Raw genomic sequence first — 57,671 nt, 5'->3', positions numbered from 1 at the left:
CCTCTTACTTAGCTGGCCCAGATGACATTTATGTTTCACCTAGCCAAATTCGCCGTTTCAGCATGCGTACTGGCGATTCAATTTCAGGTCTTATTCGTCCACCTAAAGACGGTGAACGTTACTTTGCTTTACTTAAAGTAAATGAAGTTAACTTTGATAAACCTGAAAACTCTCGAACTAAAATTCTTTTTGAAAACCTTACTCCATTACATGCAAACGAACGTTTTCGCATGGAACGTGGTAACGGCAGTAAAGAAGATATTACAGCCCGTGTACTTGATTTAGCATCTCCTATTGGCCGCGGCCAACGTGGTTTGTTAGTAGCTCCGCCAAAAGCGGGTAAAACAATGCTGCTTCAAAATATTGCACAATCAATTACGCACAATCATCCTGATGTAACATTAATGGTTTTACTTATTGATGAACGTCCGGAAGAAGTAACAGAGATGCAACGCCTAGTTAAAGGTGAAGTTATTGCATCAACGTTCGATGAGCCAGCTTCTCGTCACGTACAAGTTGCCGAAATGGTTATCGAAAAAGCAAAACGCCTAGTTGAACATAAAAAAGATGTTGTTATCTTATTGGATTCAATCACTCGTTTAGCACGTGCTTATAACACCGTTATTCCTTCATCAGGTAAAGTACTTACTGGTGGTGTTGACGCTAACGCATTACATAAACCTAAGCGCTTCTTTGGTGCTGCACGTAACGTTGAGGAAGGTGGTAGCTTAACAATCATAGCTACAGCTCTCATCGATACTGGCTCTAAAATGGATGAAGTTATCTACGAAGAGTTTAAAGGTACTGGTAACATGGAACTTCACCTTAACCGTAAAATTGCGGAAAGACGTGTATTCCCAGCTATCGACTTTAACCGCTCAGGTACTCGTCGTGAAGAATTACTAACAAAACCAGATGAACTTCAAAAGCTTTGGATTTTACGTAAAATTGTTCATGACATGTCAGAAATTGATGCAATGGAATTCTTAATCGATAAACTATCGATGAGCAAAACCAATGATGAATTTTTTGATTCGATGAGACGCCAATAAAAGCGTTTTAATTGAATAAAAAAAGCGCCTAAGGCGCTTTTTTTATGTCTGGATTAAATACAGTTTAACTCTCATTATACTTTTTAAGTACACTCTGCAGTGTATCAACGAGCGCTTTAAAATCATTTGCACTGCTTTTTTGGGTTCTGTGTAGAAGTGCTCTGTCTAAATTTTTAGCCGATTGCGCAATTTCATCCAAACCAAACATTTGTGCAGCCCCTAAAATGCGATGGCTATCTTTTTGTAGCGCACCTAAATCTTCGCTTATAAAATGCTGGGTAATCGTTTCACTCTCCAAAGCAAAGCTCTGCTTGAAACTAATCACAAGATCGCTCATATCAACTTCATTTTGCTTTATAATTGGCTGATCTTCTGCATTATGTAGGTGATTAGAGAGCGCTTTATAAAATGACTCTTTGTCTATCGGTTTACCTAAGTAACCTGTAAACCCTAACTCTAAGTAACTATCTACTTCATGACTCATAGCATTTGCTGTTAAAGCAAAAATAGGCCGTTCAAAACCACACTGTTTCAATAGTTGGAAAGCAGAACGCCCGTCCATCACTGGCATTTGAATATCGAGTAATACTAAGTCAGGGTATTCTTTTAAGCACTGCTCTACCGCTTGCTCACCATTTTCAACAGCAATAACCTCGAGTCCCATTGAGCGTAAATAGCGGCTTATTAACCTACGATTATCAGGATGATCCTCCGCAAGTAAAACACGACCCGCCAATCGCTTATTTTCCTTAGAAGTACTTTGAGCTTCAATCATGCTTTGCGATTTATTTACTTCTGCGCACGGTAAAAAGAACGAGAACTGACTGCCCTTTTTGTATTCGCTTTGTACGCTAATATAACCGCCCATCATCGCGGCTAATTGTTGTGATAAGCTAAGGCCTAACCCTGTACCACCAAAGCGACGGCTAATGCTGTTATCTGCTTGGCTAAAGCATTCAAAAATAAGCTTTAACTGTTTAGAGCTCATACCAATACCGGTATCTTTTATAATAATAACCAGCCCTTGATCACTCTTATTTAAAGCAATGATGATCTGGCCAGCGTGAGTAAACTTAATAGCATTGGCACATAAGTTTATAAGAATCTGCTTTACGCGAATCAAATCGAGCTTAGTGTAAAACTCATTACCCACTTGATTGTCTAAAATAAGGTGTAGATTTTTTGCTTTTGCTTGGGTAATAAACATGGCATGTACGTCATTTACGAGCTCGACAATATCAAAGCACGAAATATTTAACTCTAATCTATTGGCTTCAATTTTACTTAAATCAAGTACATCATTTATTAAGCTTTTTAAATGGTCACTGTGACGCTGAATTACTCTTAATTCATCTTTAAGTGACTCAGGCTCATATAATTCATTAATTAAGGCATCTGTTTGCCCTAAAATAGCCGTTAGTGGAGTGCGAATTTCGTGACTAATATTAGCTAAAAACTGGCTTTTAACATCATTGGCCTCTCTGAGCTCTTGTGCAATTGCCTGCAATTCTGCAGTACGTTGCGTAACTTGTTCTGTTAACTGCTGCTTAGCGCGTTTTTCTGCACCACGACGGTAAAGTGCAATACCTGTTACTACAACTAACAGTAATAGTAAAAAAGAGAATAAAGTAAGCTGAGAACGCTGCGACATTTTCAGTTCTTGCACACGGCGATCTTGTTTAAGTTTTTCTATTTCCTGGTTTAATTGTGTTGCTTTAAATTGATGCTGAAGCACCGCTAGCGCGTTAATAATTGCCGTACTTCTGAGTTTTCGCAGCTCACTAATGTATTTTTGTTGCAAAGCCATTGCACTTGAATAATCGCCTTTACTCGCTTCAAGAAGTGCTTTGGCCCCCAAGCTTTCCCTAATTATTCGCTCACTGCCGTATTCATGGGCAAGTAAAATAGCTCGATCTAAATTTATTTGAGCCTCATCTAAATTGCCCTTAACAAACTGAATCTTAGCCAGCGCATGTAACGCATTAAGCTCTAAATTATGGTTATCTATTTTAAGCGCATAGTACTCACCTAATTTAGCTTGCTCGTATGCTTCATCAACTTTTTTCAATACTAAATTAGTATTTGCCAAATTAGTATATTGTGTAGATAACTTATTGTAATCATTAGCTGAAATATAATATCGCAGCGCTAACTGATAATAATGTAGTGCTAAATCAAATTGGTTGCTCTCCATATGAGCAACACCCATATTGTTATATACCTGCGCAATACCGCTTTTATCATCTAATCGCTGATAAACTTTAAGTACATCTTGATAAAGACTAAACGCACTATCGTAGCGTGATAAGCGTATATAAACGCCAGCTATATTAAGTAGTATATCGGTTTGATCTTGTTCACTGCCGTGCGCTTCGTAAATAGCTTTTGCTTTTAAATAAAACTCTAGAGTATCGCCTAACTTGTTCATATTAAAATAGGCCAAGCCAATATTATTTAGTAAATTTGCTTGTTCAAGTAATTGCTCATTTTTTTCAGCTAATACTAGGGTACGGCTGTATTCAATAATGGCTTTTTGAAATAAACCTTGATAGAAGAGCACCACACCTTGCATTTTAATTGCACGAAAGTGCTCATCAGGAAAGAATGTATCTGAAGTATGTTGTTCTAGTAATTTAAAATAGTGTAAAGATTCTTTAAAATTATCAGCCGATAACGCACTATTACCCAATGCCGAATAAACAGCGACACGCTCTTTTTTGGAGGCATCTTTATTAGTAAGTAGCATGTTTGCTAATTGTAATTTAGGCTCCCACTGTACTTCGTTTTTGAATTGCTCAAATAAAGAATCAGTATTTTGGGCATAACCAGGAGCTATTAGTACACAGCATATAGTAAATAAGAGGCATTTTAACTTGCCCAGCATAATTTTAATCCTTCAAACCGTTACTTATATCAGTGTAATCTTTATTGAAGATACACCAACTACTAGGGCCTAAACAATGCTTAACCCACTGATTGATGAGATTTTTGAGCTGATATTAACAAGGCAGGTTTGGCAAGTTCATACTTTAGCAGCAGAACTGACAAACCGCAGCGCAATAACAACACTCGATAAAAGCCCTGAACGTGATTTATTTAAACGTAACTTTTTAATTATGAATGCATTGTACCAACTGCAGGCACAATTACGCCCTCAAAGTTTACTCATTTCAACTCTGCATATCGAGCTTTTAGAAAAAGAAGATAATAGTTTAGTAACAACGAACGAAAATTTGCGAGATTATTATTTAGATTGGCGTAATTACGATACCGGTGAAGAGAAAATTGATGAGCTTTTGAATAGTTTTTGGCGTCAGTTTAAAACGACATCACCACAACAAGTATTAAATGACAATGAATTTAAAGCGTTGGCTTTAGAGTGGAAGTTACCCGAAAATTTCACTCTTAAAAACGTTCAAAAGCGCTGGAGACAACTTGCATTACAGATGCACCCAGATAAACCAAATGGTTGTGAAGTTAAGTTTAAAAAAATAAAATTACAATACGAGCAGCTAAAGGTAGCTGCTCGCTAATTTGTTAATTTAGCGGTTTAAATTAACGAGTAAGGCGACGAGCGCGTATTTTACGCCCTTTAATGTTGCCTTCGGTTAGTTTGCGAAGTGCTGGTTTTGATGAGTTACGTTCAACAGCAACAAATGCTACGTTATCAAGTACGTTAATTTTACCTACTTGACGACCTGCAACCCCATCCTTACCTGTTAGAGCACCAAGAATATCGCCTGCACGTACTTTTTGCTTTTTACCTGAATCAATCATCAAAGTAACCATTTCAGGGCGGTACGGCGGTTTATCTAATAAATTAAACGGCGGCATTTGCTCTGGAGTAATATCACGCTCGTAATGATCGCCAATTTGTGCAATTTTAAACGCTTCAGCTTCACCGTAAATAGAACAAGCAATGCCCTTTTTACCAGCACGTCCAGTTCGGCCAACACGGTGAACATGTGTTTGCGTGTCATGTGCTAAATGGTAGTTAATAACCATATCCATGTCATCAATATCTAAACCTCGTGCAGCAACATCGGTTGCAACAAGTATTGAAGCACTTTTATTTGAAAAGTGAATTAGCGTACGTTCACGATCGCGTTGCTCTAAATCACCGTGCAATGCAACAGCGCTGAAGCCTTCGTCAGCTAAATCATCACACACTTGTTGAGTTTCTACTTTGGTATTACAAAATACAACACAGCTTTGTGGTGTAAATTTAAGAAGTAATAACTTAAGCGTTGGATAGCGCTGCTTATTGTTATCCATTTTATAGAAGTACTGCTTAATTGTGCTTTTTGCTTGCTCTTCTTCTACTTTAACCATTTCAGGTTTTTTAAGTACACGCTTAGCAATTGCTTCAATGGCTCTTGGGAATGTAGCACTAAATAACAATGTTTGACGATTTTGTGGAATACGCTCAATAATTGCATCAAGTGTGTCTTGAAAACCCATATCAAGCATTTGATCGGCTTCATCAAGCACCAATGTTTCCACATCATCTAAACGTAGAGTACCTTTACGAATATGGTCATCAACACGCCCTGGCGTGCCAACAATAATATGCGCACCATGTTCAAGTGAACCTATTTGCGGGCCAATTGAAACACCACCACATAACGTCAATATTTTAATGTTATGAATGCCGCGCGCTAATTTACGCATTTCAACTGCAACCTGCTCGGCAAGTTCACGAGTCGGGCACAAGACTAAAGATTGAATACGAAAGCGTTTTACGTTTAATTTAGCTAACACACCCAAACTAAACGCAGCAGTTTTACCTGAACCGGTTTTTGCCTGAGCAATGATGTCTTTACCAGCAAGTACAGGCGGCAAACTTTGCGCTTGTACAGGTGTCATGTGGGCATAGCCAAGTGTTGATAAGTTATCAACGAGTCCAGCCGGTAAAGCCAAAGATGAAAAAGCAGTTGAAGTCACAGTAAGTTCCATAGCAATAAAATAACATGGGAGAAAGCCCCACTAATATGTTGCTTATAATAGCAGAATTCGTAATTGGCAACCATTAACAAACACATTATAAAACATGTTAATGAAAGATGTTGAAAATGATAGTAGTTTGCATTAAGATCGCGATTGTTTTTTACATACCTGCGCTGGAAGCAATTAATGAAACTGAATTCTATTTACATAGCACTATTAGCAAGCATTACAACAAGCACATATGCAAACACTACCGACCTTGAACGCATAGAAGTAAAGGGTAGCTACTTTAACGATTACAAAGTAGATAACGCTAATGGCGCAATGAGAACATCAGCTTCATTACTTGAAACTGCACAATCTGTCACTGTAATAACCGACACTATTATTAGCGAACAGCTTGCCACTACACTTGGCGAAGTACTCACAAATGACGCCAGCTTAACGGCAGGCTCACAACAACGAAATCGTGAGGTATTTAACTTACGTGGGTTTGAGCTAAGCTCATCAACAGGTTATTTACGTGATGGGCATCAGCATTGGTCGCACTACCAACAACCAATCGAAATTTTACAACAAGTTGAAGTAATTAAAGGCCCATCGAGCATTTTATATGGTCAATCAGGTCCGGGTGGCTTGGTGAACATGGTTACTAAAAAGCCTACAGCACAAACATTATTTAATGCCAGTGCCGATGTAGATCAACATGGCTCAACGCGCTTTATGGTAGATGCTGCAGGCGCCTTGACTGAATCTGAAGATTTACGTGCTCGCGGGATTTTAGTTAAACAAGATGTTGATTACTGGCGTGAATACCAAAACGGTGAAAACCGCGAGCGTGACCGCTTTTTAGGTGCTTTAGTTGTAGATTACGATATTAGCGACAACGCATTAGTACGTGTGCATTACGACCGCACGGACGACGAAGCAGGTTTAGATACGGGCGCATGGATAGACGATAATGCCAATGTAATTGGTGATGATAAAACAATCCGTGATATGTCTTGGGCGTTTACCGATATAACCGTAGAAAACCTAGGTGTAGACCTAGAAGTATTTTTAACCGATAACTGGCAAGTAAAGCTTGGCTATAACGAACAAACATTTGAACGCCAACGCTTTGAGTCAGCACCGCGTATGCCAGCTGGCTTTGCTGAAGGCGATAGTTATGAATCTCGCCCTTACGACCGTTTTGACGATTGGCAATTTAAAACTGCATTTATTGATTTTATTGGTGAATTTGAAACAGCTGGTATTCATCACCAATTCCTAGTTGGTGCTAACTCGCTTGATTACTACTACGGGCAATTACGCACAGCACTGCCTAAAGAAGAATACCTTTACTATTCAGCAGGTCAAGACGAGCCATCTCGTCCATCAATAAGCTATAAAACAGATGATACAATAAGCGAAACTGAATACGACTACTACGGTATTTACGTCCAAGACTTAATTTCGTTCTCACCAGAGTGGCAATTATCGCTAGGTGGCCGTTACGATAAGCAAACGCGTGAAGGCCAAAATAACGAATCATTTGTACCAAAAGTAGGTGTGCTTTATCACCCAAATGCTTCTGCAACTATATACGCTAGTTACTCAGAAGGCTTTGAGCCACAAAATGAGACCATCACCGACGAAACTGATATTAACTTCGGTATGGAAATAGATGCTGTTACCTCTGAACAAAGAGAACTTGGCATAAAATGGCAACTGCTTGATGACCGTTTACTGCTTAGTGGTGCCGTTTTCGATATAAGTAAAAATGGAACGCTGGTCACTGCAGACCTTGAGGCTCCTATTGGCTCAGTTACAACCGAGACAAATCAGGTTGGCGAACAACGCCACAAAGGCTTTGAAGTTGCAGCACAAGGCGCTGCAACAGATCGTTTATTTGTAATGGCCTCTGCGATGTATTTAGATGCGAACTATGAAAGAGCGAATGAGGAGCTGCAAGGTAAACGCCCAACCGACGCACCTAAATGGTCAGCATCTCTGTGGACTCGTTATGAGCTAAATGATGCGATTGCTTTTAACGCTGGTGCTTTTTATGAAGGCGAGCGCTTTGCAGATAGCGATAATACAATTACTAAAGATGCATATACACGTGTTGATGTAGGCGCCACTTATAAGTTTAACTTAAGCAATACCGATATTAACTTACGCCTCAACATCGAAAACTTATTTTATAACAACTATTTAGGTGGTGGCAGCACGAGTAATGTAACTGTTGGCGAGGGTACAAATCTTCGTTTAGCAGCGCAATTTAGCTTTTAAATAAATGCCTTAAATAACAGTGTTAAAATATAGCCCGCGTACATTTACGCGGGCTTTTTTTATATCTAAACGTTTATACCTAACAGCATTAAACCTATTACAAAGCCTATTCATCTCATCTATTTTTTATCATGTTTGTTACATGCTCTAATAGCGCTAATTATTAAAAAGGCCTACCCAAATGAAAAAATTAATTACCGCACTGCTGCTTACTAGCAGTATGGCTGCAAACGCTAACAGCGCCGAATTTACCCAAAAGCAATTACAACAAGTAGACGAAGTGCGCACCTCTGCACTAAATAGTGATTTAAGTTATAAATTACTAGAGTCATTAACAACTGAAGTAGGCCCACGCCTTCCCGGTACCGAAAACGATAAAAAAGCCGTGGCATGGGCTCAAGCCAAATTTAATGAACTGGGCTTTGATAAAGTATGGCTAGAAAAAGCCACGTTTCCTGAATGGCGTCGTTATAGCGAAAGCGGAAAAATACTAACACCAAGCGAGCAACCACTGCACTTAACTGCATTAGGTAACAGTATAAGTACGCCAAAAGATGGGATTACAGCGCCGGTTGTATTATTCGAAACACTTGATGAATTAAAAGCCGCACCGGCGAACAGTTTAAAAGGTAAAATTGCATATATTAATTACCGCATGAACCGCGACATAGACGGCAATGGTTACGGACCTGCTGTAAAAGCACGAGGTACAGGCGCTATAGAAGCGTCTAAAAAAGGCGCTGTTGCCTACATGATGCGCTCTGTTAGTACCGGGCATCATCGTTTTGCACACACCGGTGGTAGTTACTATAAAGAAGGTGTTACAAAAATACCTAACGTAACCATTGCTAACCCAGATGCAGATCAAATAGCACGCTTAGTCGCTTTAAATAAAGACGTATCGGTAAATATTAATGTGCAAACCGAAAGCCTTGGTGAAGGCACTGGTTATAACGTTATTGGCCAATTTAATGGTACCGAAAACCCTGAGCAATATGTATTAATTGGCGGGCATTTAGATTCTTGGGACTTAGGGACTGGCGCATTAGATGACGGCGCAGGCGTTGCACTAACAATGGCAGCCGCTAAACATATTAGCGATGTAAAACGTCCTAAGCGAAGTATTCGTGTGGCACTTTTTGCAGCTGAAGAGCTAGGTCTTTGGGGTGCAAAAGCTTATTTTGCAGAGCATAAAAACGAGCTAAGCAATATTGTTGCAGCCGCTGAGTCTGATTTTGGCGCCGATGTTGTATATGCTTTTGAATCAAATGTAGATGCCGCTTCGCTTCCTGTAGTACGCGCTATAGCAAAAGAGCTTGCGCCATTAAATGTTGAATACATTGGTAAAAACCAAGCGAATGGCGGCCCAGATCTAATTCCGCTTAAAAATGCAACATCAGCACCTATTTTTGAACTTGCTCAAGATGGAACAGATTACTTTGATTACCACCATACAGCTGACGATACGCTTGATAAAGTAACACCTGCTAAGCTTCGTCAAAATACCGCTGCATATGCTGTATTTGCTCTAATGGCTGCCGATGCAAAAACCACTATCAAGCCTAAAGCTCAAAATAAGTAATAACAGACATACTTACTTACAGTTTGTAGCTTTGACTAACACGCTTCTTGTTTTACCTTTAGGTAATTAAACAAGGAGCGTGCTTTATGTTACTTTTCAACACGAGTGAATCATTTCCACATTTTGCACAAATAACACGCTGCCCTCACTGCCAGAGCGACGCCTACCATTTAGTAAATAAAAGCCGCTATTTACGATTTAGCATTTTACCTATGCTTGCCTTAAAATTAAGCTATAAACGCGAGTGCTATCAATGCGGAAAAAGCGAACCGGTTAAAATACCGCAACTACCGTTAATAGAAAAACTAAGCCTACCTAAATACTTTATTGGCGTCTTTTTATTGCTTTGGATTGTTTCTTTTTTTTATCAACAACACCTTGATACCGAGACTCAAAAGCAAAGCTATTTGAATACACCTAAAATATATGACACCTATTTAGTACACGCCGACAAATTTACACACGAACCCTGGACCCTAACCAATTTAAAAATTGCTCAAGTTTTAAGTTTTGATAAGCAGTTTATTACCTTTCAGATAAGCAACTACAGCTATAAACGTAATAATAGTATTACCTTGGCAATGCGTACCAGCCAACTAATTCAAGACAATTACTTCTCCACTAAAACAATCACCCTCCCTCGTGATGAAGTAAAGCGTTTGTATAAAGACGAAGCTATTTATGACGTGCTGCGACCTTATGCCAACAGCCTTTATGGCGGGTTTGTGATGTTTCCTCCCAAACCTAAGCCACTATATAAAGGTTTAAAACTCGATAAAAACAATCAACAAGGCATTAATTATTTTAAAGATGGTTTGTTTATTGAAGCATTTAATAGCTTTAAGCAAGCTGCTGAAGCGGGTTCTCAATGGGGGCAATTAAATTTAGCGCAAATGTATCGTGATGGTCAGGGAATAGCTCAAAATTATCAACAAGCTATTTATTGGTATAAAAAGGCCATTGAGCAAAAAAATACTAAAGCACAATTTGAATTAGAATCGCTTTGTAAAATAGCTAACTGTGAATGAGTGAATTTAAATATAGCTGGCGCAACAAGTACGCCAGCTATAAACTATTTTTTAAATAACTTTGTATAACTTACATGTATGAGCACAACAACTAAGCCGGCAATAACACCTAACAAACCATCAAACAAGAGAGGCGCTAATACTTCTCCTGTGCCGCCAGCAACAGACTGAGCATAGCTTGTTACATCCACTTGAGTATGATGCAGTAACTCAACACCATGCACTAAAATCCCGCCGCCTACTAAAAACATTGCAATGGTGCCCGCAAATGCTAAAAACTGCATCAACCTAGGCGCTGCTGCGAGTAAGCCTTTACCAAGTAACTCTTTAAATTTATTAGCTGACACTTTAGATTGATTGAGTAAATAAAACCCGGCATCATCCAGCTTTACAATACCGGCCACTAAGCCATAAACGCCAATCGTCATTATAATTGCGATAACACAAAGCACTAAAGCTTGGTTAACTAATGTAGCGCCTGCCACAGTGCCTAAAGTAATAACAATAATTTCGGCAGAAAGAATAAAGTCGGTTCTTATTGCCCCTTTTATTTTTTGTTTTTCGTACTCAACTAAATCTAATTTTTCATCTTCATCTACCGCTTCATTGTGATGAGGCAAAAACTTAGCAAATACTTTTTCAGCTCCCTCAAAACACAAAAACAAACCACCCATCATTAAAAGCGGTGTTATTAACCAAGGCAGCCATACGCTTATTAATAAAGCAGCGGGTACGAGTATCGCTTTATTTAAAAATGAGCCCTTTGCCACAGCCCAAACAACCGGTAATTCACGCTCTGCTGCAACACCTGTAACCTGCTGTGCATTGAGCGCTAAGTCATCGCCTAATACACCCGCTGTTTTTTTTGTTGCTACCTTACTCATTGTCGCAATGTCATCAAGTAAAGTGGTTATATCGTCTAATAACGTTAAAAGGTTAGTGCCTGCCATAAAGCTTCCGAGCTCAAAAAATATTGCTATAAACATAACGTAAAGCGCTACTTTCACCAACGGTTAATTTTGCTTTGTTATTCTTACATTAGATTAAAATTTTGCCCTGTGTTTTAACTAACTTTTAAAGAAGATGGGAGGAAAAATGAAAGTATATTTAGCATTAATCGCTATTTTACTAAGCTTGTCCGCATGTAGTGATTTACAAACCAGTACTGCTTACCAATGCGATGATGAGAGCGTAAAACTCAATATCATTAATAATTCTGAAGCCGAACTTATCTTTAACAATAAAGTGCATGTACTTAATCACGAAAAAAGTGCATCAGGGAATAAATATATAAGTGAAGAGGTACTGTTTTGGGGTAAGGGTAAGGAAGCCATGTTAATCATTGCAGGTAAAAAAAGACAGTGCACCAAGGTTTAACATAAAAACAACCAATAATGCTACAATAATGCTACAATAATTAAAGATCCATTATTGTGATGAAGTTATGCGTTCAATTGCGATCAAACATAAAATAATTTTAGCCTTTACAGCCATTGGCATATTGGTGCTAACAAGTAGTGTATTTTTTTATTGGTCATTAAACAAAATTAGCGTTAACAATACCCGAACCGAAAAATTAGCGGTTCCGGTACAACAGTTCAGCAAAGATTTAAGGCTATCATTACTGTCTATTACCAAATTTAACGCCTTAGCTTACAGCCAAGCAAACCTTGATTTACTTCAACAAAATAAAAAACAGGCGCAAGTTGAGCAACAACAATTTAGCGATATGCTCAATTTGTTAAGCACTCAACTAAATCAACAAATAACAATGCAAAATTTACTCACCAGTACCAACGCAGGTTTCGAGCAACTGACTGAAGTAAGTGTCGCAATCTTTAGCGCTAAAGAGCGTAAGTTTGTAGCGCAAAATTCCACCATAGAATTATCAGCAACGTTTAACGAGCAACTTTACAATTTAAGTTCTAACTTACTTGATATAGAACTTTTAGAAGTGCCTGTAAAACAGCAGGCGTTACTTAATGCTATGTTTGGAACAGCGACCCGTATAGATGATTTATTGTTTAACTTAAGCAATAATATAAAAAGCATTACTCAAACTGCAAGTATCAATGATTTAAATAGTCATCAGCAAGATACTCTATTTCTACTAGATAACATTCAACCTAATTTCACCTATTTAGAGCAACAAGCGCTACCTTTTGATAATGCGTTTAATGCTAAAAATTTAACGGCTAAGTTTAATCAATTAAGAGAGTTACTTAACAACGATACAGGAATTTACGCCCAACAAAATAAAGTACTCAAAAGTGCTATTGCTGCGGCTCAAAATTTTGAACACTTTCAACAGCAATTTATAACAACAGAAGGTCAGCTTATTGAACTTAATAAATTGGCTGATGAGCGCTTTAATGCCTTACAAACTAATGCAAAGGCCGCCATAAATACAGGGATTAGTTCTGTAGTAATTATTACGATTGTTTTAATTATATTGATTATCGCAATCTCTATTTTTACAACTCGCGCAATGCTAAAACCGCTTAAAAAAGTAAACCGCGATTTAGCCCGAATCGCCTCAGGTGATTTATCAAAGCGAAGCCACCCACGTAGTAAAGATGAATTTGGTACTTTGCTAAATAACATAAATAAACTCAGTGAAGACCTTACTAACCTAATTGGTGCAATTAGTAGCGACGCCCACGAACTAGACAGCAGTGCTATTAAAACCAGTGAAAAAGGTCAGCAAATGACGGTTGTTGCACAACAGCAGTTAGAGCGAAGCGCGCAGGCAACATCGCTTGCACACAATATGCTAATCAACTCACAAGCGGTTTATGAACAAGCAGATAAAACATCAAGTGAAATAACAAACGCATCGCAATTTGCAAATGATGTAAACGAGATTGCTAATCAAAATAGTCTAAGTATAGAAACTTTATTGCAGCGTCTTGATAAAGCAGTAGGCAGCACAGAAGAACTCGCACAGTACACTCAGCTTATTGAAGCCATTGTTGAAACAATTAGTAGCATTGCCGAGCAGACTAACTTACTTGCACTTAATGCTGCAATTGAAGCAGCGCGAGCGGGTGAAAACGGACGCGGGTTTGCTGTAGTTGCTGATGAGGTTCGATCATTAGCTGCACGTACACAAACCTCGACTAGCGAAATAAACACCATGATCCAAACATTGCAACAACACACTAAAACAACTCAAGAACACATTACTGATGGCCAACACCAAGCCAAGCAATGTGTTAAAAACAGCACTGAACTAAATAAAGCCGTAGAGCGTATTAAAAGCACATTGTTGTCTGTTAATCAGATGAGTGAGCAAATTGCTCATGCATCACATGAGCAATTGACTAACAGTGGCGACATTCAACAAATAATGGCAAAGGTGACAGAGCAAGCAACCTTGAATGCCCAAAACGCGACAACCCTAGCAAGCGAAAGTGAAGACGTAAACCAACTTGCACACTCTTTAACGAGTGCCGTAGAGCGCTTTAAGTTTTAAGTGCAAGTAATGACTTGCCTTGCATGAAATGGGTATAATACTTTAACTCTTTTGCTTAATAGCGGCCCACAATGAAATATAAAGATCTACGTGATTTTATCGATTTGCTTGAAAAAAAAGGCGAACTTAAACGTATCACCCAAGAAATCGACCCGTATCTTGAAATGACCGAAATATCTGATCGCACATTGCGTGCAAAAGGCCCTGCGTTATTATTTGAAAACCCAAAAGGCTACGATATGCCGGTGCTTACCAACTTATTTGGTACACCAAAACGCGTAGCAATGGGCATGGGCCAAACAGATGTTAGCGAGCTTCGCGAAGTGGGCAAGCTACTCGCTTTTTTAAAAGAACCTGATCCACCAAAGGGTATTAAAGAAGCTCTAGGCGCTATACCTATTTTTAAGCAAGTGCTTAATATGCCTGCAAAAGAAGTTAAAAAAGCGCCTTGCCAACAAGTAGTTTTAGAAGGTGATGATGTAGATTTAACTAAATTACCTATTCAACATTGCTGGCCAGGTGATGCAGCACCATTAATTACTTGGGGCCTTACAGTTACCAAAGGGCCTTATAAAAAGCGCCAAAATTTAGGTATTTATCGCCAGCAATTATTAGGCAAAAATAAAATAATTATGCGCTGGTTGTCACATCGTGGTGGCGCGCTTGATTTTCAAGAATGGTGTAAAGAAAACCCAGGGCAACCCTACCCTGTATCGGTAGCATTAGGTGCCGATCCTGCCACTATATTAGGTGCTGTAACGCCTGTACCTGACACTCTAAGCGAATATGCATTCGCTGGCTTATTACGTGGCAGCAGAACCGAAGTTGTAAAATCTATTTCAAATGACCTACAAGTCCCTGCCAGTGCAGAAATAGTACTTGAAGGTTACATAATGCCTGGTGAAATGGCGCCAGAAGGCCCTTATGGTGACCATACCGGTTACTATAATGAAGTAGATGACTTTCCAGTAATGACGGTCACTCATTTAACGCATCGTAAAGATCCTATTTATCACAGCACATTTACCGGCCGTCCGCCTGATGAGCCTGCTATTTTAGGTGTGGCACTTAATGAAGTGTTTGTACCGATACTACAAAAGCAATTCCCTGAAATTGTCGACTTTTACCTTCCGCCTGAAGGGTGCTCATATCGTATGGCGATTGTAACAATGAAAAAACAATATCCAGGCCATGCTAAGCGCGTGATGATGGGAGTTTGGTCGTTCTTACGTCAGTTTATGTACACCAAATTTGTAATCGTCTGCGATGACGATGTTAACGCCCGCGATTGGGAAGATGTTATTTGGGCTATAACAACCCGAATGGATCCAGCGCGTGATACAACATTAATAGAGAACACACCTATTGATTATCTCGATTTTGCATCGCCAGTCTCAGGTCTTGGTTCAAAAATGGGAATGGATGCTACCAATAAATGGCCTGGCGAAACCACCCGCGAATGGGGCGAGCCTATTGTTATGGATAAAGACACCAAAGACCGTGTAGATGATATTTGGGAAAGCCTTAATATTGTTTAAGTGTTTATATGTAAGTACATATCAGGCTATAAAATAACCCTGCAGATATGCTAGAATCGAGCTATTCGATTGCGTATCTGCTGTTACAAGCGCTGCTAAAAGGTAAAAAATGCAAACATTAAAAGCTGAAGTTGTAGCTATCAGCCCACTTACAGAATTTGTTCATAAAGTAATTTTAAAGCCACAACAACCGGTGACCTTTGAAGCTGGCCAATACATGCAACTCGTATTAGGCGAAAAAGACAAACGTGCTTTTTCTATAGCTAGTCGCCCTTCACAGTGCGATGCAATAGAACTGCATATTGGCGCCTCAGGTGCCGATTCGTATGCAATGCAATCGTTAGAGCATTTACGAAACGCCCATACCACAGGGCAGTTAGTAGACATTGAAGCTGGCTTGGGTATTTCACAGTTGCGCCTGCAATGTGAGCGCCCTATTATTTTACTCGCCGGTGGTACTGGTTTTTCATACGCAAAATCAATGGCTGATCATTTAGCTGAAATAAAATGCGACCGTCCTGTGTTGTTTTACTGGGGCGTAAAAGAAGAATCTGCTTTATACGCACACACAGAAATGCAAGCATGGGCAGATAGCCATGAGAACTTTAAGTTTATTCCTGTAGTAGAAAATCCATCTGCTAATTGGCAAGGACACACTGGCTATGTACACAAAGCAGTAATGCAAGATATTGTGTCACTAGAACCATACGATATTTATATGGCAGGTCGTTTTGACATGATAGGTATTGTCCGTGATGACTTTATTATTCATGGTGCAATTCGTGAAAACATGTACGCAGATGCATTCGCATTTATCAAATAATTGAAATTTACTTTCAGTTATGAATAAAGGCACCTAATCGGTGCCTTTATTTTTATAGCAACAAATATTTAATAGTTAAAACCTATCAACTCCATCAATATAAACAATTTCCTAAATCCCTATCTATAAACCATACTTTGTATAGAACATCAGCGGGAGAGACCCAAATGCTAAATACAAAAGTAAAAGATTTTATGCAACGCAAGTTGCCAAATATCACACCAGATACAGAAATGACGACAGCCATAGCAGAACTACAAAAATTTAAACTACTTGGCGCACCAGTATTTGATAAAGATAAATGCTTAGTTGGATTTATATCAGAGCAAGAGCTGTTAAAACCACTTACGCAAAGCAGTTATTTTTGTGATGGGATGGTTAAAGTATCGCAGCTTATGCAAACAGAGGTAGTGACCGTCAGCGGCGATACCAACATTATTGAGCTTGCACAGCAGATGCAGCCTGGTAAACCAAAAAACTACCCTGTTGTAGAGGGCATTAAAGTAATCGGTATGATCAGCCGAGCAGATGTACTTAAAGCACTTTACGATAATTACATAAGCTGCCAAACACACTAAATTGCAGATACAAAAATGCCGCTTATATAAAGCGGCATTTTTAATGCTCTTACATTAACGTGCGCTAACGAGTGATAAAAGTTCTTTTTTATCGCCATCGCTTAAAAATGCTATTTCTAACGCATTTTTTTGGGCTTTTTCCATATCAGCTTGAGATAAGCCTGCTTTAGGTGCAGCAACGGTATATTCATACTCAATTTCAATACCTTCAACCGCAGGATCATCAGTATTAATACACGCTAAAATACCATGATCTAAAAACTGTTTAAGTGGGTGCTTAGTTAAATCGTTTACTGTACTGGTTTGAATATTACTTGTTAAGCATGACTCAATACCAATACGGTTATCGCGTAAATAATCCATTAGTTTTGGATCTTCAATTGCTTTAACGCCATGCCCTATTCTGCTCGCACCCAACTCATTAATTGCTTGACAAATACTTGGAGCGCCAAGTGCTTCTCCAGCATGGACAGTCGAAGCTAAATACGCATTTCGTACTTGTTTAAAGTGCTCTACAAACAACTCACCCGGGAAGCCAATTTCGTCACCGGCTAAATCAACAGCGACTAAATCATTTTTAAATGCGAGTAATGCATCAAGCTCTTTTTGACACGTTTTTACGCCATAAGTACGCGATAAAATACCAATCAAGTTAGCTTTTATATTTGCGCCCTTTGTTGCTGATTTAATACCATCAACAACGGCCTCTACAACGCCTTCTGGGTGTAAACCTTGGCTTTGTGCCATGTAGTAAGGGCTAAATCGAAGCTCCACATAATCAAGACCTTGTGCTTGTGCATCTTCAATGTTTTCAATTGCGATACGTCTACACGCATCGTAGTCGCCAAGCACAGTAACTCCCCAATCTAACTTTTGTAAAAAAGCCATGAGGTTTGGTTCAGGATCAATAACTTGAACATGAGGGATTAATGCTTCAACGTTATCTGCAGGTAGCTCTATATTAAACTGACGACCAAGTTCTAATATGGTTTGCGCACGTACATTACCATCTAAATGACGGTGAATATCTAGCAAAGGTAATTTTCTATTGATCATAATAGCAACCCAGTTTAGTTAAATTTGCGCGCATGATACGCAGATACAGTTATTTTTCAATTCTATATGATTTGCGGTAAGTTTTAGCGGTCATATGTCTGCTTTTTGTGCAAAAAAATGATATAGCCTATTTTCCTGATAAGTGATGCCAAAGAGTTTTAAAAAGCGTATCTGCATCAATAGGTTTGGTAATATAGCCATTCATTCCACAGGCTAGTGCCTTTTTAACGTCATCGTCATGGGCGTTCGCCGATAGCCCTATTATGGGTAAATCAATTAACTCTAAATCACGACGAATTACTTTTGTTGCTTTGAGTCCATCCATTTTTGGCATTTGAATATCCATAAGCACAATGTCGTAGCTATTTTCGGCTAGCTTTTCTATGGCTTCAAAACCATCGTTAGCAATGTCGGCAATACAGCCTTTCGTTTTTAAAATAGCATTAGCAACATGCTGATTAAGTGGATTATCTTCTACTAAAAGTAATTTATAGCCTGTAAATGATAATGTACTTACGTCTATTGCGTTGTATTGCTGCTGAATTTGCTCTGCCTTTGGTAAAGGCGATATTAGCGGCAAACTAAATGTAAATGTAGAGCCTTTACCTTCATAACTAACTAAATCAATTGCACCACCCATTAACTCAACCAGCTTTTTGCAAATACTTAATCCTAAGCCTGTACCACCATATTGGCGTGAGGTTGAGCTATCAGCTTGTGCAAACGGTTTAAACAATTGTTTCTGTGCTTCGCTACTAATACCAATACCCGTATCGTTAATACTAAAATAAGTCATTTTTTTCGATTGCCAAATTTTCAGAGTGATTTCACCTTCCCCTGTAAATTTAACCGCATTATTGAGCAGATTCAGCAGCACTTGTTTTAAGCGAATTGGATCGGTATTAATGACCAAATTTGATGTTTTATCAAAATCGAGACTTAACTTTATTGATTTAATGTCAGCCTCAAACTGAAGTAAATTAAGCATTTCATCCGCTAAACTCGCTACATTAATAGGCTCTTGTATTAAGTCTAGCTTGCCTGCTTCCATTTTTGAAAAGTCGAGCACATCGTTTAATACCCTCAGTAAAACACCAAGTGCCCCATCTGCTTGCTCTATGTAACTTCTAGCTTGTTGCCAATCGTTTTGCTGGAGCGCTAAATAATGCAGCCCTTTTATACCGTTAATAGGGGTGCGGACTTCGTGGCTCATGTTTGCTAAAAACTGCCCCTTTATATGACTCGCTTCATCTGCTTTTTGTTTTTCTTTGCGTAGTGTATATGTTTGCTTGGCCACTTGTTCGCGAATTTGTATGTTTGTACCAGTAACTGAAATCAAAAATGTAATCAGTAACCACACAAACAACATACCTACTATTTGTGCAAGCCAATATACTAACCAAGACGTTCTAACTATTGGTTCATATAACTCGACCTGCCACATGCGTTTGCCAATCAACAATTGATATTCTTTAAACAGCATTTGCGAGTTATCGGTATCGGCAATATAAATTGCCTGCTTTTTCCCTGGTATCGTTGTATCAAAAAAACTGGCTGAAATTGAATTGTTGTGATCAAATAACAATGTTTGCGATAAGCGCTTAAGGCTAACAATAGCGGCCACAAAACCTTGAAAATCATCTTCGGTAGATGATTCACCAAAAACAGGATATAAAAAGAGCACTCCCTTCTCTGATGTATTTTGGACTAAATTAATTGGCTCACTTAGTGCTAGCTCATTGAGTGTTTTCGCTTTGCTAAGCGCTACTCCTCTTACTTTACTTGAAGCTAAATCAAACCCTAAAACATCTTCATTACCTTTTAAGGGATATACGTACTTTACAGGAAAGTAATTACTACGCGTACCTGCAGGTTGCCAAGCTCCATCTAGTGACTTTTCTTTTATGTATAAAGGTTTGCCTGTGGCTGTATTTTCATGTGTTTCAAAATCAGTGAGTTTATTTGCTGATACATAAGGTATCCATTCAAATGCTAAAATTTCTTGGCTATAGTCCAATTGCTTTGAAGTAAACTGTTTAAACTCTTTAAAATTCACGTTATCACTACTAGCAAAGTATGTAGCTAGTAATCCTAAGTGAGCAGTAATACCATCGAGCTTCTGGCTTATAGCATTTTGCACAACAAGTATTTTGACTTCTTGCTTTTGAATGTCTTTTTCTTTTTTAACACTGGCAGCACCATAAAAACTAACGCTAATTAGTATATAAATTAATAGTGAAGGTAAAATCACCAGCATACGATGGCGTACTTGCGTGTAGTTAAAAGCAGCCAGTACTAGCGGTGTAAATATAAGTACACCAATACTGTCGCCAATCCACCATGCTATAAAATTATCAAAAATAGCATTGGTCGGGATCACATTATTCAATGCTAATAAGCTAGTTCCCACACCGGCTGCAATAACGCAACATATCGGCCCTGCAACTATTAAGCTTTGTATACTGTGTTTTAACGAAGATAAATCAAGCGGTGCTTTTATAACATTGACTATAATTTGACGACCAATCCAAGCCTGTAAAACAGAGGCTAAGGTGACGCAAATAGCTTGTAAAAGCACATTAAAATGAAGAATATCTACAGTGTTATCAAGATGAATTAAGTTAGTACAGAAAGCACCAAGAATAAGGCCAATAAATGACTTACGTCCCCAAATTAAAAAGCTCGCTAAAGCAATTCCTGAGGGCGGCCAAGAGGCGACCGCATAGCCATCTACAGAAAGAAGTGAGTTGCTAAAATACCCAGTAAAAAAGTAAGCACAAGCCAAGCTAAGGGTTAATATTAAAAACTTTCTCAATGCTTGTGCTCCTGGACTACAAAAAATGCTAAGTAGTTATAGTGTAGTCATTTATTGATATAAAACGAGCGCCTTTTCTGCTTGTGCACTATTTTTATAACTTAAAACAGCTTGTTCAGAGAACTGTTTTTTATTGCTACTATTCAGTGCTTTATCAAAAATCCTAGCTGCTAAGTCATAATCACCTTGCGCGTTGGCCAGGCAAGCCAATGCAAGTAATAATGAGTTATTTGAATCATCCTTCTTAAGACGATCTTGGATGCTTACTTGCAGTTTAGCTGCATCAGCAGACGTCGCTTTACTTAATATATTAGCCAGTTGCGCATGCTGTTCGTTGTGCTTAACCATTTTAATTAGGTCACCCTCAATAACAGCCAATTGACCCGCTTGCGCCATTTGCATTAAATAAGCAGTGTGTGCATGAACTTGCAGTTTTTTAGGTAGCTGTTTATATTTTTCACTCAGTTGACCTGCATCTAACGCATAAAAGTAAGCACTAAATAACTGCGTCCACTGTGCATCAGTAAGTGCTTTTTTGCGCAGTAAACGCGGCAAAAAGTCTTCCAGCGCACTAAAGTGTTGTTGCTGTACTAATACTTCTGCATAAAGTTTTAACTCAAGTGCGGTGGCTTTTTTAGCTTCTGCGCTAATACGCATTTGTGATTCAATCGCGCTACTATCGCCACTTGCCAACCATAGCTTTGCTACTTTTAGTTGATGCTCTGGGCTTATTTCAAATAAACGCTCAAGTGCTTTATCTGTTTGATTATTAGCAAGCGCTGCTTTTGCAAGTAATGCTAAGCGAATATCTTCAAACTTATCTGGTACGCTATTACCCGATAAAGCCTGTTCTACGTGCTCGTAATCATCATTAATAGCACTCCACAGAGCCTGCTCAATAGCTACTTGTTTGCGCTCTTGGCTACGTGCAAAAAAGCCATGCTTAGTATTATGATAAATCGATAATAAATAACGAATTAACTTATATGTTAAATATAAAACAACAGCGGTAATGACTGCCATTATACAAAACGATACTATCGTGCCTTCTATCGTCGTATTGTTAAATGAAATAAGTACATAACCTTTTTCATCTAGAACAAATGGAGTAACCGCTAGTACAACAACAATAGCTACAATTAAAATAATTAGCCCTATCATTGCGCCCACTCCTTAACCTTTTGTGTACTGTTTAAGGTTACTTTTGGATTAAAGTTAAGCTGCTCTTTTTCAAGTTTAGACAACGCTTTAAGTACCGTTTTAGTTGTATCATCGTCTTGCTTAAAGTACTCACCAACTAAACGTTTTGCTTCACTTAAGGCGCTAAAGAAAATACTCGCCTGCTTACTCATAAGTGCATCTTGTGCCTGAGTTATATTAAGCTTGATTCGTTGATTTATTAAATGGCGCTCTTGATCCGTAAGTAATGGCTCAATGGAAACACCCTCGTGCTGACGAATAGTAATAAAGCTATCCACAATTTTATTCCAGCTATTACTCAAGTTTTGCTGCCAATCACTCACATCACCACTTAAAGCATTTTCATCTATTGCAGCTGCTTCTTCTGGTAAATTAACTGCATTAAAAACTAAGTCGTCAATACTGCTTAGTACACTGTTTAGCTGTAAATAAATAGCCTCTGTTGCAACAGGTTTAAGGCTATCAAGTGTTTGTATATCTTGCATAATCGCTTGGCGAACTTCAACTGTTCCTGGGTGCTCACTAAGTAATCCATCTAAGCGCTTTAAAACAGCACTAGTGCCTTGGTAGTCTTTTTCAGCCCATAGTTTAAACTCAGCCATACGCTGTAAGCTGGTTACTTCTTGCGGGTTTAACGATGAGCCTTGTTGCTGCGCCTTTTGCAAAGCCGCTTTTAGTTCTTGCTGATTTTGAGTTGCACTTTCACTGAGTGCTGCGGCAACTTTTTCTTCACTATTAAACAGCGCTTGTTGCAAATTAGATTGCGCCGATTTAAGTGCTTGCAGCTCCTGGGTGAGTAACTTATTTTGCTCGCTTAACTCATTAACGGCTAGGTTTTGCGCCTTACCAGCATTTAATTTTTGATAAAACTCGTAACCCACGCCTGAGGCCACAATTAACGAAATAAGAAGCGCAAGTACTGCAACCTTACTTATTTTTTGTTTACTTTTGTCTGCCGTACTTTTTGTAGCTGTAGGGTCTTGCTTAGTTGATTTAGCAGAGGTCGTGTTAGCTATTGTTGGTGTGGCTTTTTCTGCCGTTACTGGCTTTGACTGTTCGCTCATGTTGCTACCTTGCTGATTTATGCAGGTAAACATAGCATTATCGCTAGCCCCTGCTGCAATGTGTATATTAGCCGAACTTACCTGTTGCAGCTTTAAATAAGCGGCTATACGCTCGCTAGCAACATAAAATCGGCACTGTTGTAACCATTGTAGTTGGTGTGCAGTAAGGCTTTTAAATATAGCATCAACTGCTGCATTACTTGTTATGACTATACCGTGTACATTCTGGCTTTTCCAGTGGTCTGTCCAGTTGGAGGTGATACTCTCTGTAGGCTCACGTTTGTACACAACACAATTATTTAAAAAAGCACCGCGCTCTTTGAGCGTTTTAGCTAACTCAGGGCGGCCACCTTGGCCCTTAACTAATACTATATTACAGCCATCCACCTCGGCGAGTGATTTAAGCGCAAGTAACCCTTCTGAATCATTCTGCTTTGGTACTGCTGCGCGCACACCAAATTGCTCATATATAACATCGGCTGTTTGTTGTCCAACCGCATAAAACTGCGCTTTGGTATTTATATCTGGTTTTAATTGCGAAAGTGCACTGACTGCATCTTGCGATATAAATATTATTTTATCTGCATTTAATAGCGGGCTAAGCTCTGTGCTGGAGGGTGTTAAATGTGTTATTTTTAATACCGGAAATAAAGACGCCTGATAACCCGCTTGCTCAAGTTGCTGTGCAAGGGCTGCGCCTTTTCCTTCGGGCCGAGTTATCAGAATATGTGTCATTTATGCGTCTCTATAAACTTCAGCTAATATTTTGTCTGCACCTTGAGCTAGTAATTTTTTAGCAAGCTCAATACCTATTTTTTCTGCGTCATTTACATGGCCGGTTACTTCGTCACGTAAAATTTCGCTGCCATCAACAGCACCAACTAAACCACGCAAATGTACCTGCTCGCCATCGACTAATGCATAAGCACCAATAGGAACTTGGCAACCACCTTCTAAATAGCGATTCATCGAACGCTCTGCGTTTACGCGAATACGTGTTTGGGTATGCTCAAGTGGTGCAAGTAATGCTTTTGTTACTTCATCATCAATACGACATTCAATACCTACAGCGCCTTGACCATTTGCTGGTAATGACACTTCTGGCTCAATGTAGTCAGCAATACGCGACTCCATTTCTAAACGAATAAGCCCTGCAGCTGCTAAAATAATAGCATCATATTGGCCGTCATCTAATTTTCCTAAACGCGTATTTACATTACCGCGCAAATCACGAATATCTAAATCAGGGCGAAGTGCCTTAATTTGGCACTGGCGGCGTAAGCTCGAAGTACCCACAATAGCGCCTTGTGGTAGCTCACTTAAATTAGCAAAATTGTTTGATACAAACGCATCACGCGGATCTTCACGCTCACAAATAGTATGCAGTTCTAATCCTTCTGGGAATTCTACTGGTACGTCTTTCATAGAATGTACGGCAATGTCAGCTCGGCCATCTAACATAGCTTGCTCTAGCTCTTTAACAAATAAGCCTTTACCGCCAATTTTGGCCAAAGGCGTATCTAAAATTATATCCCCTTGAGTCGACATTGGGACTAATTCTACGCGCACATCTGCATGAAAACGCTCAAGCTCTGCTTTTACAAATTCGGCCTGCCAAAGTGCTAGAGCGCTTTTGCGCGTTGCGATGCGTACTAATTTTGTTTTTTCTGTCATAGGGGTATCCAATTAATTACTGCGTTTAGCTAGTTTTAGTCAGCTAAAATTCTAAACTCTTTTTGGGCAATTAAATTGCCTTGCTCATCAACTACATCAACACGCCAATGGCCTGTTTGTGTGTCCATGATATTTTTTGTTGAGTACGTTCTGTAGCGAGGCGAAGTAACATTAAGTGTAATTTCAGCCATAGTTTCACCTTCAAACGACCAAACATGCTTAACTTGCTGGCCTTGAAGATTTTTAATCTCACTAAAAAACGATACACCTTCATCAAACTGACTTAATCTAATATCAGCAGCAAACACATTAGTGGGCTCACGCTTACTTACTTTACGAGTAAGTACCGCACGGCTAATTTTACCCGTGTCTATTTGCGCGCCCAAAGCCACACTTGCCACTTGTGCTGTCGGCGAAAAACCTTCAGTGCCACTCAATGCGCCATCATCACTTTCTAACTCTAAAAGTAAGTCGCTTTGACTTGCTGGCTCAGTTACGTTTTGAGCTTCTGCGGTTTCTTCTTGCACATCATTATCAAGGTTTGAGTTTAACTCTGTATTAATGCTTTCGCTTTGTTTAGTAACACTATCGTTGTTAGCCAATAAAACAGGGGGATTATTTACAAGCTCAGCTTCATCAGATGTATTACTTGAAATGCTTAGTTGAGCCTCATTTTGCTCAGCTGACAACGGTTCAATCCGAGCTTGCATTACCTCTGCAGGCTCATTAGGGGTATTGTTTACTGATGATTCAGGCTCAACTTCCGTTACTTCAAGGTTTGTCTGGTTTTGAGCGTTACCGCTAAAGCTTAAAAATTGCTCCTGCTCATTTGGATGCTCACCTTGCTCTGCATTAACAGAGGTGGTTAAGCCATAAACAACTGCTGCAGAGGTCATTAATACCAACATAGCAATACTCACAATACGACGCCAATTCCACTCGTAGCTTACCGTTGGTACGCTCTGTTGTAATTCGCGTTTAACATTTGCTTTTATAACTATTTTTTGACTCATATTGACCTCAGCGGTTCCAAAATTAGCTTAAACGAGCAATTAACCATTGGCGAATAGCTTGCAATTCTTCTGCGCAAACTTGATGAGCCATTGGATATTCTTGCCAGCTTACATCCATGTTATGTGCTGTTAATACTTCAAACGCATTTCTACCCGCACTGTGCGGTACAACGTTATCTTGGCTACCATGAGCCATAAATACGTTTAAATCAGTATGTTTTGCTTCATCAGCAAATTTGTGTGGCAAACACATATAAGTAGAAAGCGCCATAACACCCCCAAGCTTTTGCTCAAAGCGCGGCGCTAAATGCAAAGACACAACACCACCTTGAGAAAAACCAGCTAAAATTATTTTATTAGCAGGAATGCCATTAGCAATTTCTTTATTAATTAACTCTTCTACCTTTGCAGCAGAATCTCTTACGCCTTGTTCATCGGCACGCTTATCTAATTCTATAGACTTAATATCGTACCAAGAGCGCATTTCCATGCCACCATTAATGGTGACCGGTTGCACTGGCGCATGCGGAAAAATAAACCGTATACCAAGCTCGCTTGGTAAATTTAGCTGCGGGGCTACTGGCGCAAAACCATCCCCAGAGTCACCTAAACCATGTAACCAAATAACCGTTGCTTTATGTTCACTTTGGGCTGCATATTCTACAAATTCTAAACTCATAGTGATGATTGCCACTTAACTTCTTGGCCTGCTTGGCGAGTTGAGGCTTCATTTATAAACGCCCAAAATTCAGCGCCAGAGCGGTTATCAATCCATAACCCATCACGCATTTCAAAATGATGTCCGTTAAACTTAGTCGCAACCCATACTTGATGAAGAGGTGCTTGCTTATTGATCACTATTTTACTTTTATCAGGAAAAATAATTTCTAAAATACCTTGTGCCGATTCATAATCTAAATCAGCTTCGCAATCATCAACCTGCTCTTCAATAGTGAACATAAGAGCTTCGGCTAATTGGTGATATTCGTGTTCAGTCATTGTTATTTCCTTTGCAGGCGAGCCGCCTAATATTGGGTACGTTTTAGCTTTAAATTAGCTTTAAAAATGTGCAGCTAGGGCCTGTTAACCTTTCAGGATTAAAATTTGTTCTATCTAGGGGCGATTTAATCGCGGCGCGAGGTTTGTAACCTAGTGGACTAAGTTAAAACCGAGCAACAAAGAGTAAATCATTCCTAGGACGAACCCAACGGGCAGCGCAAATTCAACCTCGAGAGATAAACAAGCCTTAGTGTAACAGGAATAAAATCATCCGCGAATAGCTGCATTTTTTAGATATTCTGTTACTCTGCGATTATAAAGCCAGCAACCGTATTAATCTAATGAAAGCGACACATACCTTACAATTAAAAAAACTATTAATAAGCACTGTACTGTTAAGCGCCTTAGCTGGCTGCGGACAAAGCGGTCCGTTATATTTACCAGAGCAACAAACAGAACAAAACCAACCTCAAAATACAGCTAAACCAGCCACTACCGCTGAGCAAGCCAAAACATCGCAAAGTCAGGAGCAATAAATGGATTATTTTAACTACAAAAACAACCAATTATTTGCCGAAGACGTCAGTGTGGCAAGCATAGCGCAGCAATACGGTACGCCGTGTTATGTGTACTCGCGCGCTACATTTGAACGCCATTACTTAGCGTTTGCTAACGCCACTAAAAATCATAAAAGCTTGGTATGTTACGCCGTAAAAGCAAACTCAAATATAGCCGTGCTTAATATATTAGCGCGCCTAGGTTCGGGTTTCGATATTGTATCCAAAGGCGAACTTGCGCGTGTAATTAAAGCGGGAGGCGATGCTTCTAAAGTGGTTTTTTCAGGCGTGGCTAAAACAGCAAACGAAATAGCGTACGCATTAAAGTTAGGCATTAAATGCTTTAACGTTGAATCAGCCTCTGAGCTTGAGCGTATTTCTGAGGTGGCTTGTGAGCTAAATCTAGAAGCGCCTATCTCTATTCGCGTAAACCCCGATATAGATGCAAAAACACATCCGTATATTTCTACCGGTTTAAAAGAAAATAAATTTGGTATTGATATTCAAACCGCCGTAAGTGTCTATCAACGAGCCGCAGCACTACCTGGTTTAAAAGTAATTGGTGTTGATTGCCATATTGGCTCTCAATTAACGCAAGTTAGACCTTTTTTAGAAGCCCTTGATAAATTAATGGCGCTTATTGATGAGCTAAAAACCAACGGTATTGAGCTAACTCACTTAGATATTGGTGGCGGTTTAGGCGTGCCATATAATAATGAGCAACCACCACACCCAAGTGAATATGCAGCACAAGTTACCGAGCGCTTAGCTAACTACAAACACCTTGAACTTATTTTTGAACCAGGACGCGCCATTGCAGCTAATGCGGGTATTTTGGTTACTCAAGTTGAATTTATTAAACAAAACCAAGACAAATTTTTTGCCATTGTCGATGCGGGCATGAACGACATGCTTCGCCCTGCGCTTTATCAAGCGTGGCAAAAAATTATTCCGGTATCCGTTCGCGACGACGAAACACCTACTCACAACTTTGATATTGTGGGTCCCGTGTGTGAAACCGGCGACTTTTTAGGAAAAGACCGTGAACTAGCGCTTAAACAAGGCGATTTACTTGCACAACGAAGTGCGGGTGCATATGGCTTTACAATGAGCTCAAACTACAACTCGCGCCCGCGTGTTGCAGAAATAATGGTAGATGGTCAGCAGCATCACCTTATCCGTGAACGCGAAACTATTGAAAGCCTTTATCAAGGTGAGAAAGTTTTACCATAAACGTTTTTGTCTACTAGCTGCTCTGTGGCATGATTAGCACAGAGCAAAACCGAATTAGAGCGCTATGTTAGTTAATTTTTCCAAAATGCACGGCTTAGGTAACGACTTTGTTGTGATTGATAACATTACACAAAATGTTTTTTTGTCGCGAGACCAAATCAAAAAACTGGCAGATCGCCACTTTGGCATTGGCTTTGACCAATTGCTGATGGTTGAAGCACCATATTCACCTGATCTCGACTTTCATTATCGAATTTTTAATGCCGATGGTACCGAAGTAGAACAATGCGGTAACGGCGCACGCTGTTTTGCCCGCTTTGTACGCATGAAAGGCCTTACTAACAAGCACAAAATTAGTGTATCGACTAAGTCGGGCAACTTAACGCTCTACATAGAAAAAGACGGTCAAGTAACTGTTAACATGGGCCATCCTAATTTTGAGCCAAGTAAAATTCCGTTAAAAGCCAGCAAACGCGAGCTTACTTATATTATTAGAACGCAAGAACACACTGTATTTAGTGGCGCGGTATCTATGGGTAACCCACATTGCGTGCTAGAAGTTGACGACGTAACCACCGCGCAAGTTGATATATTGGGTCCATTACTTGAAAACCACGAACGCTTTCCGCAAAAAGCGAACATTGGCTTTATGCAGGTTGTATCGCAAGAACACATTAAGCTAAGAGTGTGGGAGCGTGGCGTTAACGAAACCCTAGCCTGTGGCACAGGTGCGTGTGCAGCAATGGTGATTGGTCATATGCAAAATAAATTATCAACAACCGTTCAAGTAGATTTGCCGGGCGGTACTTTGCAAGTGCGCTGGAGTGGTGAAGGTCACCCGGTACGTATGACTGGTCCCGCAGAGCATGTGTTCGACGGGCAAGTAGCGCTATGAGCGAGCTAAGTAAAGAACAGGTTATTAATTACTTACAGCAACATCCTGACTTTTTAGTTCATCACCCCGAGCTACTCGCACAACTTGAGCTGCAACAGCAAGCTCAAGGTGCAACGTCACTAGTACATATTCAGCAACGTCAATTACGCGAGCACAACACGCTTTTAAAAAGCCAAATAGATGCTATGAGCAAGCATGCAACGCAAAACGAGCTCGTATATCGTTTGTTTAGCCAATGTCATCACCAGCTTTGGAATCATGACGACTTTGACACTCTTGCAAATAACCTACGCAATATAATCTGCTCAAGTGAAGATGTTAACGACTGCAAATTAGTAAAATATAACCCCGAGTACGACGAGCTTATTGCGCATCGCCTTACCCATTCTGGGCATTATTTAGGGCGAATTAATAAACAAGAGCGCGAACAATTATTTAGTGAAGATACACAATCCGTCGCTATTTATTTAATTGGCGACACCAAGCACCCTATCGCTATTTTGGCGTTTGGTAGCAGTAACGTAAACCATTTTGAGCCCGCTCAAGATAATCTTTTTGTACTCGACTTTATAAACGCATTACATCTGCGGTTACAAAAACTAGCATGAGTGACGATGCGCCTAATACCTCTGAGTTAAGCGACAACTGGCGCGCACCCATAACGCTATTTAGCGATTATTTAAAGTTTGAAAAACAATATTCAGCGCACACAGTTAACCAATACGTAAGCCAACTTGGCTTTGCTGCCCTTTATTTTAGCAAATTGTGTGACGACTGGTTTGGCGTGCAAGGCGAGCATATTCGCCGCTACAGCATGGCGCTGCGCTCAAAACAATTAAGTGGCCGTACAATTAGCTTAAAGCTCAGTTGTATTCGCAGCTTGTATAAGTTTTTAAAAGCAAAAAATATTGCCGAGCAATCGCACTACCATAATCCGGCAATAGGTATAAAAGGCCCTAAGTTTGCGAAGCCTCTACCTAAAAATCTCGATGTAGATCAAATGGCACGCTTACTCGAAATACCCGACGACGAACCTCTCGCAATTAGAGATAAAGCGATGATGGAGTTGATGTATTCATCAGGGCTGCGTATAAGCGAGTTAGTTGGCGCTAACATGCAAGATATTAGCGCTGCCAATGGCGAAATTTTAGTGCGTGGTAAAGGCAATAAAGAGCGGTTAATTCCGGTTGGTAAAAAAGCGTTAGACGCACTAAAAAAATGGCTCACAATACGCCCTCAGTTTGCAAAGCCCGATCAAATAGCCGTATTTTTAAGTAGCCAAAAAAATCGTATTTCAATTCGCCAAGTGCGTCTGCGTATGCAAGAGTGGGGAATAAAACAAGGCATTAGCTCGCAGGTTCACCCGCATAAGTTACGCCACTCGTTTGCGTCACATATTTTAGAATCATCTGGTGATTTACGCGCCGTGCAAGAGTTACTAGGGCACAGTAGTTTGTCGGCTACACAAGTGTATACGCATTTAGATTTTCAACATTTAGCCAAGGTGTACGACAATACCCATCCTCGCGCAAAAAAACGAACTGATTAGGAAGTAATATGATCCGATTTAATCGTGCTATTAAGCCATTTTCTGTCATGAGCTTTGATTTAGACGACACGCTATACAGCAATCACCCTATTATAAAAGCAGCCGTTAAAGCCCAACAAAATTATTTAAACGCGCTACCGGGCTATCAAGAGCAAGGTCCAAAGTACTGGCAACTATGTCGCGAACTTGCCGTAATACAAAACCCAGATCTCGCAGATGATGTAACTAAATGGCGCAAACACACCCTACGTTTAGCGCTTTCTAAACTTGGGTTTACCGCAGATGAAGTAGAGCGCCATGCAAATGCCGCCTATAACGCCTTTGCCGACGCGCGCAGCAACATAGTAGTAAGCGATGACGTACTTAACTTACTAGATAACCTAGCCAAACACTTTACGCTTGTTGCAATTACTAATGGTAATGTTGAAATTGAACGCTTTAACTTACACGATAAATTTGAACTCGTACTGCAAGCAGGTATGCACGGTAAAGCAAAACCTCACACCACTTTATTTGATAAAGCAGCCGCACATTTAAACGTTGCTAAAAGCGATATTTTACATATTGGTGATAGCCTAGATACCGACGTGCAAGGCGCAAATAATGCCGGTTGCCAATCGGTATGGTTAAACGACCAAGACGCTAATTATAGCTATAAAGGGCTGGCTGATATTGAAATAGCCAATATTCATGCATTAACGCACTTTATAAAATAATACCAATTGCATTAAATAAGAGGTAATAATGAGTCACTATGCCAAGCTAATCACCTTGCTATTAATTGGCTCACTTAGCCTTAACGCTTATTTATTGTGGCCGCAGCCTGCGTTAACTCAAGTACAAAAAACGCAAGGTGCTGAAAAAAGCATATCGCCTAAACAGCAAAATACGCTATTAAATACGGCAAAGCAGCAGTTTAAACAACACCAATTTGAAGCCGCACTTAGTAGCTATGAACAACTCAAAAACAGCAACCCAGAAAGTGCAAAAAACCTTTATTCATCGTGGCTAGTGCAGCTTAAAATATGGCTAAATAGCAACTTATTACTTAGCGAATCATTTCTCAATGCGCTATTAAATAACAGCCCTTATAACGTCGAATTACTTAATTTACAGGTTGAATATTTAATAAATAGCGAGCAAACACAAAATGCCATTATTGCTTTATTTGAGCTGAATTCATTACTACCTGCTCATCAGCAAAACAACGAAAACATACGCTTAAATACGCTCACTCAAAACGAATTACACACATTAACTGAGCAACAAAATTGGCAAGCTATTATTGAGCAAACACAAATTTGGCTTGATTATAAAAGCGATAACGCGCAATTTTTATATCCGCTTGCGTATGCCTACTATCAGCAAGGCGATTTAATTAGCGCACAAGCAACCCTTGATCGAATGCCAAACCAGCACAATCTGAAAAGCCAAGTGCAAACACTGCAAGCGATGATCAATAAAGCACAATCGCAAGACGACTTTGTTGCTTTAACGCCTTACGGCGCGCATTACTTAATAAACTCCGAAATAAATAACAATCTATCGACCGAACTAATGATTGATACAGGTGCAAGCGTGACCTCGCTACCTACAAATATTATTGAGCAAATTTCGCCACAACCTTTATATTTAGGCGATGTAACGGTAAATACAGCTAATGGTCGAATTGTTGTAAAGCGTTATCAAATTGAATCGTTTAAAGTGGGCTCGCAAATTATTTATGGTTTTGAAGTGTTGAGCATTGAAAACACACGCGGACAAGGTTTACTAGGAATGAACTTTTTATCGCGATTTAAATTCAATATAAATCAGCAAACAGATGAGCTAGAGTTAAGCGCTAAATAATTAAAAATCCAAAGGTAACACATGACACTAAATAACTATTTAAAAGCACTTGCTGAAAATCCAAAAAGCATTCAATTTACCGATACAGTGGCCGTGATAGAAGCAAATTACGACTTTACTGCATGTGGCTTTAATAACCATGGATTACTTAGCTCTGCGAGTGAGAACAACGGCTCGTGTAAAATTTTTGCATTTGCTAAATTAAACGATTTAAGTAAACAAAATACGTTGGATTGTTTTGGTAAGTTTTACCGAGAAGACGTGCTGCAAAACCCTAAAGGGGATGATCACATGAACATTCGCACGTTTATGTTAGCACCAGAGGCAACACCTTTTTTAGGTATTACCTTTGAAGGCGAGCCACTAAAAGCTAAATAGCCAGCAAAAATTAAAGTGATTTTTCCATAAAGTAACGCGTACCTGAGCGCGGGTAATTATTAAGTTGATACTTAACACTATAGCCGCGCTTTTCATAAAAGGGTTTTGCTTGAAAATCAAGTGTATCAAGCTGAGCAGTTGTAGCACCTAGCTCAATAGCAGCTTGTTCAAGTGCCGTTAGCAGTTTATCTGCAAGCCCTTTACCTCGCGCACTATCGCTACACCAAAGCCAACTAATCATCAGCCAATTTCCAAACACACTCCCACTAATACCGGCAACAAGCTCGCCCTGTTCATCAGTAAATTTATAGCCTAATGGCACTCTTTGCGCATCAAAATGCTGGGCGTTAAATTCAACCATTTGTATGCGAAGCGCTGAGTTTAACTCATCGGTATTATCTGCTTTTAATTGATACATGTGCCGCCCTTAAAAGAGCAGATACTAGCAAACTAGTGCTATCAATACAGATTATTTTTACCATAAGGTACTTCAAGCATATTGCTGCTGGTTTTATCCGGCTGGCCGCACATTTCGTCGTAAGCGCTTGTTTGCCTTAACATCATCTGTGCGTACGCTATTTTTTCAAAACGCTTTTGTACATGCAACGGACTAAGAGATCTTAAAAACTCACCGCTGTCTTCTGTTACATAATATTCAACGTTATTAATCATTACCGATACTTGATAAAGCGCCATATCTAACGAGTGAACAATGACTTTTTGTAGCGGCTCGTGCTTTTTTAACTGTGAAAATTTAATACCCATCTTGGCTACCTTTTTATATTTAACCTGAGTTCTTGTTATTTAGCATTATCGATACGCAGCTTTGCTATAATCACGATCAAATTTTTATTAGCCGCTGGCGTCACACGTTATGAGCACAAAAATCCGACTCGCTAAATATATTGCCCATGCAGGTATTTGCTCTCGTAAACAGGCATCGCGTTTAATTGATGAAGGTGTGGTGACTGTAAATAATCGCCCAGCGAATCATATTGATCACGTTGATGAGCAAGACGTTGTTATAGTGAACGAAAAAGAAATTAAAGGTGCTGCCGATTTAGTTTATTTTGCGTATCACAAACCAGTAGGCATTGACTGCAAATTAAATATTGATGACCCAGCAAGCCTTATTCACCATTTGCCTACACTTACCCGTGTTTACCCTATTGGTCGATTAGATAAAGACTCGCGTGGGTTGCTTATTTTGACCAACGATGGGGATTTTTGTAATCAACTAATACATCCTGACTTCCACCAGCCTAAACATTATTTAGTCACCGTAAATAAGCCTTTAGACGATGCTTTTTGTAAAAAAATGGCAGCAGGCGTACCCGTTGATAAACACATAACCCTGCCTTGTGAAGTAAATAAAATAGCCAGTAATCAGTTTAGTATTGTTTTAAAGCAAGGGCTAAACAGACAAATACGTAAAATGGCGCATTACTGCGGATACAAAGTAATTGATTTATTTAGAGTGCAATTTAGTGACCTCACCCTTTCAAAGCTAAACCTACCTGAAAACCAATATATACAAATTAATAAAGCCGATATTTCAAAAATCTAATATCAAGTCACTTAATTACATCTAAAAAAGTTAAAAAATAAACTTGCAATTAAAGATTACGGGTGTAGTCTTTAATTAAAGATTACATTTGTAGGCAATAGCATGATTGAGTTATCAAAAGCAGAGTTTGACGTGCTCGACGCACTTTGGATTAACTACCCCGCCACCGCGAGCCAAATAATTGAACGCTTAAGCGACGATAAGCAATGGCACGAAAAAACAATTAAAACCCTACTAGGTCGACTAGTAAAAAAAGGCGCACTTACATTTGAAAAAGAAGGTCGCCAATATATTTATACTCCCTGTATGGAGCGCGCCGACTACACCCTAAAAGAAAGCCAAAACTTTATTGAGCGCTTTTTTAGTGGGCGTATTGCGCCACTTGTAAGTGGTTTTGCTAAATCGGAGCAGCTTTCTCAGCAAGATATAAACGAGCTTAAAAAAGTTATAGATGACTGGGAAAAAAACCAAAAATAAGGGATTAACATGGTTATTCAAACTGGTTTTAATTGGTTGATTGAGCAGCAATTACTATTAAGTATTTTGTTTTGTGGATTTATTTTACTCGAGCGATTTGGTTTAAAAGCCCTTGGCTCACGGTTTGTATATAAATTAGCATGGCTATTACCTGCAGCATTGGTTATTGCTAATTTACCAAATGCGGTTAAACCACTGCAAAGTAGCAATATTAGTCATTATTTAATCACCCCTAACCAGCCCTTTGCACATGGAATGGGTATTAGCTGGGCGCTCATGTATGTACTTATTACTGCAGGGTTATTAATAGCTAGCTTTATTACACATACCCGTTTTGTTAAAAATCTGCAGTTAACTGAGTTAACACAATTTGAAGGTACTCTTACCACTGGTGTTAATGCTTATACCAGCCAACATGTAGCCACGCCAATGGTGATCGGGATTTTAAACAGCAAGCTAGTGTTACCGAGTAACTATAATGCGCAATTCGATAAAGCCACATTAGCGCTTATTTTAGAGCACGAAAACGTACATATTAAACGCAAAGACAACCTAACAAACGCACTTATATTACTGCCTACTATTTTACTTTGGTTTAACCCACTAGCTTGGGCTTGTTACGCAAGCATGCGCCGTCTACAAGAGCTAACTTGTGATGAACGGGTACTTGCCAATAAAACCACACAACAACACATTTTATACAGCAAAGCCTTAATAAGCTGTGCGGCAAATGCGCCCACAGGACTTATGGCTTATTCACACTACGGAGATAAAAAAACGATGTTACAACGACTTACTAATATAAAACACAGCGGGGAGCGTTCAAAGTTTGCTAAAGGTGGCTTATTACTTGTAGCCGCAAGCATGCTAAGCGGCTTAGCAATTGCAAAGCAACCAGAAGTAAATAAAACGCAAGAGGAACATATTTCACCAACAATACGCATTGAACCTGCTTACCCAATAAAAGCAGCTCAACAAGGGATCAGCGGCTCTGTTGTATTAAAATACGATATTGCAGCAAACGGTAAAACAAAAAACATTAGTGTTATTCAATCTAAACCTAAAGATGTTTTTGATAAATCAGCGAAAGAGGCACTAGCAAAATGGAAATATAAAGCATCTGATTCAGGTTTTGAAGATGTACTTGTACAACTAGATTTTGCGATTAATAGTGAAGTGGCACCTACCGATTTAATTGAGCGAATTAAAGTATCGCATTAACGCCACCGGGTTGTTCAAGACTACAAAGCAAGCGCCCTTTTAGGCTGCTTGCTTTGTGGTTTTACGCTATAAAGTTATAAACTCACCACAATCATGGCAATCGCCGTACCCAAACCAATAAACCACGCTAATGAGCGAATTATATCTAGGTTCATATAGTAAAATACGCAATACAAAATACGCGACACAATATGCGTAACCGCTAACATTTCGGTCACTGCACCTACAGAGTTAGTGCCGAGTACAACTGCAATAGCGACAGCAAAAACAGCAAGCGATTCAAAACAGTTTTGATGAGCAGCGAGCGCCCGTGCACCAAAGCCGGTTAATTTTATTTGTTGCGCCCTTGGGTGTTTATTGTCGTATCGACCTAATTTTGCCATTGCTATAGCAACCGGCACTTTTGCAAAGTAAGGCATTAATACCGCAAGTAATGCACATACAACTAATGTTGTCATAATTTATCCTTTTAATGTTTCGGATAATTTAGCATAAGCGCAATAAAAAAGCCGCCAGATACGTTTATGACAAACTCTGGCGGCTAACAATAACATCAGACCTACTATAGCTAAATTTATCCTCAAACCCGTGCGACATAATGTCGCAGATGATGAATATTCAACATCACGGTTAATGCATCGCTTTACTTCACAAAGCTTGTTAACTTTACTGCCTTACATTTTAACGATGACAATCATGACCTGGATATTTTTCACTTTTTTAGCCGCTTTCATGCAAGCATGGCGTAATGCCCTGCAAAGTAAATTAAGTAACGATGTGAGTGTTGCTGGCGTAACCCTCTCCCGCTTTATTATTGCAGGCCCTATTGCTGGCGTGTATTTATATGGTTTGTATCAATATCAAGATACCACCATGCCTACATTTAATAATGCCTTTTGGGGATTTATTGTAGGCGCAAGTGTTATGCAAATACTTGCTACCGGTTTAATGGTTAAGTTGTTTAAAATGAATAATTACGCTGTAGGTGCTGGTCTTGCCAAAAGCGAGGCGTTAGTAGCTGCCATTTTAGGTGTATTATTTTTTGGCTCGGCACTTTCTTTGCTTGGTTGGCTTGGTGTGTTTTTTGGCGCTATTGCCGTATTGCTGCTCAGCGGCATAACAAGCGTTAAACACTTTAATGCTAAAACTGCATTACTAGGCCTTGCTTGTGGTACTTGCTTTGCACTTACCTCACTGTGGGTACGAGAAGCGAGTTTAAATTCAGGGTTACTATTCCCACATTCTGCCGCTTGGGTTTTACTGTTTGTAATCAGCCTACAAACGCTAATACTACTTGGCTATTTATTATTAAAAGAGCCGCAAACACTCAGTAAACTGTGGCAATACAAAGGCACTACAGCCGCAATTAGTGTTTTTAGTTGTGTCGGCTCTATTGGTTGGTTTAGTGCAATGAGCTTACAACATGTTGCTTACGTTAAAACACTTGGACAGGTTGAAGTATTTTTTACCATGCTAATTGCCGTACTTTGGTTAAAACAGCCACTTAAAAAACAAGATACTGCAGGCTTAATACTCATTGCTATTGCCGCTATTTTGGTAATGTTACCGTATTAATGGCAGCATAAAAAAGCGCAGGCTTTTACACCTGCGCTGTTATAATTTTTTATAGTTTTAATAACTGATTCTAAGAGCTGATTTTTAGCGTTATCACACCACTAATAATCATTAATACTCCCGCAATACGACCAAACGTAGCGGCATCGTTATAAAACAATATACCCACTAAGAACGTACCTGCAGCGCCAATACCTGTCCATACGGCGTATGAGGTGCCCATAGATATTTGCTTTTGGGCAAGCCACAACATAAAACCACTAGCAACTAAAAATGCCACCGCTATTGCTATGCCTTGCCAACGAGTATCTGGGTTTTGCGACACCTTTAAACCTATCGGCCAGCCAATTTCAAGTAAACCGGCAATAACCAAATAAATCCACGCCATTAAACATCTCTCTTTTTCAATATAACTTCATATAAATCTTCGCGGCGGTCTTTTAAGTTACGCACTGTGCCTTCGCTGTGAAGAATTTTTAACTTATCCATATCAAGGTCACTAAATAACAGCATTTCTGTATTAGGTGTGGCTTCGTTAAGTGTTGCATCGTGCGGGAACGAAAAATCAGAAGGCGTTAACACTGCCGATTGTGAGTACTGCACATCAAGGCTTTCTACTTGTGGTAAATTACCTACCGAGCCTGCAATAACTACATAACATTCGTTTTCGATTGCACGTGCTTGTGCACAATGGCGAACACGTAAGTAGCTATTTTTAGTGTCTGTCCAAAATGGCACAAACAAAATATCTAACCCTTGTTTTGCTAATATGCGCGATAATTCAGGGAACTCAACGTCATAACAAATTTGAATACCTACACGCCCGGCATCAGTTTCAAATACAGCAATTTTGTCGCCGCCTTGAATAACCCAATCGTTTTGCTCATGCGGGGTAATGTGTATTTTACGTTGCTCGTCTATTTTACCGCTACGGTGACATAAATAACTCACGTTATAAATTTTATCATCTTCGGCAAGTGGCATAGAGCCAGTAATTATATTGGCGTTGTATTCTATTGCCATACGCGACATCGCGTTTTTAAACGTTTCGGTATATTCGGCTAAATAACGAATCGCTTCCGTTTGGTTGCTTTGATTTCCTAAGCCCATTAGTGGTGCGTTAAAAAACTCAGGGAATAATATAAAGTCACTTTTGTAGTCAGATACGGTATCTACAAAGTATTCAACCTGCTTTAGCATTTCTTCAACCGATTCAACGCAGCGCATTTGCCATTGCACAGCACCTACACGCACTATTGATTTAGTTGACTCAAGTACCGTGTCGGTTGGTTCATACATAATGTTATTCCACTCAAGTAAAGTGGCGTAACCAACGGACTCTTGATCTTCCGGTAAATACTTTTTAAGTAAGCGTTTTACCTGAAAATCGTTAGATAACTGAAAGCTCAAAATAGGATCGTATAATTCTTTTTGATCTACTTTTGCAATGTATTCCATTGGCGTCATTTCACTACTGTGATTAAAATAACGTGGAATACGCCCACCCGCTAAAATAGCGCGTAGGTTATATTGGCGGCACAGTTCTTTACGGGCATCATAAAGGCGACGACCTAAGCGCATGCCTCTGTGAGTTTCGCTAATAGCAACATCTAAGCCGTATAGCGCATCGCCGTCGGTATCGCTAAATACACGGTCGTGGCCATCTGCAATATCTTCGTATGTATGCGGGTTTGAAAAGCGTGTGTAATCAACTTGCACGCTCAGCGCTAAGCCCACCAGCACGCCGTCATCTACAATACCTATTTGTCCTTCAGGAAATTGGTCTATTAATCTAAAAATGGTATGACTTGGCCACGCACCACCTAAGTCGGGATACGCTTGATCCATCAAGGTTTTAATTTGCGGATATTGCTCTCTGGTTAAGTTACAAATTTCAAGATGGGTTTTTTCTGCCGACATACACAACTCCTTTAGGCATAAGAAAATAAAAGCCGAATGCACTTTAAAATACATTCAGCTTTGTATCATGTTTTTTACTTTAGATGTACTACTTTAAGCTGCGGTAAAAGAGTGTGGTTACTTTCTCTTTTGGTAACCAGCCTGCGTATTCAAGATTCAGCTCAGCCAATGGATCGGCTTTAAGTACTTGCTCTAAGCTTGCATTATTTTGCATTGCTTTTAGCATTACGTCTTTCGCGCTTTGAACTAACTTACCATACGCTATTAGTCCTGAACGGTCACTTACCTTACCGTACCCTGGTATTACTTTAGTGTTGTCGTCAATTTGTTTAACTACATCGTCTACTGCCGCTAAAATACCATTAACGCTACCGCCGCTATCTACATCAACAAACGGTAAGCTACCAAAATTAAAGTAAATGTCGCCCATGTGTACTATGTTGTCGTTACTAAAAAAGATAACTGAATCGCCATCGGTATGTGCATGCTCATAATGCACCACATGGGCGTGTTCGTTATTAAAATGCAGTTTTAAATCGTGACCAAAACTAATGCGCGGCAAAAAGCCTGACCCTTCCCCGTGCTGCTCTTCTAAACGTTTGTGTACATTGTCGTGTGCTATAACGTGTGCGCCTGCTTTGGCAAAGTTTTCGTTGCCGCCGGTGTGATCGCCATGATGATGCGTATTAATAACAAACTCTGCACTGCCTGGTTTTAAATCGCTAATCGTTTTTTTTATATCATCTGATAACTTGGCAAACTGATCATCAATAATATAAATGCCATCATCGCCTACACTTGCTGCAATATTACCGCCTTGCCCAAATAGTACGTATACATGGTCACTTAATTTTTGTGCTGTTACTGGGCCATCATCGGCTTGCGCTGTAGTGCTTAGTAATAAACTTGTTATTAATGCGGGTAGTATTTTTTTCATTTTAGTTCTCTGTTGTTTTATTAGTGATTATATAGAACGTGTTTAGCTATACTTTAGTTCATCGCGTAGGCTCTATTACTATTTGATGTATTAATTCTTGAGGTAATAAAGGCGTATGTTTGCCCTCTACATAGTCACTAAAACCCGCTCTATAAAATTCAGATAACGGATGCCCCGATTGACCACCCGGAATAGCTAAAATTGCACGTTCTAAATGACCTGGTTGAGCAATAAAGCGCTGCGATGCGCCAAAACTACGCCCTTGTACAGCGGGCATGTAACTATCGCCAAAACCTTGTGCTGTAGGCATATTTAAAAACTTAGCAAGTAAGGGGATTTGCTTTGCAAACGGATGCTCTATTACTAGCTCGTTTACCTTGCCCCACTGCCAACTTTGTACATTATTACCAAATTGCTCGGTAAGCTTAGTAACAGTTTGGCTAAATGCACCGAGTAATTGCGCATCCCAACTTTTAAATTGTGGGTTTAACCATGTGTCGGGTTTGTTGTTAATAAGCTGCCAAACTGCGGGCTCTAAATCTCGTTTTACGTATTTAAGTGTGCCTTGTTGTTTATTTAATTCATCTTCCATATTGCTAAATAAAATATTAATCACTTCATCGCGGTAGCGCTTAACTAAGGTATACCCTGTGGAGGTTGAACACGCACATTGCTGCCAGTTTTCAAGCGCTGTTATATATTGCTGATTTTTAGTTTGATCGGCTTTTAATTGCTTTAATAGCAGAGCATGCCAAGGCATTAAAAAGCGAGCTTGATTATCAAGTTGTAATGCGTAAAAGTCGCTCTCTGCAAATGTTTGTTTTTCAAATAATCTATCGCGTATTTGGCTTGAGCGCGCGCCCAGTGCATAGCCACCATTACCAAAACGGGTATTATCTTCAGCCGACACCACGCGTGAATTACCAGTCCATAATCGACCGCTTTGTGGGTTTTTAACAAATGGGCGTTGTAACTCGCTTTGCTGCCAAAGCGCTGAGTAGTCATCGGCATTTACGCCAAGTTCGCTAGGCGTTTTACGCGCCGGTATACCGCCCATGTTTTTCCACGCTGCGCTACCAAGGCTGTCTACCACCATTAGGTTTTGCACCGGAATGCCCACATCGCTTGCTACAGCAAGTGCATCATCTACCGTTTTGGCTTGCTCTAATTTTAATAACTGCATATTAACGGCATAAGGCTGATGGGCAGCCCAGCTCAACGCATAAGGTTTTTCGTTAATATATTTTACAGGTCCGTATTCACTGAGTATTAATGAATAGTTTTCAACCTCCCCATCGGGTAATGGGATAGGTTCATCAACTTGCCATGTTTTACTATCATCGTTTAATGCAATCCAATCGGCAGTATCTAAATAACCGTTAGTAAATCCCCATGCAACATTGTTGTTAGTGCCAACAACAATGGCTGGTGCTCCGGGCAGCGATACTCCGGTTACCTGAGTCTGCTCACCACTGTGCATGTAATTTAATTGTGCCCTGTACCAAATTACAGGCACTGCCATCGATAAATGCATATCATCCGACACCATTCCAGCCCCTGTTTTAGTAAGCGCTCCTGTAACAGCCCAGTTATTACTGCCGCGCTCTTGGTTTGATTCAATACTTTTAACTATATGCTTTGTTTGAGTTGGAAAGGTAGGTATGCCGTCACTATAAGGCGCTAATTTGCTGCCATCAAGCGCGGCTTGGTACTTACTCGGTTGCGTTAAAAAATCAACCATTTGCTTTGTGTACGCTTGCTCAATTTGAATAAGTGCTTGGTCGCGCTCAAATGTGGCGCTTTGTAAATCAAGGTACATGCTAAATATCACAAGTAGGCTGTCTTCACTTAGCCATGGCTTTTGTGCTGCACCTGTTAGTAAATATTCAAAGCTTGAATACCCTACTTGCGCTAAGCCTTCGTTTACACCTTGAGCGTAACTTTTAAGTAATTGCTTATCTGCCTCTGGCAGGGTTTGTAAAATAATTTGGCTACGTTTACGTAATTGATGAAAACGCATTTTTTTATCGAGCCCCAACGCTGCTTGGCCAAATAATTCACTTAACTCACCTGCGGCATTACGCCTTAGTAAATCCATTTGAAAAAATCGGTCTTGCCCATGCGCATAACCTAAACCGTAGGCGGCGTCGTTTCGGCTATTGGCGTTTATTACTGCTTGCCCTAGTGCATCTCGCGAAATTTTTACAGGCTCTGCTACCGCGTTACTGCGTCCGTTTCCATCAAGGGCGGGTAAACTTAAACTAAGTACCCCATAAACAACAGCGGTACTTGCCAGCCCTAATATTACAATTAATAACAACAAGCGTTTGATTACTTTAAACATCACCGTTTCCTTTGCACGTTTTGACCAAGCGTTAAGCACATATAATAACCACAGTTTTATTAAATAATAATGTTCTTGCTCGCAAAGGGTGAAATAAACATCAAAATCCACGATAATGTCAGCTCCACACATCGTGCAGAACTAGTTGAGATCAATATGACTGAAAAAACATTTATCAAAGGTAAAGACCGCGACCTAGAATCGTCAATCTCTACCATGCAAAACAAGCTTAAAGCCCTAAACATTAATGTTGAAGAAGCGCTTTGGCTTAACCCTGTAGCTAACTGTTATTCGGTTCATATAAAAGACAGCGACTGCGGTGTTATGTTTACCAATGGTAAAGGCGCAACCGATAAAGCATCTATTGCTTCAGCGCTAGGTGAATACTTTGAACGTTTAAGCTGTAACTACTTTTTTGCAGACTTTTATCTAGGTGAAGAATTTGCTAATGGCGAGTTTACTCATTACCCAAGCGAAAAATGGTTTAAAGTTGAAGGCGATGAAGTGCCAAAGGGTATTATGGATGAAAGCTTATGGGATTACTTTGACCCAGAGCGCGAACTAAACGCATCACACCTTTTTGATTTTAACTCTGGCAATATCGATCGTGGTATTTGTACCCTGCCATACACACGCCAACGCGATAACCAAGACGTATACATTCCGGTAAACGTTATCGGTAATATTTTTGTATCTAATGGTATGAGCGCAGGTAACACCAAGTTTGAAGCTCGCGTACAAGGCTTATCAGAAGTATTTGAACGTGCTATTAAAAACCGTATCATCGCCGAAGGTATTTGTTTACCAATCGTGCCTGAAGATGTTGTTAAGCAATATCCTAAGATTCACGAAGCGTGTGAAGAACTTCGCAGCCATGGCTTTCATTTACGTATTGCCGATGCATCACTTGGGGGTAAATACCCTGTAATGAGCGTAACGCTTATTAACCCAACAGATGGATCTGTATTTGCTTCTTTTGGTGCTCACCCATCATTTGAAGTTGCGCTTGAACGTACCGTGACTGAGTTACTACAAGGCCGTCGTCTTGATCAGCTAGATGTATTCCAACCTGCAACATTTGATAACGATGAAGTAGCAACACCAGAGAACATTGAACTGCACTTTATTGATTCAAGCGGTTTGATTTCGCATGATTTTTTCCGTGCAAAACCTGATTTTGAATTTGTACACTGGGACTTTAGCGGAACAACTGAAGAAGAATATAACTTCTGTACTGACCTAATTCATAGCATGGATCATGATATCTACATCATGGATTACACGCACCTAAACGTATACGCATGTCGTATTTTAGTACCTGGCATGTCTGACATTTACCCTGTTGATGAGCTTATTTGGCGTAACAACAACGAAGGCGCAAAATTTCGCGAAACATTCCTATCGCTTGATCAGTACGATGCAGAGCAATGGATGGAAATTTACGACAGCCTTGAAGAAGCAGGCCACAGCGATATTATCCGCGCCGCAGAATTTATTGGCCTTGCAACCGATGCCGACACACCATGGCACACTCTGCGTATAGGTGAGCTTAAAGCGCACCTATGTTTAGCTGCAGGCAGCGAAGAAGCCATTGATTGGGTTGACTGGATACTTCATACAGGCCAAGTAAACGAAGAGGCAATGCGCCACTTCCGCTGTTTAAAAGCAGTTCTTGAAATTAAATACGATGACGAGCGCGAATACGCAGATTACCAAGATGCACTAGGCTTAATGTTTGGTGCTAATAATGTAGCGCTGGCTATAGAAATTGCCGAAGGTAAAAAGCAGTTTAACGGTTTAACTTTCCCTGGTTTATCGCTTGAAGGCTTTAAAAAGCATGCGGCGCTACTTGATGGTTACCGCAAGCTACATGTAGCAAAGCAAAATCACTGGGCGCGTGAAGTTAGCGACTCGTAACTCGCTAAACTACTAATTATAAAAAATAAACGGCGCATTTGTTAATGCGCCGTTTTCATTTGTGTAATAAATTAGCTATAGTTAATTTGCCTAAATTAACGCCACGATGTAGCTAATGCCACCATCTACTAACAATAAAAAAACGAACGTTCATAACTTTAAGTTGACCTTTTGGTTATCGCTTACGCTAACTGTACTAGTTGGTATCGTTCTTGATCGTATTAACTACAATCGTGTTAAAGATGCTCATCGCCTACAAATTCTTTCTGAAGTAAGTACATATCGAGCTCAATTAGAATCTATTTTAGTTTCTAATATCCAACTAGTTCGAGGTTTAGGTGTTGCCGTAGCGGCGCAGCCTGATTTACAGCAAACACAGTTTGAACAAATTGCCCAACCACTATTTAAAACCTCAAATGAGCTTCGCAATATTGGTGGCGCTCCCGATATGGTAATTCGTATGACTTACCCCTTAAAAGGTAATGAAAAAGCACTCGGTTTAAACTTTTTAGAAGAAAAAAACCAACGCGCTGATGCTATTAGAGCTCGCGATACAAATACCATTGTAATGGCTGGCCCATTAAAATTAATCCAAGGTGACATAGCACTTATAGCCCGCGTTCCTGTTTACATACCGCCAGAAAATCGCTTTTGGGGATTACTTTCAGTTGTTCTCAACATTGACAAAGTCTATGAAAATTCAGGTATTTATGAGCTAGAAAAAGAATACAACGTCGCTTTACAAGGCAGGCATGGACTTGGCAGCAAAGGGGAGTTTTTTTACGGTAATCAAAACATAATAGAGCAAGACCCCCTTGAGTTTACGTTAAGCTTTCAAGGTGGCAATTGGCAACTTTACGTAGCACCTAAAATAGGTTGGAGCCCACCAAATTCAGCTGTATGGCCACTTAGGCTATCAATTATAATTATTTGCGGGTTATTAATTTGGGCCTTTTTATTCTTTTTGAAAATGCTTAATCGTCAGCAACAAAACGAAAAAATGCTTGAAGCAATGAGTGATCTAGCCCAAATAGGCGCATGGTCATTTAACTTAGAAACGAAACAAGTATATTGGTCTGATATGACCAAAAAACTATTTAAATACCCATTAAATAACCAACCAGAATGGCCTACAGATTTAAATTACTTTAAACAAGGCACTAGCAGAGAAACAATTAAACCTTTAATTGAACGAGCCATAAAATATGGTGAAAGCTACGAAGTTGAATTAGAAGTAATGGATGAAGAAGGTGAATCTGTTTGGGTACTTGTACATGGTGAAGCAGAACGAAAAAATGGACGATGCACACGTATCTTTGGCTCATTACAGAATATTGATACCCGTAAAAAAATTGAATTAGAAAATAATAAAACCGCATTACACAACGAAATTTTAGCCTCCCTGACCGTTAATAAATTAATATTAAATGGGCAACTTAGCCAATCAAAAGACATTATTACTAAAGCAATCTGCCAAGCATTTGATATTAAACGTGCCAGTATTTGGTTTTTTAATGAAGACAAATCCCAACTAAGCCCTTTTGCCATACATAGTAAACATTCGTCTAGTGATAAAATTGACTCTATTTGGCTAAGAAAAAATCTTCCCGGCTTTTTTAATGCAATAGATCACCAGCCTGTATTTAATGTGCCTGACGCCCAAGAACACCCAATACTCGAGCCAATTAAAGAACAGTATTTAATGACTCTCGAGATTAAATCAATGCTGTGCGTAATAATTCCTGCGGGAAGTGGCGCTATAGGAGTCGTTTGCGCAGAGCAATGTCAATCAAAACGCTACTGGTCTAAAAACGAAGAAAGCTTTTTAATTGCCGTTGCAGCGTTAATAGGCAGCTTGCACTCAAGCCAAAAACGTATTGAAACTGAACAGCAACTCGTTGCCGCCAAAGAAACTGCTGAACAAGCGGTTGAAGCTAAAAGTGAATTTTTAGCGAGTATGAGTCACGAAATTCGCACCCCCATGAATGGGGTTTTAGGTATGCTTAATATAATTAAGCAAACTCAATTAGATCTGCAGCAAAAGCATCATATCGAACTTGCTCAGTCATCAGCCCAATCTTTACTTAATATAATTAACGACATATTAGACTTTTCTAAAATTGAAGCCGGTAAACTCGATATTGAAAACGTGCAATTTAATCTGCCTCGGTTATTAGGAGAAGTGGTTGAATCGTTTGCTTTAAAAGTAGAGCAAAACAATACAAAACTTATTTTAGATGCCACTCAAATTACAGTTAGCGAAATAATTAGTGACCCTAACCGTTTACGCCAAATTTTGAATAACTTAATTGGCAACGCCGTTAAATTTACTATTGATGGCGAAGTCGTTATTACTGCCAAAGTGGATGAAACAACTGATGGCTCATTCCTACAATGTTCGATTATTGATACTGGCATTGGTATTGACCCTAAAAAACAAGCGTCGCTATTTGATTCGTTTACACAAGCAGATACCTCAACTACACGCCAGTTTGGAGGTACAGGGCTTGGCCTTGCCATAGTAAAACAACTGTGTGAGCTAATGAACGGTGAAGTAAGCGTAAACAGTATGCAAGGTGAAGGAAGTACATTTTCTTTCACAATACAAATACAGCCTCGCTTAAGCAAAGAACAAGATTTACCGAGTCATTTAATTAAAAACAAACATATTTTAATTATTGATGAGTGCTCGTTAAATGCTAACACCGCTAATAAGCAGCTCACTGTTTGGGGTGCAAAAGTTAATTGTATACATAACTATCTTGAGGTTGATGATTACTTAAGTAATGTAACCACCCACCCTGGTGCTATTTTAGTTGATTACTACTTTTTTGAAAAAGCCCCACAAACGCATATCACCGCGCTCAAAAACTTTATAAATATGCATAGTTGCAAGTTAGTTCTTATGGCGCCAATGAGTTATTCACCTGAGGAGTCTAAAGTAGGTATGGAAGTCGACTGTATGATTTTCAAACCACTCACACCTTCTGATTTGTTTGACTCACTCACGAACGATAAATACATTGAACAACAGCAGCAACAAGCACAGCTGCAAAACAAGCTAACTAAAGCACCGGTACTCGATTCATCAGAGCCACAACTACTACTCGTTGAAGACAATAAAATAAACCAAGTAGTTGCCTCGGCGCTATTAAAGCAAGCAGGTGTGATTTTTGATATTGCTGAAAATGGACTTGAGGCAATTGTAAAGCTCAATGCAAAACAAGGTAAACCATATAAGCTAGTTTTAATGGATTGCCAAATGCCCGAAATGGATGGCTACCAAGCCACTAAAGCCATTAGAGAAGGTGATGCAGGTAAAGATAATGAAAATATTACTATTATTGCGCTAACAGCCAATGCCATGCAGGGCGATAAAGAAAAATGCCTAGCCGCAGGCATGAACGACTATTTAAGTAAGCCTCTCGATTTAGCAGCATTACAACCAAAGCTTCAACAATGGCTTGGCATTCAATAAAGGTGTAAGCTAATAAAATACGCTTACTAATTTGAGATTATTTATGCAGTTATCAACAAATCAACAACGTATTCTTGGTTGCCTATTAGAAAAACAAAGCACGACGCCAGAGCATTATCCGCTATCGTTAAACGCTCTCGTGAACGCATGTAACCAAAAGTCTAACCGCGATCCTGTGTTAAGTCTTACAGATGAAGACGTGCAAAACGCACTTGATGAACTAATAGAAATGCGTTTGGTTACAATAGATGAAGGTCTTTCGGGTCGCGTAAATAAATACGATCACCGCTTTTGCAACACTGAATTTAGTAATCTGCAATTTTCTGCTCAGCAGCGTGCCATTGTTTGTTTGTTACTTTTGCGTGGTGCTCAAACCCCTGGTGAATTAAGAACCCGCAGTGCTAGGCTTGCTGATTTTAATAACGTAAATGAAGTAGAGGCAGCGCTCAATAAACTGATTGAAAGCGAGTACGTCACAAAGCTAGAGCGTGAAGCTGGAAAACGTGACAGCCGATATATTCATTTATTTGGCGAACAACAAAATAATCCCGCCGATGCCTTTGTTGCTCTACCAAGCGAAGTAATTAAAGACAAAGAATTAAGCGATTTACTTGAAGAAGTAGAAAAATTAAAAGCAGAGCTTCGCCAAATAAAAGCTCATTTAAAACTTTAATTAACTAAAACTAAATCACATAATAAGTTTATTGCGTATCACATATTAAATTTTATAAGGAGCTGGCAATGCGCGCCGAAATTATGGCTGAAATGAAGGTTCAGCCAACGATTGATGTAAATGCTGAGATAACTCGCCGAGTTAATTTTATTAAAACACGTTTGGTAGCAGCTCATTCACGTTCGTTAGTACTGGGTATTAGCGGTGGTGTTGACTCATCAACCTGCGGCCGCTTATGTCAACTTGCTGTAAACGAGCTAAATAAAGAACACGATACTGACAAGTATCAGTTTATTGCAGTGCGCCTACCTTATGGTGTACAAGCCGACGAAGATGAAGCACAAATGGCGGTTGATTTTATTCAGCCAAGTAAACGTATGACCGTAAACGTACAACCTGCGGCTGATGCACTGCATGAGCAAGCGATAGCTGCCGTAGTTGGCTGTGGTGAAGCACTGCCTGAGCAAGCTCAAATAGATTTTATTAAAGGCAATGTTAAAGCGCGTCAACGTATGGTTGCTCAGTACGAAATTGCAGGTTTTTGCCAAGGCTTAGTAGTGGGTACCGATCATAGTGCTGAAAACATTACTGGTTTTTATACTAAATTTGGTGACGGCGCGTGCGATTTAGCCCCTCTGTTTGGTTTATCAAAACGCCAAGTTCGTGCACTTGCTACTGCGCTAGGTGCGCCAGCTTTATTGGTAGATAAAGCACCTACAGCTGATTTAGAAAGTGACCGCCCAGGTTTAACAGACGAAGAAGCACTTGGTTTGAGCTATGAGCAAATTGATGACTTTTTAGAAGGTAAACCTGTGTCTAATGATGTTGAACAAAAGCTTGTAAGCATTTACACGCGTACACAACATAAGCGTCAACCAATTCCGACAATTTACGATTAATGTTTAGTAGTTAAAATAAAGCAATTAATGCTTTGAGGATTAATTGCTTTTTTGATCGACAGATTAAGAAGCTGCGTATATTTTAATAAATTAACGCTTTGAATTTTATAATACCAATTGCATTAAATTAGTGAGCTATTATAGCCCTATGAAATAGCGATAAAACGATGATATTTTTAATAATATTGGTATAACTACCCGCCAAAGAGAACACTGCCTTATATGACATCGCCCATTTTAATTACCGGCGCAGGCCAACGTATTGGCTTAGCACTCGCTCAGCATTATATAGCCCAAGGGCAGAGCATTATTATCACGTATCGTACTCATCACGCCGCTGTTGATAAATTAGAGCAACAAGGCGCTGTATGTATTTATGCCGATTTTAGTAACGATGACGGTATTAGTGCATTTATAAATACGCTTAAAGAGCATACAACATCGCTGCGCGCTGTTGTTCACAATGCATCAAGCTGGGACTGCGAAGCTAACAACCCTAACTTTTCAGCACTGTTTGATAATATGATGCGTATACATGCCAAAACACCTTATTTAATTAATTTAATGTGCGCAGAGCTGCTTTTAAACTATCAGCAAAATGAAAAAGTACCTGCCGATATTATACATCTTACTGATTATGTAGTTGAAACAGGCAGCCCTAAACACTTAGCTTATGCAGCAAGTAAAGCAGCTCTCGATAACTTAACTAAATCGTTTAGCGCTAAATATGCGCCAAACATAAAAGTGAACTCGGTTGCTCCATCACTCATTATTTTTAATGAACATGACGATGAACAATATCGAGCTAAGACCCTTAAAAAATCATTAATGGGCATTGAACCCGGATGCCAAGAAATTATCAATAGCATTGATTTACTATTACAAAGCCACTACATCACAGGGCGCTCTTTGCCTATTGATGGCGGTCGTCATTTAAAGTAAATATAAATAAACTGAGATATTTATGCACAATGAATTAAAAGAAAGTTATGAAAAAATCATCACCGCTGTAGGTGAAGATGCTAACCGCGAAGGCTTACTTGATACGCCAAAACGTGCTGCAAAAGCAATGGAATATTTAACGCAAGGGTATCGTCAAACGCTTGATGAAATAACTAATAAAGCAGTATTTACATCTGACGCTGACGACATGGTGTTAGTACAAGACATAGAGCTCTACTCTATGTGTGAGCATCATTTACTGCCTTTTATTGGCCGTTGCCATATTGCTTATATACCAAACGGTAAAGTATTAGGCTTGTCTAAATTTGCACGTATTGTTGATATGTTTTCACGCCGTTTTCAAATTCAAGAACAGTTAACGCATCAAATCGCTAAAGCAGTTGAAGAAGTTACTGGCGCTAAGGGCGTAGGCGTTATTGTTGAGGCAAAACACATGTGTATGATGATGCGTGGTGTAGAAAAGCAAAATTCAAGCATGCGTACATCAGTAATGTTAGGTAACTTTAGAAGCGATCCTAAAACACGTAACGAATTTTTGCAGCTTATAAAAGGTTAACCCTATGGCTAATGCAATCATTAACGTTACTAATTTACGCCTGCGTACGTTTATTGGCTTTAACCCCGATGAGCGTGAAAAAAAGCAAGATGTAGTGATCAATCTAGAGATTCACTACCCTGCTGATGATGCGTGTAAAACGGATGAAGTTGACCAAGCACTTAATTACAAAGTGATCACCAAAGAAGTTATTAGCTTAGTAGAGCAAGGGCACTTTTTACTGCTCGAAAAATTAGTTGCTGAAATTCTTGCCGTTTGTCACGCGCACCCAAGCGTTCATTACGCTAAAGCACGTGTTGATAAACCACATGCACTGCGTTTTGCCGACTCAGTGTCGTTAACGCTTGATTGGGCTGAATAAGCACTTAAAAACTTATTTAAAAAAGCTTTTCGAATCCTACGGCAAGGGCGATAACCGCTAAATAGCGAGCGCCTTTGCCTAGTGTTACTAACAGTAAAAAGGTACTAAATCGTACTTTAAATATGCCTCCAATCACCGTTAATGGGTCCCCCACAACCGGCAACCAAGCAAATAACAAACTATACACTCCATATTTGTTAAATTGCTTTTGTGCGCTATCAAGCCCTTTTTGCGATACCGGAAACCATTTTTTATCTTTAAAACGCAGTACCTGCGTGCCTAACCAGTAATTAACACAGCTCCCTAACACATTTCCAAGTGTTGCTACGCACCACATAAGCCATAAATTAACTTTATCTTGAGTAATCATTCCCACCATTATCACCTCAGAAGAGCTAGGCAGTAATGTCGCAGATATAAATGCGCTAATAAATAACGTGAGATAAAGCATAATGCCCTTATGGCTAAACGTAAAAACCCAGCCTATAGCTGGGTTTATAATACCAATTTTATTAAAAACATGATCATTCTAGCGTATTAAATAACTCACTAACTACGTTAAAAATTATTTATATAGAACAACTATGTATCATAATTTTAGCCTTGTTATTGAGCTATTTTCTTATCGCTATAATAGGTCACTAATTTAATGCAATTGGTATAAAAATAAACTGTGTGTTTATTTTATCAAATTTAAACTAAACGGGTAATTAAACTCTTTACCTTCATTAGCTTTAATACTTGCCATTACAACCATTACAAACCCAAAAATTGCCACTATAGGTAGTAATATTAAGCCGATTGCTACAAACATCAGTACAAAACAAACTACATATGCAATTGCCATCGTTATTTGAAAGTTAAGCGCCTTTTTACCGTGCACGTCAACAACTGGCATTTCATCTTTTTTAATTAACCACACAATTAATGGCCCAATTATTGAGCCAAACGGCACAACAAACCCAGCAAGCGCACTTAAATGGCATAACATAGCCCACGTACGGTCATCTTTATTAACTGGTTCAACCTGTTGATTTTCTTCCATAACACTCTCCTTTTTGTTTTATGTATGTTGCCTCTTAACTAAACAAATGTCTACAAATCAACCAACGTATTTATGTTTAAAAATCACAGCGTGCAATCTTGTGATAAAAAAGTGATAAGTTTGTGAGGGTTTCTGGAGACGATTATTCAATACTTAACTCGAATCATCACTTACAGGAAATAATAATGAAAACTTCTACATTAACAATCGCAATTCTTTTAGCGGCAGCTAGCCAATCGACTATGGCCGCAGAATTAGACCTAAAAGTTACTAACCTAACCAAAGGTATTCACTTCACTCCACTGTTAATCACAGCACACAACAGCGAAGACACACTGTTTGAAGTAGCAACGCAAACATCTACAGCACTACAAACAATGGCTGAAGGCGGCAATATTGCAGAGCTAGTTGCACAAGCAACTGCTGCGGGTAGTGATATGGCTGCAAACCCAGCTGAAGGTTTACTTGCACCAGCCGCATCTACAACGGCAACACTGAGCACGACCGACGGTAATGAGTACCTATCTTTAACTGCAATGATGCTACCAACTAATGATGGCTTTATAGGCTTAAACAGTTGGAAAATACCAACAGAAGCGGGTACTTACATTATTAATTTAAATGCTTACGATGCAGGCACAGAACAAAACAATGAGCTTGTAGTTGAAGGCTCTGGCGCACCAGGTACTCCGGGTATTCCTGCTGCTCCAGGTGGCGACGCTGGCACTGGCGGTACAGGTGTATTAAGTGGTGATACAAATACTAACATTCATATTCACCCGGGTAGCTTAGGTGATGACGATTTAGAAGCGGGTAATAGCGATTTAAGTAATACAGTACACAGATGGTTAAACCCAGTAGCACAATTAACCGTTACAGTTAAGTAGGATCATGATTATGTCATCTGCTAACAACCTTAAAAAAAGTCTACTAGTGCTTGCACTTGCAACCACACTTGCAGCGTGTAGCGATAATGATAACGACCCAGTTGTTGAAGAGCCGGTCGTTGTTGAGCCAATTGTTGTAGAACCTGTGATCAGTGAGTTTACTATTACTTTTAGTAACTTAACTGCAGGACAGCCTTTGTCACCACTCTCTGTCATTGCTTTTGAAGATGAAGCACCTTGGACATTCGGTACAACAGCTTCTGTTGGTTTAGAAATGCTGCAGAAAGCGGTGCAAATGAAGAATACCTCAGCTACGAAAGTGCACTTGCTGCAGTTTCAGCTGAAGGCGCTATTGGCCCTGGTGAAACCACCACAGTAATCATTACTGTTGAAGAGCAAGAAACGCTTAATTTGTCATTTGCTGCCATGCTTGGGAATACAAATGATGCTTTTACCGGTCTTAGTTCTTTAGATGTATCAACATTAGAAGTTGGCGGTTCGTTATCACGCACTACGACTGCTTATGATGCGGGTACGGAAGCAAATACAGAAACAGCTGAAACTGTGCCAGGTCCTGCCGCTAGCGGTGAAGGGTTCAACGAAATACGTGACGATACAGCCGATATAATAACGATGCATCCAGGCATTGTTTCAAATCAAGATGGATTATCTACATCAGCACTTGGTGTTGAACATAAGTTTGATAACCCAGTATCGAAAATAGTAATTACGCGCACGCAGTAACGTTCCAGCTTGTAATGGGGAAGTAAGGGAGCACGGATGCCCCCCTTTTTACGAGGTAATACATGCGTCACGAAAAAATATTAGTAGTAGAAGATGACAGAGAAATAGGTAAGTTAATTACCACGCAGCTAACGTCGCTTAACTTACATGTTGATCATGTTGTAAGCGCAGAACTTGCCTTAAAAAAAAATAGCTAAGCATCCCTACGGACTTATTTTACTCGATATAAACTTACCCCAAATGGATGGTTTGAGCTTATGCCGAAAAATAAAAGAGCATTACCCAACTACCTCCGTAATTTTACTCACCGCGCTTAGTAGCGATATGGACAGAGTTATTGGCCTTGAAATGGGCGCCGATGATTATATTTGTAAACCCTTTTTTGCACGCGAATTACAAGCCAGAGTAAAAACCCAATTACGCCACAGAGCACAGCTACTCGCTAGCCAAAATAACGACAACTCCCCCGTTGATAGCGAACAAACACTAAATGTAGGCTCACTCAATATAGAATTTAGTTCGCACCAAGTGTATTTAGGCAAGCAAGCCCTTAACCTTACCGCCACCGAATTTGATTTACTCGTTTACTTTGCACGCCATCCTAATCATGTTTTTAGTCGTCAGCAATTACTCGATAAAGTATGGGGTTACCAACACAGTGGTTACGAGCACACGGTTAATTCACATATAAACCGCTTACGTGCCAAGCTAGAAGAACACCAACAAGCGCCTATCATCGAAACAGTTTGGGGTGTTGGTTACAAACTAAACCCTAGCCAACTCAATTAAGACACCTATTATGAAATTATCTTTGTATCAAAAATTAGCTATATCGCTAGTCGTAATTTTTTGTTTTATTTGCGCCCTAGTTTACGGCTGGAGCAAGCAATTAGAACTGACTTCAAAACACCACGCCGAACAAAATCTGCACTTAGCGTTAGCGGAACATTTAATACAAGATAACCCACTAATAAAAGAAGGGGTTTACGACTATAAAGCGCTTGAAAACCTCTTCCATACCTTGATGTTATTAGGCCCTGCGTTTGAATTTTATTTTGTAGACGAAACCGGAAAAATTCTTACTTACTCAGCAAAGCCGGGGAAAGTTAAACGCACGCATATTAGTTTAACGCCTTTAAAAAGGCTGATTAACGACCCAAGCGCTGCACCTATTTATGGTGATAATCCTCGTAATAAAGAGCAACAAAAAATATTTTCAGCCGCGCCAGTATTTAATCAAGATAAGCTACAAGGCTATTTATATGTAATTATTGGTGGTGAGGCTTACGACACCTCACTAAGTACTGTAAAAAATAATGATAAGTTATGGCTAGCCGCTTTATGGCTTGGCTCTGCACTCGCATTTTTATTTATTGCGATGCTAATTTTGCTACGCTTTTTTACCAACCCAATTCAGCGCTTAGCCCGCGATGTTAGTAATATTGAAGCCGCTAACTACAGCCTTACCGACACCAAGCTAAGTAACTACTCAACGCAAAAAAGTAACGAAGTGCATAGTTTAGAGCGAAGTATTCAAGCCATGCTTACCCGTATTAACGAGCAGTTTAAAGCACTTGAGCAAGGCGATAAGCAACGCAAAGAGTTACTGACTCACTTATCGCACGACCTACGCACCCCACTTGCTTCACTGCAGGGGTTTTTAGAAGTTTTAAATCAGTCAGGTGAGCAATTAAGTCAAAAAGAACAACAAGAATACTTACAGGTATCGCTTAATAATTGTGGGCAATTAAAGCTACTCATAGAGCAAATATTTGAACTTGCTCACTTAGAAAATGGCGAAATAAGTATAAATAAAGAAACCTTTAATTTAGGTGAGCTTATTTACGATTGCATGGCAAAATTTAGTTTAGCCGTTGATAAAAAAGGCATTAGTTTGTCGGTAGAACCTTCGATTTGTGACTTTCCTGTGGTTGCCGATATAGCTAAATTAGAGCGCGTGTTAAGTAACTTAATTGACAATGCAATTAGGCACACCCCTCGCGGTGGCAGCATTGCAGTACATGTAAAGCGCAGTGACGATAATCAACTATTTGTGCATGTATCAGACACAGGCGTAGGTATAAAAGAAGATGAGCTGAATGCTATTTTTGACCCGCACTACCAAGCAAGTAATTCTAATAAAGAAGGGCGCCAGCAAGGTGGTTTAGGATTGGCCATTTGCAGAGGGTTATTAAAACTAATGGATAGTGAAATTTACGTACAAAGTGAAATTGGTAAAGGCACTATGTTTAGCTTTAATTTACCACATCGAGTAGGGTGAGGCTTATGCCTCATCCCTCTCACAGAACCGTACGTACGGACCTCGTATACGGCTCCTGTATTCTTCTATCCCTTCGGCTTATTTTCTAAACGCCGATTGAGCAAGCCATCCTGTACTTACGTTTTCCATTGAATATAAACCTTGCTCCTCAAACCATTGGTTTGGCATCGCTACATTCGATAATGGACTTAGAGAGTTTCGCCATGAGTTCATTTTGATGAACTTAAATGGCGGCTTTTTCCCTAATT

General features: G+C 39.6%; 51 protein-coding genes and 2 pseudogenes (1 of these 53 running past the window's edge). 33 read left to right on the top strand and 20 right to left on the bottom strand.

Features of this window, described 5'->3' with window-relative positions:
- Nucleotides 1–1,052 carry the 3' portion of a transcription termination factor Rho gene (rho, locus tag H4J63_RS06710; RefSeq protein ID WP_002960945.1) on the top strand. It extends 208 nt beyond the left edge of the window, so only the last 1,052 of its 1,260 coding nucleotides appear in the window; its start codon lies off the left edge, out of view; the stop codon is at nucleotides 1,050–1,052.
- 64 nt (nucleotides 1,053–1,116) lie between these two features.
- On the opposite strand, the gene H4J63_RS06705 is transcribed toward rho, so the two are convergent.
- Nucleotides 1,117–3,936, bottom strand: coding sequence for an ATP-binding protein (locus tag H4J63_RS06705; protein ID WP_182195494.1), 2,820 nt, complete (start codon nucleotides 3,934–3,936; stop codon nucleotides 1,117–1,119).
- Between the two features lie 76 nt (nucleotides 3,937–4,012).
- Between H4J63_RS06705 and H4J63_RS06700 the strand changes: the two genes are divergently transcribed.
- Nucleotides 4,013–4,585 carry a DNA-J related domain-containing protein gene (locus H4J63_RS06700; RefSeq protein ID WP_002960947.1) on the top strand — a complete coding sequence of 191 codons (573 nt, stop codon included), beginning with the start codon at nucleotides 4,013–4,015 and terminating at the stop codon, nucleotides 4,583–4,585.
- A gap of 22 nt (nucleotides 4,586–4,607) precedes the next feature.
- Here the strand turns inward: H4J63_RS06700 and dbpA are convergent, their stop codons facing one another.
- Complete coding sequence (gene dbpA, locus H4J63_RS06695; RefSeq protein WP_182195492.1) at nucleotides 4,608–5,996, bottom strand: ATP-dependent RNA helicase DbpA; 1,389 nt, start codon at nucleotides 5,994–5,996, stop codon at nucleotides 4,608–4,610.
- Nucleotides 5,997–6,185: 189 nt separating this feature from the next.
- Here dbpA and H4J63_RS06690 point away from each other — a divergent pair, with 189 nt between their 5' ends.
- The 3 genes from H4J63_RS06690 to H4J63_RS06680 all read left to right on the top strand — a co-directional run bounded on the left by H4J63_RS06690 (nucleotide 6,186) and on the right by H4J63_RS06680 (nucleotide 10,883).
- A complete protein-coding gene (locus H4J63_RS06690; RefSeq protein ID WP_182195489.1) occupies nucleotides 6,186–8,273 on the top strand; it encodes a TonB-dependent siderophore receptor in 2,088 nt (695 codons plus the stop codon).
- 181 nt (nucleotides 8,274–8,454) lie between these two features.
- Entirely contained in the window at nucleotides 8,455–9,855 is a 1,401-nt protein-coding gene (locus H4J63_RS06685; RefSeq protein WP_182195487.1) for a M20/M25/M40 family metallo-hydrolase, read from the top strand.
- Nucleotides 9,856–9,941: 86 nt separating this feature from the next.
- Nucleotides 9,942–10,883, top strand: a complete 942-nt coding sequence (locus H4J63_RS06680) for a tetratricopeptide repeat protein (protein WP_182195485.1) — start codon at nucleotides 9,942–9,944, stop codon at nucleotides 10,881–10,883.
- A 44-nt stretch (nucleotides 10,884–10,927) separates the two neighbouring features.
- Here H4J63_RS06680 and H4J63_RS06675 read toward each other — a convergent pair whose 3' ends face one another.
- A complete protein-coding gene (locus tag H4J63_RS06675; protein ID WP_182195483.1) occupies nucleotides 10,928–11,833 on the bottom strand; it encodes a DUF808 domain-containing protein in 906 nt (301 codons plus the stop codon).
- Between the two features lie 145 nt (nucleotides 11,834–11,978).
- On the opposite strand from H4J63_RS06675, the gene H4J63_RS06670 reads away from it, so the two are divergent.
- From H4J63_RS06670 to H4J63_RS06650, 5 genes are all read left to right on the top strand, one after another.
- Nucleotides 11,979–12,260, top strand: coding sequence for an MliC family protein (locus tag H4J63_RS06670; RefSeq protein ID WP_182195481.1), 282 nt, complete (start codon nucleotides 11,979–11,981; stop codon nucleotides 12,258–12,260).
- 67 nt (nucleotides 12,261–12,327) lie between these two features.
- Nucleotides 12,328–14,358 carry a methyl-accepting chemotaxis protein gene (locus H4J63_RS06665; RefSeq protein ID WP_182195479.1) on the top strand — a complete coding sequence of 677 codons (2,031 nt, stop codon included), beginning with the start codon at nucleotides 12,328–12,330 and terminating at the stop codon, nucleotides 14,356–14,358.
- Nucleotides 14,359–14,429: 71 nt separating this feature from the next.
- Nucleotides 14,430–15,896 carry a 4-hydroxy-3-polyprenylbenzoate decarboxylase gene (gene ubiD, locus H4J63_RS06660; protein ID WP_002960958.1) on the top strand — a complete coding sequence of 489 codons (1,467 nt, stop codon included), beginning with the start codon at nucleotides 14,430–14,432 and terminating at the stop codon, nucleotides 15,894–15,896.
- A gap of 109 nt (nucleotides 15,897–16,005) precedes the next feature.
- On the top strand, nucleotides 16,006–16,719 hold the full coding sequence (gene fre, locus H4J63_RS06655; protein ID WP_024605927.1) for an NAD(P)H-flavin reductase: 714 nt from the start codon (nucleotides 16,006–16,008) through the stop codon (nucleotides 16,717–16,719).
- A gap of 167 nt (nucleotides 16,720–16,886) precedes the next feature.
- Nucleotides 16,887–17,297, top strand: coding sequence for a CBS domain-containing protein (locus tag H4J63_RS06650; protein ID WP_024605928.1), 411 nt, complete (start codon nucleotides 16,887–16,889; stop codon nucleotides 17,295–17,297).
- Nucleotides 17,298–17,351: 54 nt separating this feature from the next.
- On the opposite strand, the gene add is transcribed toward H4J63_RS06650, so the two are convergent.
- From add to cyaY, 8 genes are all read right to left on the bottom strand, one after another.
- Nucleotides 17,352–18,353, bottom strand: coding sequence for an adenosine deaminase (add, locus tag H4J63_RS06645; RefSeq protein WP_182195477.1), 1,002 nt, complete (start codon nucleotides 18,351–18,353; stop codon nucleotides 17,352–17,354).
- Nucleotides 18,354–18,480: 127 nt separating this feature from the next.
- Nucleotides 18,481–21,168, bottom strand: a complete 2,688-nt coding sequence (locus tag H4J63_RS06640; RefSeq protein ID WP_182195475.1) for a CHASE domain-containing protein — start codon at nucleotides 21,166–21,168, stop codon at nucleotides 18,481–18,483.
- 51 nt (nucleotides 21,169–21,219) lie between these two features.
- A complete protein-coding gene (locus tag H4J63_RS06635; RefSeq protein WP_182195473.1) occupies nucleotides 21,220–22,329 on the bottom strand; it encodes a heme biosynthesis protein HemY in 1,110 nt (369 codons plus the stop codon).
- Complete coding sequence (locus H4J63_RS06630; RefSeq protein WP_182195471.1) at nucleotides 22,326–24,167, bottom strand: uroporphyrinogen-III synthase; 1,842 nt, start codon at nucleotides 24,165–24,167, stop codon at nucleotides 22,326–22,328. The genes H4J63_RS06635 and H4J63_RS06630 overlap by 4 nt, the downstream gene beginning before the upstream one ends.
- Complete coding sequence (gene hemC, locus H4J63_RS06625; RefSeq protein WP_182195468.1) at nucleotides 24,168–25,106, bottom strand: hydroxymethylbilane synthase; 939 nt, start codon at nucleotides 25,104–25,106, stop codon at nucleotides 24,168–24,170.
- Nucleotides 25,107–25,141: 35 nt separating this feature from the next.
- Nucleotides 25,142–26,119, bottom strand: coding sequence for a DUF2914 domain-containing protein (locus tag H4J63_RS06620; protein WP_182195466.1), 978 nt, complete (start codon nucleotides 26,117–26,119; stop codon nucleotides 25,142–25,144).
- A gap of 22 nt (nucleotides 26,120–26,141) precedes the next feature.
- Nucleotides 26,142–26,798, bottom strand: a complete 657-nt coding sequence (locus H4J63_RS06615) for an alpha/beta hydrolase (protein WP_182195464.1) — start codon at nucleotides 26,796–26,798, stop codon at nucleotides 26,142–26,144.
- Nucleotides 26,795–27,118 carry an iron donor protein CyaY gene (gene cyaY, locus H4J63_RS06610; RefSeq protein ID WP_002960979.1) on the bottom strand — a complete coding sequence of 108 codons (324 nt, stop codon included), beginning with the start codon at nucleotides 27,116–27,118 and terminating at the stop codon, nucleotides 26,795–26,797. The genes H4J63_RS06615 and cyaY overlap by 4 nt, the downstream gene beginning before the upstream one ends.
- 341 nt (nucleotides 27,119–27,459) lie before the next feature.
- Here cyaY and lptM point away from each other — a divergent pair, with 341 nt between their 5' ends.
- The 8 genes from lptM (at nucleotide 27,460) to H4J63_RS06570 (ending at nucleotide 33,578) form a co-directional block, all read left to right on the top strand.
- Nucleotides 27,460–27,654: an LPS translocon maturation chaperone LptM gene (gene lptM / locus H4J63_RS06605; protein WP_024589651.1), complete on the top strand. Its 195-nt coding sequence runs from the start codon at nucleotides 27,460–27,462 to the stop codon at nucleotides 27,652–27,654.
- Nucleotides 27,655–28,908, top strand: coding sequence for a diaminopimelate decarboxylase (lysA, locus tag H4J63_RS06600; RefSeq protein WP_182195462.1), 1,254 nt, complete (start codon nucleotides 27,655–27,657; stop codon nucleotides 28,906–28,908).
- Nucleotides 28,909–28,972: 64 nt separating this feature from the next.
- Entirely contained in the window at nucleotides 28,973–29,803 is an 831-nt protein-coding gene (gene dapF / locus H4J63_RS06595; RefSeq protein ID WP_002960987.1) for a diaminopimelate epimerase, read from the top strand.
- Nucleotides 29,800–30,411 (top strand): DUF484 family protein, encoded by a 612-nt coding sequence (locus tag H4J63_RS06590; RefSeq protein WP_182195460.1) that lies wholly within the window; start codon nucleotides 29,800–29,802, stop codon nucleotides 30,409–30,411. Before dapF ends, H4J63_RS06590 begins: the two co-directional genes overlap by 4 nt.
- On the top strand, nucleotides 30,408–31,352 hold the full coding sequence (locus H4J63_RS06585; protein WP_182195458.1) for a tyrosine recombinase XerC: 945 nt from the start codon (nucleotides 30,408–30,410) through the stop codon (nucleotides 31,350–31,352). Before H4J63_RS06590 ends, H4J63_RS06585 begins: the two co-directional genes overlap by 4 nt.
- Nucleotides 31,353–31,360: 8 nt before the next feature.
- A complete protein-coding gene (locus H4J63_RS06580) occupies nucleotides 31,361–32,068 on the top strand; it encodes an HAD-IA family hydrolase (RefSeq protein ID WP_182195456.1) in 708 nt (235 codons plus the stop codon).
- A gap of 28 nt (nucleotides 32,069–32,096) precedes the next feature.
- Nucleotides 32,097–33,200 (top strand): retroviral-like aspartic protease family protein, encoded by a 1,104-nt coding sequence (locus H4J63_RS06575; protein ID WP_182195454.1) that lies wholly within the window; start codon nucleotides 32,097–32,099, stop codon nucleotides 33,198–33,200.
- A gap of 21 nt (nucleotides 33,201–33,221) precedes the next feature.
- The gene (locus H4J63_RS06570) at nucleotides 33,222–33,578 is read left to right on the top strand and encodes a HopJ type III effector protein (protein WP_024605941.1); all 357 of its coding nucleotides are present in this window, start codon (nucleotides 33,222–33,224) and stop codon (nucleotides 33,576–33,578) included.
- Nucleotides 33,579–33,588: 10 nt separating this feature from the next.
- On the opposite strand, the gene H4J63_RS06565 is transcribed toward H4J63_RS06570, so the two are convergent.
- Both H4J63_RS06565 and H4J63_RS06560 read right to left on the bottom strand, forming a co-directional pair.
- Nucleotides 33,589–33,996: a GNAT family N-acetyltransferase gene (locus tag H4J63_RS06565; RefSeq protein ID WP_182195445.1), complete on the bottom strand. Its 408-nt coding sequence runs from the start codon at nucleotides 33,994–33,996 to the stop codon at nucleotides 33,589–33,591.
- 41 nt (nucleotides 33,997–34,037) lie between these two features.
- Nucleotides 34,038–34,343 carry a DUF6482 family protein gene (locus tag H4J63_RS06560; RefSeq protein ID WP_182195441.1) on the bottom strand — a complete coding sequence of 102 codons (306 nt, stop codon included), beginning with the start codon at nucleotides 34,341–34,343 and terminating at the stop codon, nucleotides 34,038–34,040.
- Between the two features lie 109 nt (nucleotides 34,344–34,452).
- Here H4J63_RS06560 and H4J63_RS06555 point away from each other — a divergent pair, with 109 nt between their 5' ends.
- The 3 genes from H4J63_RS06555 to H4J63_RS06545 all read left to right on the top strand — a co-directional run bounded on the left by H4J63_RS06555 (nucleotide 34,453) and on the right by H4J63_RS06545 (nucleotide 36,843).
- Nucleotides 34,453–35,145 carry a pseudouridine synthase gene (locus H4J63_RS06555; RefSeq protein WP_182195439.1) on the top strand — a complete coding sequence of 231 codons (693 nt, stop codon included), beginning with the start codon at nucleotides 34,453–34,455 and terminating at the stop codon, nucleotides 35,143–35,145.
- Nucleotides 35,146–35,247: 102 nt separating this feature from the next.
- Nucleotides 35,248–35,622: a BlaI/MecI/CopY family transcriptional regulator gene (locus H4J63_RS06550; RefSeq protein ID WP_007377323.1), complete on the top strand. Its 375-nt coding sequence runs from the start codon at nucleotides 35,248–35,250 to the stop codon at nucleotides 35,620–35,622.
- 9 nt (nucleotides 35,623–35,631) lie between these two features.
- Nucleotides 35,632–36,843 (top strand): TonB family protein, encoded by a 1,212-nt coding sequence (locus H4J63_RS06545; protein WP_182195436.1) that lies wholly within the window; start codon nucleotides 35,632–35,634, stop codon nucleotides 36,841–36,843.
- 74 nt (nucleotides 36,844–36,917) lie between these two features.
- On the opposite strand, the gene H4J63_RS06540 is transcribed toward H4J63_RS06545, so the two are convergent.
- Nucleotides 36,918–37,301 carry an MAPEG family protein gene (locus H4J63_RS06540; protein WP_182195434.1) on the bottom strand — a complete coding sequence of 128 codons (384 nt, stop codon included), beginning with the start codon at nucleotides 37,299–37,301 and terminating at the stop codon, nucleotides 36,918–36,920.
- A 238-nt stretch (nucleotides 37,302–37,539) separates the two neighbouring features.
- Between H4J63_RS06540 and H4J63_RS06535 the strand changes: the two genes are divergently transcribed.
- Nucleotides 37,540–38,418, top strand: a complete 879-nt coding sequence (locus H4J63_RS06535) for an EamA family transporter (RefSeq protein WP_409072676.1) — start codon at nucleotides 37,540–37,542, stop codon at nucleotides 38,416–38,418.
- 70 nt (nucleotides 38,419–38,488) lie between these two features.
- Here H4J63_RS06535 and H4J63_RS06530 read toward each other — a convergent pair whose 3' ends face one another.
- The 4 genes from H4J63_RS06530 to H4J63_RS06515 all read right to left on the bottom strand — a co-directional run bounded on the left by H4J63_RS06530 (nucleotide 38,489) and on the right by H4J63_RS06515 (nucleotide 43,619).
- Entirely contained in the window at nucleotides 38,489–38,806 is a 318-nt protein-coding gene (locus H4J63_RS06530; RefSeq protein WP_076925559.1) for a multidrug efflux SMR transporter, read from the bottom strand.
- Complete coding sequence (locus H4J63_RS06525; RefSeq protein ID WP_182195432.1) at nucleotides 38,806–40,338, bottom strand: carbon-nitrogen hydrolase family protein; 1,533 nt, start codon at nucleotides 40,336–40,338, stop codon at nucleotides 38,806–38,808. The genes H4J63_RS06530 and H4J63_RS06525 overlap by 1 nt, the downstream gene beginning before the upstream one ends.
- An 88-nt stretch (nucleotides 40,339–40,426) precedes the next feature.
- Nucleotides 40,427–41,275: an MBL fold metallo-hydrolase gene (locus H4J63_RS06520; RefSeq protein ID WP_182195429.1), complete on the bottom strand. Its 849-nt coding sequence runs from the start codon at nucleotides 41,273–41,275 to the stop codon at nucleotides 40,427–40,429.
- Nucleotides 41,276–41,333: 58 nt separating this feature from the next.
- The gene (locus H4J63_RS06515) at nucleotides 41,334–43,619 is read right to left on the bottom strand and encodes a penicillin acylase family protein (protein ID WP_182195427.1); all 2,286 of its coding nucleotides are present in this window, start codon (nucleotides 43,617–43,619) and stop codon (nucleotides 41,334–41,336) included.
- 156 nt (nucleotides 43,620–43,775) lie between these two features.
- Here H4J63_RS06515 and ycaO point away from each other — a divergent pair, with 156 nt between their 5' ends.
- The 7 genes from ycaO (at nucleotide 43,776) to folX (ending at nucleotide 52,466) form a co-directional block, all read left to right on the top strand.
- Nucleotides 43,776–45,536 carry a 30S ribosomal protein S12 methylthiotransferase accessory factor YcaO gene (gene ycaO, locus H4J63_RS06510; protein WP_182195425.1) on the top strand — a complete coding sequence of 587 codons (1,761 nt, stop codon included), beginning with the start codon at nucleotides 43,776–43,778 and terminating at the stop codon, nucleotides 45,534–45,536.
- Between the two features lie 115 nt (nucleotides 45,537–45,651).
- Entirely contained in the window at nucleotides 45,652–49,014 is a 3,363-nt protein-coding gene (locus tag H4J63_RS06505; RefSeq protein ID WP_182195423.1) for an ATP-binding protein, read from the top strand.
- Nucleotides 49,015–49,057: 43 nt separating this feature from the next.
- Nucleotides 49,058–49,687: a YceH family protein gene (locus H4J63_RS06500; RefSeq protein WP_002962344.1), complete on the top strand. Its 630-nt coding sequence runs from the start codon at nucleotides 49,058–49,060 to the stop codon at nucleotides 49,685–49,687.
- Nucleotides 49,688–49,755: 68 nt separating this feature from the next.
- The gene (gene nadE, locus H4J63_RS06495) at nucleotides 49,756–50,586 is read left to right on the top strand and encodes an ammonia-dependent NAD(+) synthetase (protein ID WP_024589633.1); all 831 of its coding nucleotides are present in this window, start codon (nucleotides 49,756–49,758) and stop codon (nucleotides 50,584–50,586) included.
- A 222-nt stretch (nucleotides 50,587–50,808) separates the two neighbouring features.
- A complete protein-coding gene (gene folM / locus H4J63_RS06490) occupies nucleotides 50,809–51,528 on the top strand; it encodes a dihydromonapterin reductase (RefSeq protein ID WP_182195420.1) in 720 nt (239 codons plus the stop codon).
- A gap of 22 nt (nucleotides 51,529–51,550) precedes the next feature.
- Nucleotides 51,551–52,105, top strand: a complete 555-nt coding sequence (folE, locus tag H4J63_RS06485) for a GTP cyclohydrolase I FolE (RefSeq protein WP_002962341.1) — start codon at nucleotides 51,551–51,553, stop codon at nucleotides 52,103–52,105.
- A gap of 4 nt (nucleotides 52,106–52,109) precedes the next feature.
- The gene (folX, locus tag H4J63_RS06480) at nucleotides 52,110–52,466 is read left to right on the top strand and encodes a dihydroneopterin triphosphate 2'-epimerase (protein WP_182195419.1); all 357 of its coding nucleotides are present in this window, start codon (nucleotides 52,110–52,112) and stop codon (nucleotides 52,464–52,466) included.
- A 16-nt stretch (nucleotides 52,467–52,482) separates the two neighbouring features.
- Here folX and H4J63_RS06475 read toward each other — a convergent pair whose 3' ends face one another.
- Together H4J63_RS06475 and H4J63_RS06470 are read right to left on the bottom strand one after the other, a co-directional pair.
- Nucleotides 52,483–52,917, bottom strand: coding sequence for a YqaA family protein (locus tag H4J63_RS06475; protein ID WP_182195417.1), 435 nt, complete (start codon nucleotides 52,915–52,917; stop codon nucleotides 52,483–52,485).
- Nucleotides 52,918–53,145: 228 nt separating this feature from the next.
- On the bottom strand, nucleotides 53,146–53,511 hold the full coding sequence (locus tag H4J63_RS06470) for a DUF4870 domain-containing protein (protein WP_182195415.1): 366 nt from the start codon (nucleotides 53,509–53,511) through the stop codon (nucleotides 53,146–53,148).
- Between the two features lie 185 nt (nucleotides 53,512–53,696).
- On the opposite strand from H4J63_RS06470, the gene H4J63_RS06465 reads away from it, so the two are divergent.
- From H4J63_RS06465 to H4J63_RS06450, 4 genes and pseudogenes are all read left to right on the top strand, one after another.
- On the top strand, nucleotides 53,697–54,398 hold the full coding sequence (locus tag H4J63_RS06465; protein ID WP_182195412.1) for a spondin domain-containing protein: 702 nt from the start codon (nucleotides 53,697–53,699) through the stop codon (nucleotides 54,396–54,398).
- Between the two features lie 10 nt (nucleotides 54,399–54,408).
- Nucleotides 54,409–55,142, top strand: a pseudogene (locus tag H4J63_RS06460) (spondin domain-containing protein).
- A 62-nt stretch (nucleotides 55,143–55,204) separates the two neighbouring features.
- Nucleotides 55,205–55,931: pseudogene (locus H4J63_RS06455) on the top strand (response regulator transcription factor).
- A gap of 10 nt (nucleotides 55,932–55,941) precedes the next feature.
- Nucleotides 55,942–57,423 carry a cell wall metabolism sensor histidine kinase WalK gene (locus H4J63_RS06450; RefSeq protein WP_182195409.1) on the top strand — a complete coding sequence of 494 codons (1,482 nt, stop codon included), beginning with the start codon at nucleotides 55,942–55,944 and terminating at the stop codon, nucleotides 57,421–57,423.
- Nucleotides 57,424–57,671: the final 248 nt, after the last annotated feature.

The sequence above is a fragment of the Pseudoalteromonas sp. 5Ae-yellow genome (genome assembly GCF_014077565.1).
Classification (GTDB): Bacteria; Pseudomonadota; Gammaproteobacteria; order Enterobacterales; family Alteromonadaceae; genus Pseudoalteromonas.
This window is presented reverse-complemented; position numbering and strand designations above follow the sequence as displayed.

Bases quoted from the DNA above. Each gene is read 5' to 3' on its own strand.
- H4J63_RS06525 (WP_182195432.1), bottom strand. From the start codon at position 40,338: ATGTCGGCAGAAAAAACCCATCTTGAAATTTGTAACTTAACCAGAGAG.
- H4J63_RS06545 (WP_182195436.1), top strand. From the start codon at position 35,632: ATGGTTATTCAAACTGGTTTTAATTGGTTGATTGAGCAGCAATTACTA.
- lptM (WP_024589651.1), top strand. From the start codon at position 27,460: ATGAAAGCGACACATACCTTACAATTAAAAAAACTATTAATAAGCACT.
- H4J63_RS06700 (WP_002960947.1), top strand. From the start codon at position 4,013: ATGCTTAACCCACTGATTGATGAGATTTTTGAGCTGATATTAACAAGG.
- H4J63_RS06565 (WP_182195445.1), bottom strand. From the start codon at position 33,996: ATGTATCAATTAAAAGCAGATAATACCGATGAGTTAAACTCAGCGCTT.
- folX (WP_182195419.1), top strand. From the start codon at position 52,110: ATGGCTAATGCAATCATTAACGTTACTAATTTACGCCTGCGTACGTTT.
- hemC (WP_182195468.1), bottom strand. From the start codon at position 25,106: ATGACAGAAAAAACAAAATTAGTACGCATCGCAACGCGCAAAAGCGCT.
- H4J63_RS06670 (WP_182195481.1), top strand. From the start codon at position 11,979: ATGAAAGTATATTTAGCATTAATCGCTATTTTACTAAGCTTGTCCGCA.
- H4J63_RS06520 (WP_182195429.1), bottom strand. From the start codon at position 41,275: ATGAAAAAAATACTACCCGCATTAATAACAAGTTTATTACTAAGCACT.
- H4J63_RS06555 (WP_182195439.1), top strand. From the start codon at position 34,453: ATGAGCACAAAAATCCGACTCGCTAAATATATTGCCCATGCAGGTATT.
- H4J63_RS06580 (WP_182195456.1), top strand. From the start codon at position 31,361: ATGATCCGATTTAATCGTGCTATTAAGCCATTTTCTGTCATGAGCTTT.
- H4J63_RS06505 (WP_182195423.1), top strand. From the start codon at position 45,652: ATGCCACCATCTACTAACAATAAAAAAACGAACGTTCATAACTTTAAG.
- H4J63_RS06585 (WP_182195458.1), top strand. From the start codon at position 30,408: ATGAGTGACGATGCGCCTAATACCTCTGAGTTAAGCGACAACTGGCGC.
- H4J63_RS06650 (WP_024605928.1), top strand. From the start codon at position 16,887: ATGCTAAATACAAAAGTAAAAGATTTTATGCAACGCAAGTTGCCAAAT.
- H4J63_RS06550 (WP_007377323.1), top strand. From the start codon at position 35,248: ATGATTGAGTTATCAAAAGCAGAGTTTGACGTGCTCGACGCACTTTGG.
- H4J63_RS06615 (WP_182195464.1), bottom strand. From the start codon at position 26,798: ATGAGTTTAGAATTTGTAGAATATGCAGCCCAAAGTGAACATAAAGCA.
- H4J63_RS06570 (WP_024605941.1), top strand. From the start codon at position 33,222: ATGACACTAAATAACTATTTAAAAGCACTTGCTGAAAATCCAAAAAGC.
- H4J63_RS06590 (WP_182195460.1), top strand. From the start codon at position 29,800: ATGAGCGAGCTAAGTAAAGAACAGGTTATTAATTACTTACAGCAACAT.
- H4J63_RS06675 (WP_182195483.1), bottom strand. From the start codon at position 11,833: ATGGCAGGCACTAACCTTTTAACGTTATTAGACGATATAACCACTTTA.
- H4J63_RS06470 (WP_182195415.1), bottom strand. From the start codon at position 53,511: ATGGAAGAAAATCAACAGGTTGAACCAGTTAATAAAGATGACCGTACG.
- H4J63_RS06690 (WP_182195489.1), top strand. From the start codon at position 6,186: ATGAAACTGAATTCTATTTACATAGCACTATTAGCAAGCATTACAACA.
- ubiD (WP_002960958.1), top strand. From the start codon at position 14,430: ATGAAATATAAAGATCTACGTGATTTTATCGATTTGCTTGAAAAAAAA.
- H4J63_RS06665 (WP_182195479.1), top strand. From the start codon at position 12,328: ATGCGTTCAATTGCGATCAAACATAAAATAATTTTAGCCTTTACAGCC.
- H4J63_RS06465 (WP_182195412.1), top strand. From the start codon at position 53,697: ATGAAAACTTCTACATTAACAATCGCAATTCTTTTAGCGGCAGCTAGC.
- H4J63_RS06630 (WP_182195471.1), bottom strand. From the start codon at position 24,167: ATGACACATATTCTGATAACTCGGCCCGAAGGAAAAGGCGCAGCCCTT.
- add (WP_182195477.1), bottom strand. From the start codon at position 18,353: ATGATCAATAGAAAATTACCTTTGCTAGATATTCACCGTCATTTAGAT.
- nadE (WP_024589633.1), top strand. From the start codon at position 49,756: ATGCGCGCCGAAATTATGGCTGAAATGAAGGTTCAGCCAACGATTGAT.
- H4J63_RS06530 (WP_076925559.1), bottom strand. From the start codon at position 38,806: ATGGCGTGGATTTATTTGGTTATTGCCGGTTTACTTGAAATTGGCTGG.
- cyaY (WP_002960979.1), bottom strand. From the start codon at position 27,118: ATGACTGAACACGAATATCACCAATTAGCCGAAGCTCTTATGTTCACT.
- H4J63_RS06705 (WP_182195494.1), bottom strand. From the start codon at position 3,936: ATGCTGGGCAAGTTAAAATGCCTCTTATTTACTATATGCTGTGTACTA.
- H4J63_RS06515 (WP_182195427.1), bottom strand. From the start codon at position 43,619: ATGTTTAAAGTAATCAAACGCTTGTTGTTATTAATTGTAATATTAGGG.
- H4J63_RS06475 (WP_182195417.1), bottom strand. From the start codon at position 52,917: ATGCTTTATCTCACGTTATTTATTAGCGCATTTATATCTGCGACATTA.
- folM (WP_182195420.1), top strand. From the start codon at position 50,809: ATGACATCGCCCATTTTAATTACCGGCGCAGGCCAACGTATTGGCTTA.
- folE (WP_002962341.1), top strand. From the start codon at position 51,551: ATGCACAATGAATTAAAAGAAAGTTATGAAAAAATCATCACCGCTGTA.
- H4J63_RS06450 (WP_182195409.1), top strand. From the start codon at position 55,942: ATGAAATTATCTTTGTATCAAAAATTAGCTATATCGCTAGTCGTAATT.
- ycaO (WP_182195425.1), top strand. From the start codon at position 43,776: ATGACTGAAAAAACATTTATCAAAGGTAAAGACCGCGACCTAGAATCG.
- H4J63_RS06635 (WP_182195473.1), bottom strand. From the start codon at position 22,329: ATGATAGGGCTAATTATTTTAATTGTAGCTATTGTTGTTGTACTAGCG.
- lysA (WP_182195462.1), top strand. From the start codon at position 27,655: ATGGATTATTTTAACTACAAAAACAACCAATTATTTGCCGAAGACGTC.
- H4J63_RS06680 (WP_182195485.1), top strand. From the start codon at position 9,942: ATGTTACTTTTCAACACGAGTGAATCATTTCCACATTTTGCACAAATA.
- H4J63_RS06500 (WP_002962344.1), top strand. From the start codon at position 49,058: ATGCAGTTATCAACAAATCAACAACGTATTCTTGGTTGCCTATTAGAA.
- H4J63_RS06620 (WP_182195466.1), bottom strand. From the start codon at position 26,119: ATGAGTCAAAAAATAGTTATAAAAGCAAATGTTAAACGCGAATTACAA.
- H4J63_RS06540 (WP_182195434.1), bottom strand. From the start codon at position 37,301: ATGACAACATTAGTTGTATGTGCATTACTTGCGGTATTAATGCCTTAC.
- dapF (WP_002960987.1), top strand. From the start codon at position 28,973: ATGTTAGTTAATTTTTCCAAAATGCACGGCTTAGGTAACGACTTTGTT.
- H4J63_RS06575 (WP_182195454.1), top strand. From the start codon at position 32,097: ATGAGTCACTATGCCAAGCTAATCACCTTGCTATTAATTGGCTCACTT.
- H4J63_RS06685 (WP_182195487.1), top strand. From the start codon at position 8,455: ATGAAAAAATTAATTACCGCACTGCTGCTTACTAGCAGTATGGCTGCA.
- fre (WP_024605927.1), top strand. From the start codon at position 16,006: ATGCAAACATTAAAAGCTGAAGTTGTAGCTATCAGCCCACTTACAGAA.
- H4J63_RS06535 (WP_409072676.1), top strand. From the start codon at position 37,540: ATGACCTGGATATTTTTCACTTTTTTAGCCGCTTTCATGCAAGCATGG.
- H4J63_RS06560 (WP_182195441.1), bottom strand. From the start codon at position 34,343: ATGGGTATTAAATTTTCACAGTTAAAAAAGCACGAGCCGCTACAAAAA.